Genomic DNA, 54,799 nt, shown 5'->3' with positions numbered 1-54,799 from the left:
AAGCGGGCCAGGAGGTGGGCGCAGGTCGACTTGCCGGAGCCCGAGGCACCGACCAGGGCGAGCGTCTGCCCCGCGCGGACGGTCAGCTCGACGCCGTCCAGGACGGGCCCGCCGCCGTAGTCGAACGTCACCCCGTGCAGCCGGACGCCCAGCGGGCCGGGCGGGAGGGCGCGGGGCGCGGCGGGCGGCGGAGCGAGCGCGGGGGCGTTGAGGGCCGCGCCGACGCGGGAGGCGGCGGCGCGCAGGGACACGGCCCGGCTCAGGGACCGGGCCGACTCCGCGACGGGACCGAGGACGGCCAGGGAGAGCGCCACGGCCGCCGGTGCCCACGCACCGTGCAGCCGCCCCGAGGCCGCGGACTGCGCCGCCGCGGCCACCACCCCGAGGACCGCCGTCACGACGAGGAGATCGCGGACCGCGGCGACACCGGCCTCCCACGCGGCCTCGGCGCGCTGGGCGTCGCCCACCCGCCGCCCGCGCTCCGCCAGCCGGCGGCGCCGCCCGGCGAGGGCGCCGAAGGCGAGCAGCTCGCGCAGTCCGTCCACGGTCTCCACCGTGTCGGCCGACAGCTCGGCGACGGCCGCCCGGGTGCGGGCGCCGCGCACCGCGCGCCCGCGCGCCTCGGCGAAGGGGGCCACGGCGAGCAGCGCCGCGATCGGCAGCACGGCGGCCAGGAGCCACGGTTCCGCCGCGGCGAGGACCGTCGCGCCGCCGGTGAGGACCGTCGCCGCCGCCAGGAGCTGGGCGGTGGTGTGGGCGTAGAAGAACTCCAGTGCCTCCACGTCCGCCATGGCGGTGGCCGCGAGGTCGCCGCTGCGGCGGCCGGCGACGCGGGCGGGCGCGCTGCGGGCGAGCCCGTCGAAGACGCGTACGCGCAGGGCGGCCAGGACCCGGTAGGCCAGGTCGTGCGAGAGGTCCATCTCGCGCCAGGTCGCCAGGGCCCTCAGGAGGACCAGGGCGACCAGTGCGGCGACGGTGCCGGACGACGGGGCCTCCGCCTCGATGACCGCCGTTCCCACGGTGTGTGCCGCGAGCGTCACGAGGGCGACGAGGGAGCCCTGTTCGAGCAGGGCGGCGGCGCAGGTGCGGGCCGTCGTGGCGCGGTGCCCGGCGAGGGCGGGGAGGAGGGCGCGCAGGGAGCCCGGTTCGGGCGCGCCCGCCCCGGCGGCGGGGGCCCCGGCGGCGGGGGCCCCGGCGGTGGTGACGGTTCCGGTGGCGCTGCTCATGCGGCGAGTTCTCCTCGGTGGTCGTGGCCGGCTTCGACGAGCCGCGTGTAGACGCCGCCGGCCTCGACCAGGCCGGTGTGGTCGCCGACGGCGTCCACCCGCCCCGCGTCGAGGACGACGATGCGGTCGGCGTGGCGGACGGCGGCGAGCCGGTGGGCGATGACCAGGACGGTGCGGTCGCCGGCGGCGTCGAGGAGTTCGCGGACGATGCCGGCCTCCCGGCGTTCGTCGACCGAGCTGGTCGCCTCGTCGAGGACGAGGACCGGGGCGTCGGCGAGCAGGGCGCGGGCGAGCGCGAGCCGTTGCCGCTGTCCGCCGGAGAGGGTGGCGCCGCGTTCCCCGAGGACGGTGGCGAAACCGTCGGGGAGGGCGGCGATCTCGTCGTGGACGCCGGCGGTGCGCGCCGCCGCCGCCAGGTCGTCGTCCGTGGCGCCGGGACGGGCCGCGCGCAGGTTGTCGGCGATGGTGGCGTGGAAGAGGTACGTCTCCTGCGACACCACGGCGATGCCCCGCCGGAGCGCGTCGAGGAGGTACTCGGTGGTGGGGCGCCCGTCGAGGAGGACGCGGCCCCCGTCCGGATCGTGATGGCGCAGGAGCACGGCGAGAAGGGTGGACTTGCCCGCGCCGGACGGGCCGACGATCGCGGTCGTGCGTCCCGCCGGCGCGGTGAAGGAGACCCCGCAGAGGGCGGGCGCCGTCGCGCCGTCGTAGGTGAACCGGACGTCCTCGAAACGGAGTTCCGGGGGCCCCGGCCAGTCAGCGGGCGCCGTCCCGGTGTCGTGGACGGCCGGTTCGGCGGTGCGCAGTGCCGCGATCCTGTCCGCGGCCGACACCCCCAGGTAGCCGGCGTGCCACTCGCGGGCCAGGTCACGGACCGGCCGGAAGCACTCGGAGGCGAGCAGCAGCACCAGATAGGTGCCGGTCGCCGTGGTGGATCCGCCGAGGACCGCGTGACAGGCGAGGAGCGCGGCGGCGGCGGTGCCGCCCTGGATCGCGAGGTCGGTGATGCCCGTGTCCGCCAGGGAGACGCGGAGTTTGGCGACGGTCGCCCGGTGCAGGGCCGCCGAGCGCTCCTCCAGACGTACGCGGGTGCGGCCGACCGCGCCGGCGGCGCGCAGGGCCGGCATGCCCTGCAGCGCTTCCAGGTAGTCGGCGCCCAGACCCTCGTACGTGTCCCAGTGCTCCTTGCCCCGGGCGGCCAGGAGCCGGTCCCAGGCGCGCGGGCCGCACAGGGCCAGCAGCAGGGCGGGGACCAGGCCGAGCAGCGCCACCGGTTCCACGAGGGCCAGGACGGCGAGCACCAGGGGCGGCACGGTCAGGGCGACCAGCAGCTGGGGCAGGTAGCGCGAGACGTAGGCGTCGACGCCCTCCACCCCGTCCACGAGGGTCGTGCGGACGGCTCCGGCACGCGCGGTGGTCGGATGGGCGGGCCCCAGGCGTCCCAGACGGGCAAGGAGTTCGTCCCGCAGCGCCACCCTGACCAGCGCTCCGGCGCGGGTGGCGGTGCGCCGCTGCCGTGTGCCGAGTCCGGCACGGGCGGCGACGGCGGCGAGCACCGCGGTCAGCAGCCACGGGAGCCGTTCGGTGCGGCCGCGGGCCACGTCGGCGAGGGCGAGGGCCAGCAGGGCCGCCTGGACGAGGTGGGTGAGGGCGACCGCGCCGTGCAGGAGGGTGGCGGCGAGCAGGGGGCGGCGTGCGCACCGGGCGGCGCGGCGCAGTTCGGGGTGGACGATCACGGGGTCTTCTCCTCGTCGGCGTGGCGGGTGCCGAGGGCCAGTGCGTGGACGATCCAGTCCCGGCCGGGGGCGGCGCCGAGCGCGGCGCCGAGGTCCGCCCGCTGCCAGGAGCCCACGGGCCGGGCGGCCAGACCGTGCCGCCGGGCGGTCAGATGGGCGAGGTGGACGGCGAACCCGGCCCGCAGGTGGGTACGGCGGATGTGCTGCGCGTCGGCGTCCTCGGGGCAGCCGTGGGCGAGCAGGACGGCGCCCGCGTCCGCGATCCACGCCTGGCCCGCCGCCCAGGCCGCGAGCGTCGGGCGGGCATCGCCCGCGGCGCACCGGCGCGGTGCCCCGCCGTCGGGGGCCGGTTCCACGAGACCGGGGCCCGGGGGGCCCACGGCGGCGCACCACCGCAGGTCGCCGCCGCCGGAGGCGGTCGCGGTGGCGAGGACGGCCCGCAGCGCGTCCGGGGGAGGGGACCCCGTCGGCGACGGGGCGCTGCGTCGGGCCAGCAGCTCCTCGGGTACGGGCGACCGCGAGGGCGAGGCGCGGCCGGGACCGGGCGGGGCGACGCGTACGGCTGCCAGGGGGTGCTCGGAGGCTCCGTCCAGCACGGGTTCGGCCTCTCCCGCCCCCGACGCGCCGGCCGCGAGGAACAGCGCCCCGGCGGCGTGCCCGGTGTCGAGGAGCAGCAGCGGCAGGGCGCGGTGGCCGTAGTGGGAGACCGTGCGCCGTGCGGTGACGGAGAGTTCGACGACCACGCCCGGCGGTGTGCCGTCGGGCTGCCGGCCGAGCCGGTGGACGCGGTGGCGCAGCGGGTCGTAGCCGTAGCGGCCGGGCGGCAGCGAGCAGCCGGCGCCGACGACGAGCACGGCGTCGACCGGGTGCAGCGCGCCGGCGGAGGGAGTCGGACGCAGCCGCCCCGAGGCGTCCGAGGCCGCCAGGGAGAGGCGCAGCAGGGCACCCAGGTCGAGCTCCGCCGGTCCGGGACGCGGAATCGGACGCGACGGCCCCGGCCGGACCGGAACGCGCGTCCCGGCGGAGGTGTCGGGCCCGGGGACCCGGGAGGAACGGGCGAGAGCGAGCCGGACGCCGAGCCCCGCGGGGCGACCGGAGCCGGGGTGTTCGCCATCCGCCGGGCGGCCGGAGCAGAGGCGGTCCGCGCCGGGGTGTTCGCCGTCCGCCGGGCGGCCGGAGCAGAGGTGTTCCACGGTGTTCCTCACATGTGCGGCGGAGGGGCGAGGGTGAAGTCCTCGGGGGCCTCCGGCGCGGTCGTGCGCCAGCCCCGTCGGACCGCCTCCCCGGCGAGCCGCGGGCAGCCGAAGTAGCCGAAGGCGGCGGGGGCGTTGGGGAGGAGGCCGGAGACGAGGACCCGGGCCACCCGCAGCGACGTCTCGGCCACGTCCTCCGTGGTCAGGTCGAACGTCATGACGCGGTGGCCGCCCGCGCGCAGCGCCCCTTCCAGCCGCTCGCGGCTGCCGGGCTCGACGGCGTCGACGCCGACGGTCCCGAGGACGGGATCGGTGAACCGCCGCGCCTCGGCCGCCATCCGCTCGTCCAGCCACACCTGCACGTGCGCGCCCAGGTCCCGCACGTGCTCGAACCGTTCGCCGCACGCGTCGAGGTAGCGGCCGTCGGCGCGGTGCTCCAGGTAGAGCCCCCGGGCGAGCAGTCCGGCCTCGACGGCCTGGAAGACCCAGCCGTCGGGGCCGGTCAGGCCCTGGGTGAAGACCCAGGTGTGGACGGCTTCGAGGACCGCCTTGCGGGCGGCCTCGGCCGGGTCGTCCTTGCAGGCGAACCCGGCCGCGTACAGGCCGAGGCGCGGATCGTGGACGAGGGCGGCCACGCACGGGGCGAACTCCGAGGGCATCTCCACGAGGTGGACGTCGAGCGCGGAGCCGGCCAGGTCGTCCAGGAGGCCGGGCACGCTCGCCGGGTCGATGCCGCGGGCCGGTCCGTCGAGGTGCCACCACAGCTCCAGGGCGTCGCGTTCGACGATCTCCAGGAGGCCGCGTCCGACGGCGTCGTCGAGGCCCTGCCCGGTGGCGATGCCCGCGTAGTTGAGGTGGTGGGTGCGGGGCAGTTCGCGCAGGTCGCCCTGGCGCCAGTTGAGATGGGTGAGGGCGACGGGGGCCCAGACCTCCGTGGTGTCCCCGTCGGGCAGCAGCTCGGTGCCGCGCGTCCACAGGGACGGGGTGTCGGCGGTGAGGGGGCGGTACGGGAACTTCTCCCGGGCGTACTGCCAGGGGGCGTACGCGGGCAGGTCGCCGGGGCCGTAGAGCCGCAGGCCCTTCTCGGTCAGTTCGGCGGCGGTGGCGCGCAGCGGCGCCTCGGGGTGGCCGGGCGGCGGCACGCGATTGCCGCAGTACCGCTCCACGCCCTCGGCTATCGCGGCGATCCGGGCCTGTTCGGGGTCGCCGAAGGTGGTGCCGAGGGAGACCCGGTCGGCCGGCCACAGGCCGAGTCTGCGGGCGTCGGACACCTCGGCCGTGAGCGCGGTGTAGCGGGGCGGGGCGCCCGCGGGGTGTTCGACGGGCTTGACCTTGCGGACGATGCCGCAGAGGGGGTCGACGAGTGCTTCCGGCGGCAGCGCCGTCATCGCAGGATCTCCTTGGCTGGATCGGTGGAGGTGGGGCGGGAGGCGAGGACGTGCAGGGTCAGCGTCACGCTCCCGGGGGCGACTTCCCGTCCGGAGGGGAGCAGACGGGCGGCCGTGACGGGGTCGTCGCCGGTGTGGGGGTTGCGGGCGTGCGCGGGGAAGTGGTGTCCGGCGATCTCCAGGCGGAGCCGCACACCGGCCCGCAGCCGACGCGCGATCCGGCCGAGGTGGACGGTGAACTCCCCGGCCCGGCCCACCGGCCGCTCGCGACGCAGGACGCCGACGGCGAGTCGTTCGGCGGTCCCTTCCGGGGTGAGGGCGACGAGCCGGGCGATCCAGTCGGCGGACGGGGTGTCGGCGGCGGCCCGCAGCCGTACCCGTACGGGCCCGACGGCGTCCAGCGGGCGCGGCAGCGGCGGGGTGGTCAGCAGGCAGCGGTCGGGGAGCCCGCGGGTGGGCACCGCGAGGTCGTCGGAGCGGACGGGGCGGCCGGGGTCGGCGGTGAAGACGGAGCCGTGCAGCGGCCGCAGCCCGTACGCGCGAGGTTCGCCCGCCGTGTCCGCGGGCAGCCAGAGGTCGCCGCCGCCCAGCGCCAGCGCGCCGTGACGGCCGGGGGCGAGTCCACCGCTCAGGGCGCGGCGGGCCCAGCACGCGTACAGCTCGCCGAGGTCCACCCGGTGGGCGGGCCCGGCGCCGGGTCCGGGCGCGGAGACCAGGCCGTGTCCCCAGGGGCCGAGGAGCAGGCGGGCCGAGGACCCTCCCCAGGCGCGCCACAGGTCGAAGGTGTCCTCGGTGAAGTGGTCGTGGTGTCCGCCGACCGCGAGCAGGGGCACGCCGGCGTGTGCGGCCCGCGCCGTGGGGCGGCCGCGCGCGTGGTGCCGCCACAGTCCCGCCCAGGAGGGCAGGCTCCGGCCCAGCCGGTCGGGCAGACCGGTGACCGGCAGGTGGGCGAGCAGTCCGGGATCGGCCGCCAGGGCCCTGTCCAGCGCGCTCTCGTCGGAGTCGCGCCGGTCGCCGTGGGCGGCCCACCATCCGGCGCGGGACAGCAGCCTCTCCACCCCCGAGGGTTCGCGTGCCGTCTCGGCGGCGCCGAGCGCGGGTACGGCGGCGACGACGGCGTCCGGGCGCGCCTCCCGGTCCGCTTCGAGGGCGAGCACGAGGGCGCAGTGGGCGCCGTAGGAGCCGCCGGCGGCGACGTACCGTCCGTCGCTCCACGGCTGTCGCCGGATCCACCGCGCCGTCGCCGCCCCGTCGGCGGTCTCGTTCTCGTACGGCCGCCACTCCCCGGCCGAGGCGAACCGGCCCCGCACGTCCTGGACGACGGCGGCGAAGCCCCGGCGGGCCCAGCCGTGCGCCTCGGCCCGGTGCCGGGTGCGGTCGTAGGGGGTGCGGAGGAGGACGGCGGGGAAGGGGCCGGGGCCGTCGGGGAGCCGTACGTCCGTGGCGAGGCCGTCGACGGCCGTGGGCGAGGACGTCATCCGTCCCTCTCCGGCATGGGGGCGACGGCGGGCACCGGGAGGACGGGACGGTCGGTGACGGTCAGCGCGCGCAGGTCCACGTGCCGGAGCCGGCGCCGCGCCGGGACGCCCGGTGCGTCCGGGGCTCCGGTGGCCCACCGGGCGAGGTCGTCGGCGAGCAGGGCCGCGAGCAGCGCGGCGGCGGGGACGGTGAGGCGGACCGGCTCGCCGGACGTGCGGGGTCCGCTCCAGTAGGCGGCCAGCTCGCGGTGGGCGGGGGTGGCGGCCAGCCGGCGGGCCCGGACGTGCGCGGCCGTGACGTCCCCGGGGGCGGTGGCGAGGGGTTCGACGTACGCCTGCCAGCCCTCGCGGTGGCAGCGGAGCCAGGCGACCCCGTGCTCGGGCAGCCGGTCGGCGGCGTCCCACAGTCCGTCGGGCACGGGACCGTCGAGGCACCACACGACGGCGGCGGGGTCCCCGTCGAGCAGGTCCTCCGTCTCCGGCGGCGACGCGGCGGGCGTCGTGCGGGGGGCGGCGCCCAGGGCGGTCAGGTGGGCGGCCAGCGGTCCGGTCAGCGCCGGGTCGCCGAGGAGCCGGACGTCGCGCCGGGCGGCGGGCCACCGCGGGCGCCGCGCCGCGTCGGCCAGGTAGCCGGCCTCCTCGAAGCCCCGGGCCACACGGCGCAGTTCTTCGTCGGCGGAGGCCGCGTGGTCGCCCGAGAGCAGGGAGAGCAGGGCGTTCTCGTCCGCGTGTCCTGTCCTGACGCCGAGGAACCCTCCCTCGGCGGTGCGGACGGCGAGACCCCGTCCGGGCACGGCGACGACTTCGACACCGGGTACGAGCCGGTTGGGTGGCACGACGTTCCTCCTGGTCGCGGGGCTTGGCGCGGGCGTGGGCCCGCCCGGAAGGCAGCGGGCGGGCCCACGGTCGAGGGCGGTGGGCCCCCGCTTACTCCTCGGTGTCCTCGAAGGGGTTCTCGACGAGGGCGTTGGAGTGGGAGGCCGAGTCGTGGGCCAGCTGACCCGGGTCGGCGATCGGGGCGAAGATCTGCTCGTTGTCCATGAACTCTCCTTGTGTGTAAGGGAGATGCGGCGTTCGGTCGAGCGCCGTGGACGACACTAATAGAATTGATTTTCATTTTCTATAGTGGGCAGGGGGTGATCTGGGTAACACACCGGCCAGCCCCCCTCGGGGTCCCTGCCGACGCGGCCGGCCACCTTCAGCACGTCCGCGAGCAGCCCCGGCGTGACGACCTCCTCCGGCGTCCCGTCGGCCACGACGAGGCCTTCGCGCAGGGCGACGACGCGCTCGGCGAACCGGGCGGCGTGGGCCAGGTCGTGCAGCACCATCACCACGGTGAGCCCCCGTTCCCCGCGCAGCCGGACCACCGTCCGCAGCACGTCGAGCTGGTGGTGCAGGTCCAGATAGGTGGTGGGTTCGTCGAGCAGCAGGACACGGGTGTCCTGGGCGAGCGCCATCGCGAGCCGCACCCGCTGCCGCTCGCCCCCGGACAGCGCGTCGACGTCGCGGTCGGCCCACCGCTCCACGCCGACGTCGCGCAGCGCCCGGAGCACGACCGGATCGTCGCCCTCCCGCAGCATGCCCAGCGGGCCCCGGGCCGCGTACCGCCCCTGACGCACCAGGTGGCGGACCGTCATCCCCGGCACGGCGGGCGCGGACTGGTGCAGCAGCGCCACCCTCGTCGCCGTGGCGCGCCGGGAGAGCCCGGCCAGGTCGTCCCCGCCGAGCAGCACGCGCCCCCGGTCCGGCCGGAGCAGCCCCGCGACCAGGCGCAGCAGGGTCGACTTGCCGCAGCCGTTGAGCCCGACGAGGGCGGTCAGTTCGCCCGGCCGTACGGTCAGGTCGACGCCCCGCAGCACGGGTCGTGCGGGGTAGCCGAAGTGGACCCCCTCGACGTGTATTCCCACGGGCTGGGTCAGGGTCATGCTCTGTCCTCCGTCGACTCTCAGAACGTACGGTCCGGCGCGCGGCGCACGACGGCCAGCAGCAGGGCGGCGCCGAGGCAGGCGGTGAGCGCTCCGACCGGCAGCGTGAGCCCGTCGGCCTCCAGGGTCCTGGCCAGCAGTCGCGAGGAGAGCTGTGCGACGGCGTCCGCCCCGCACACCACGACCGCGCCGGCCAGGGCTGTGCCGGGAAGGCTCCTGCGCAGGTCCGCGCCGAAGACGGCCACCGCCAGGTGCGGGACGAGCAGCCCCACGAAGCCCAGCGCCCCGACGGCGGCCACCGCGCCCGCCGTCAGCGCCACCGCGCACACCAGGGCGAGGGTGCGGGCCCGGTGGGCGGAGAGACCGGCGGCCAGGGCGATGTCGTCACCACAGCGCAGCAGGGTCAGGGGCCCGGCGAGCAGCCAGGCCGCGGTTCCCCAGGCCAGCGCCCAGGGCCACAGCAGGTGCCAGTGCTCCCACACACGGCCCTCCGTGGTGCCCACCAGCCACTGCACGACGCTGCCGAGTTCGCCCGGCTCCACGAGCAGCACCATGGCGGTGAGTCCGCCGAGCACCGCCGACACCAGTACTCCGTGCACGGCGGTCCGGGCCGGGTCGCCGCCCCCGCGGCCGGCGAGCAGCCAGAGCAGCAGCGCTCCGGCGCACCCGCCCGCGCAGGCCGCGAGCACCACGGCCAGGGGTGATTCCGATCCGGCGAGCCCCAGGGCCGTCGCGGTGACGGCCCCGAGGACCGCCCCCGGCGTCACGCCGGTCACCTCGGGCCCGGCGAGGGGGTTGCGCAGCGCGGACTGCAGGACGAGGCCGGCCACGGCGAGGCACGCGCCCGCGCCGAGGGCCACCAGCGTCCGGGGGAAGCGCAGTTGGAGGAGGATGTGGCGTTCCGTCGCGTCACCGCCGCCGCCCAGGACCTCCCAGACCGCGCCCGGGGACATGCCGCGCCCGGCCACCAGCTCCACGCCCGCGCACACGACGGCCAGTGCCGCGAGCGCCGTGAAACGCCGGGTCACCGCGTGTCCTCCGTTCCGTCCGTCCCGACGGGCCGGGCCGGGGCGCCGCCGGCACCGAGGGCCCCGGACCCGTACCGATGCGCCTGCTCCTCCGCCCCGGTGCGACGTGCTCCGTCGGCCGTGGTCCGCCGTTCGCGCGGCAGCGCCCGTACGGCGTCGGTCTCCACCGCCTCGCGTCCGGCCGTCCGGCCGCGCCGCCCCGACCGCATCAGGGCGACGCCCGCCGGCACCCCCAGCAGGGCCGTCCAGGCGCCGGCCGGTGTCTCCACGGGCGCGAGCGCCAGCCGGGCGGGGACGTCGGCGACCACCACGACGACGGCGCCCCACGCGGCGGACCAGGGCAGCAGGCGCACCGCGCCCCGGCCGGGGGCGAACCACCGGGCCAGGTGCGGGGCGAGGAAACCGACCCACGCGACGGGTCCGCACACGGCGGTGACGGGCGCGATCAGGACGACGGCGACGGCCAGCGCGGCCGGCCGGGCCCGCCGGGCGCGCACGCCCAGCGCCTCGGCGTCCTCGTCGCCCAGCCGCATCACCGAGAGCACCGGCGCGCACAGCACGAGAGCGGGGACCGTGACGACCGGCCACGGCCACAGACCCGCGATGTCGTCCCAGGTCCGCGCGGAGAGGGACCCCAGCAGATAGCGGTAGACGAGCTGGAGGTCGAGCTGGTCGGCCATGACCATCAGGACGAGCAGCGCGGCCTGCAGGGCCGCCGCGACCGCGGTCCCGGTCAGCAGTACCGCGGACGGACTGCGCCCGAGACCCGCGGCGAGCAGGGTGAGCCCGCCGCCGAGCGCCGCCCCGCAGAGGGCGAGCAGGGGCTCGACCGCGGCGGGCAGCGACAGGGCCAGGACCAGCGGCGCGGCCACTCCCAGGGCCGCGCCGGACGAGACGCCCAGCATCTCCGGCACCGCCAGGGGATTGCGGAGAGCCTCCTGGAGCACGAGTCCCGCCGCGCCCAGGCAGGCGCCGGCGATCAGCGCCAGCACCAGTCGCGGGACGCGGAGTTCGGTGACCACGACGCCGGCGAGCGAGGCGTCCCCGTCCAGCACCGCACCGGGCAGCCGGTGCGGCGGGACGTGGGGGGTGCCGAGGCAGAGGGCGCAGAGCGACGCCGCGGTCAGCAGTACGACCACCAGGAGCGGCTGCCACGCCCGGGCGCGCGGCGAGGAGCGCCGTTTCCCGCCGGCCGCGCGGTCCGCCGTGGTGGGCGCCGGGAAGGACGTCCTCACCGCAGCGCGGCCGTGGCCTCGTCGAGGACGATGCCCAGCGAACGCGTGCCGCGCCCCTTGGCCCACGCCTCCGGATCCACCTCGTGGACGTCGCCGCTCTCGACGGCCGGGATCTTGCTCCACAGGGGGTTCTTCGCCAGTTTCTCCGACAGCCTGCCGTCCGCGTCGCCGAAGCTCATCGTTTCGACGAACAGCACGTCGACGTCCTGGGCGAGGATCTCTTCGAGGCTGTGACTCCCCTCCACGCCGCGGGACTTCCACGGGTAGTGGGCGATCCTGGGGAACAGGCTGGCGGTCACGTCGCCCTCGGGGGTCGCGACGCCGAAGTTCTCGTCGTTGCCGTAGACGATGAGGGCGGTCTTGTCGCTGGGCGTCTTCTCGGCCGCGGCGAGCTTGGTCCGGAAGGTCTTCTCGGCCTTCTCCCCCCGGTCGGTGCGGCCGGTGAGGGCCGCGGTGTCGCGCAGGTAGCCGACGCTGTCCTCCCACGTCTCGGGCTGCATGGGCCAGAACGTGGTGGCGCCCTTCAGGGCGGGGGCGAGCTTGCCGTGGGTGTCCCCCAGGCCGATCACCAGGTCCGGCTTGTGGGAGAGAACCGCCTCCACCTCCGGCGCGATGAACCCGCCCGGGACGACGGGGACCTCCTTGGCCCTCTTCTCCCCGAGGAAGCCGGGGTGGGCGAGCAGGGAGCTGTTGGTGGCCGTCGGGACGATGCCGAGCTCGGTCAGGATGTCGTCGCAGAGCGCGAACAGGCAGACGATCCGCTCCGGCTTCTTCTCCAGGGCGATCCTGAAACCGTTCACGTCGGTCAACTCGGTCGCCGCCCCGATGGGTTCGACGGTGACGGCGACCGCGGCCCTCGCGCCGGGTCCGGCCTTCCCGTCCGCCGTCCCGCCGGACGGCGATCCACAGCCGGCCAGGACGGAGCCCACCACCGCCGCGGTGAGCCAGGTGCGGACGAATCTCGACGGTGCGCGCAGCATCGACGCCCTCTTTCCTTCTTCGGGGATCTGGAACGCACCGAACATACATGATAATCGTTTTCATAAAACAGGCCGTTGGAGGTCCCCATGCCCGCTTCCGTGCTCCTCGTCTCCGACCACGTGGACGGAGCCGTGTACGTGCTCGACGTGCCCTCCGGCACGGTCACGGGACGCCTCACGGGGCGCCACCTGTCCGAGCACGCGGGGTTCCTGGCCCTGCCCGGGGGGCGCGTGGCCTGTGTCGACGACCGTCGCGGGGAGCTTCTGGTGCTCGATCCCTTCGGCGGCGAACTCGTGGAGCTCGCCGTCCCGGTCGCGGTCCCGGCCGAACATCTCGCCTGCGACCCGTCCGGGCGCCGACTGGCCGTCACCACCGGTCTGGGCCGGAGCGCCGAGCCGTGGTCGGATCTCCTGACGGTCGTCGACCTGGCCACCGGAGGGGCCGCCCGGGTGCGCACCCGCGTCGGCGAACCGGGCGTGACGGTACTGGGCGACGGCGATCCGCTCGTCGTGCTGCGGCACCGGGAACCCGGCGCGCTGGCCGTCCACCGGTTCGCGGACCTCCTCGCGGCGCGTCCCGGCTGCCCGGTGGTCCAGCCCCACGCGGTGCTGCCCCTGCCGGACGACGGCCACGGCGACGCGCAGGACCCCGCCTCGGGGCGGGTGTTCGCGGCGACGGGCGCGGGGGTGCACGCGGCCCGGCGGAAGAGCGGCGGACTCGTGGCCGAGGCGGTGATCCCCTGGGAGTCACCGGCCCGGGGCTGGTACCTCCGTCTCGACACCCGCCGCCGGGCCCTCTGGAGCACGTTGCGCGGCGGCGCCCCGGACCCGCTGCGATGGCCGGACTGGACCAACCGGGCATGGCGCCACGACCTGGAGACGGGCCGTACGGTCCTCACCGACCTCGGCCCCGGCCTGGTCTTCCGGCTGGCCCTCGCCCGCGACCACACCGCCTTCACCCGCGTCCACCCGGACGGCGACGAGCTGGTCCTCCTGGGCTCCGACGACACCCTCCGCCGCGTCCCCCTCCCGGCCATGACCGGCGCGCCGAGACGCGGCGGCACCCCGTGGGAGGGCGTCCAGCGCCGCGCCGTGGCCGCCTCGCCGGGCGACCACCGGGTGGCCGTCACCCGCGGCGGCCACGGCGAAGTGCACCTCGTCGACGCGCGTACGGGCCACGAGACGGCCCGCGTACGGCTGGACACGCCGCTGCACCACGGCGGTCACGCGGTGCTGCTCGGCCGGAACGACGGCGCCGACGGCGATCCCCTGGGCCGCTGACGTCCCGGGCTCCTGGGCCGCTGACCTCCCGGGCCCCCGGGCCGCCGGCGCCCCGCACGACGGCCGCGTGCGCGGCCCGCCGGTTCGACCGAACACGACGGGCCGCGCGGCCGACCCCCGGCGGCGGAGTGCCGCTCCGGGGTCGGCGGGACCCGGTCACCAGGACGACTTGGTCACCCCGGGCAGGAAGCCGGCGTGCGCCTGCTGCCGGGTCCGTACGCGGGACAACCCGAACGTGCGCAGGTAGCCCCGGGGGCGTCCGTCGACGCTGTCGCGGTTGCGCACGCGGGTGGCGCCGGCGTCGCGCGGCTGCCGGCGCAGCTCGGCCCGCGCGGCCTCCCGCTCGGCCGGGGTCGAGGACGGGCGGCGAATGATCTCCTTGAGCTCGGCCCGCCGGGCGGCGTACCGCCCGACGACCTCCTTGCGGTGCTCGTTGCGCGCGATCTTGCTCTTCTTCGCCATCAGACCTTCCCTCCCCGCGCCCGGATCCGGGCCACGGCCGCCTCGACGCCGATCGCGTCCACCGTCTTGATCGCCCTGGCGCTCAGGGTCAGACGGACGTGGCGCCCCTCGCTGGGCAGCCGGTAGCGCTTGTGCTGGATGTTCGGGTCGAAGCGGCGCGAGGTGCGCCGGTGCGAGTGGGAGATCGTGTTGCCGAATCCCGGCTTGGCGCCGGTCAGTTGGCAGTGGGCGGACATGGGCGTGACCTGCCTCTCTCGGTGTCCACTACATATTGGTAATGGAAATCATGTCCATATACTAGCCGCACGGCACGCCACGGCCTCCACCCGGCCGTCGGACTCCGCGAAGAGCGCCGGCCTGTCACCCCGCCCCCTGAAAGGTCCCCGCCGTGAAGGCCGGCACCGCCTCCTCCGTCGGCCACGAGGAGACCGAAGTGGTCCCCGATGGCGTCCTGGAAGTGGACCTTCACCGGGGCCGCGCGGATTCCTAGCGTCGGAGCCATGAACGCGAACTCCCTGCGCGGGGTCCTGCTCGTGACCCTCGCCTACGCCCTCGTCGGCGCCTCCTTCACCGCGAACAGCCTGCTCGGCGCCTATCCGTACGCGGGCGGGCAGGCGCTCCGCTACGGGGCCGCCTGTCTGCTCCTGCTCCCGCTCCTCGGCCGTGGCGGACTCGCCCCGCTCCGGCTCCTGACCGCCCGCCACTGGCTGCGGCTCGCCGCCCTCGCGGCCGTCGGCATGGTCGGCTTCAACCTCGCCGTCCTGGCCGCCGAGCGGACCGCCGAACCGGCCGTCCCGGGCGTCCTGGTGGGCTGCGCGCCGGTCGTCGTCGCCGTCCTCGTCCCGCTGGCCGAGGGCCGCAGGCCGGCCCGCGCCGTGCTGTGCGGGGCGCTGCTCGTCGCCGCCGGCGCGTTCACCGTGCAGGGCTGGGGGCGTACGGACGCGGCCGGGATCGGCTGGTCGGTCGCGGCGCTCGCGGGCGAGGTGGGGTTCACGGTCCTCGCCGTCCCGGTGCTGCGGATCCTCGGCCCGAAGCTGCTCACGGCCGCCGTCTGCGGGGTCGGCGCGGCCGAGGCGGCGCTCCTCGGCCTGCTCGTGGACGGCACCGGTTTCGTACGGACGCCGACGGGCGTCGAGGCGGGGGCGCTCGCGTGGCAGGCGGCCCTGGCCACGGTCGTCGGCTTCGTCCTCTTCTACATGGGCGTCCAGCGGATCGGCATGGAGCGGGCCACCCTCTTCACCGGGGCGATCCCGGTCGCCGCCGCCCTGAGCGCCGTCCTGGTCGCGGGCGCCGCCTTCGGCCTCCCGCAGGCGGCCGGCAGCCTGCTCGTGGGGGCCGGCGCCGCCCTGGGCACCGGCCTGTTCACCCGTACGCGAACGGCCTCAGCGGCTGCCGTCCAGGATCACGCGCGCGACGAGGGCCGGATCGTCGTTCATGGGCACGTGGCCGCAGCCGGGCAGCCGGACGAGGCGCGCGCCGGGCAGCGCCCGCTTGGCGCGGACGCCCTGGCGGCGCAGCAGCAGCCGGTCGCGGGTGCCCCAGGCGACGGTGACGGGGACCCCGGGGAGGTCGTCGCGGAAGAGCACGGTCCGGCCGGCCGCCAGCGTCTGGTGGAAGCCGGTCGCGCCGCGCAGCGCGAGCGTCTCGGCGACGACCGCCTCGGGTGAGCGCCGTGCGGGCCGGGCATAGATGGTGCTGGTGAGGGCGGTGCGCCCGGCGGGCGTGCGGGAGAGCCGCTCGATCACCGGCACGGGCAGCGACAGGGCCGCGCCGCGCATGGCCCGCAGCGTCCCGAAGGCGTACCGCCGCTCGGCCTCCGTCCAGAAGCCGGCGGGGGAGAGGGCGGTGACCGAACGCACCAGCCCCTCCCGGCCGAGCTCCAGCGCGAGCAGCCCGCCGAGCGAGTTCCCCGCCACGTGCGGACGCTCGACGCCGAGGGCCCCGCAGAAGGCGCCGAGGACGGGGACGACGCCGGACAGGCCGTACGGAGCGCCCTCCGGCAGTCCGTCGGAGGCGCCGAAGCCGGGCAGGTCGACGGCGATCACTTCCCGCTCGGCGGCCAGCACGTCGAGGACGGGCTCCCAGGCCTGCCAGTGGTGCCCGATGCCGTGGAGGAGCAGCAGCGGCTCGCCCGAGCCCCTCCTCTCGTACGTCAGGGACGTCGTGCGGGGACCCGTGGGGGTCTCGATCGTGAACGTGCTCCGTGCGGGCATGCGGACTCCCTGTCGAGGCGCTTCTCGGACGTCCCGTCAGTAAGAATTACCGGTCGGTAGCCGGGAGTTCAAGAGCCCGCCCCGAACTGGACAGGCCGCGGGAGGTGGGCTGGGATGGACGGGTGCCCACCGACATCCCCACCGACACTCCGACCGGTACCGCCGACCGTGCCCCCGGCGGCGTCCCGGCCGACACCCCGACCGAACTCTTCGAGCGGCACCGCCCGATGCTCCTCGGCGTCGCCTACCGGATGCTCGGACGCGCCGCCGACGCCGAGGACGTCGTCCAGGAGGCCTGGCTGCGCTGGACCGCCGAGGACCGGACCGCCGTCCGCGAACCGCGCGCCTTCCTCGTGCGGATCACCACCCGCCTCGCCATCGACCGGCTCCGGCTCGCCCACACGCGCCGCGAGACCTACGTCGGCCCCTGGCTGCCCGAGCCCGTCGTCACCGACTTCGGCCCGGCCGCCCCCGACACCGCCGAGCGCGCCCTGCTCGCCGACTCCGTCTCGCTCGCCGTCCTCGTCGTCCTCGAATCCCTCTCGCCCCTGGAGCGGGCCGTCTTCGTCCTGCGCGAGGCCTTCGGCTTCCCGTACGGGGAGATCGCCACCGCCCTGGACCGCTCCGAGGCGGCCGTGCGCCAGCTCGCCGGACGCGCCCGGCGCCACGTCGACGAGGGCAGGCCGCGCTACGACGTCGACCCGGCCGAGCGCCGCGACCTCACCGAACGCTTCCTCGCGGCGGCCGCCGGCGGCGACCTCGGCGAACTCCTCGCCCTGCTCGCCCCGGACGTGCGCCTCGTCGGCGACAGCGGCGGCAAGTCCAAGGCGCCGCTGCGGGTCATTGAGACCGCGGCCAAGGTCGGCCGCTTCCTCAACGCCGTGGCCCGGGAGGCGGACTTCCTGTACGAGCACCGCCTCGTCGAGGTCAACGGCGCTCCGGCCCTGGTCTCGTTCGCCGACGGGCACGTCGACACGGTGATCCAGATCGAGGTCAGGGACGGGCACGTCCAGACCCTCCACATCATCCGGAACCCCGACAAGTTCCACGGTTTGAAGGGTATGTGACGCCCCGTCAGCACGAGAGCGGCGAAGGGCCTCCCGCCGCACCGCGGCAGGAGGCCCCTCGGCAGGGGGAGCGCGTCACACGCCCGCGATCGACTTGATCCAGGAGCGGTACGCCGTCACGTTGGTGTACGCCGTGGTGGTCTGGCGGTCGCTGGTGGAGGCGACGCCCACCTGGACCCCGGCGGCCATCATCGGGCCGCCGGAGTCGCCGCCGGCGGTGATGCCGTCGCCCCGGCGGGCGCAGATCGCGGAGCCGCCGTAGGCGTCGGTGCAGCCGCCGGTGACGGTGACGTTGGCGACCTTCAGGTAGCGGGACTGGCAGGTGGCCTCCGAGCCGCACTGGGAGGTGGCGCCCCAGCCGTACACCTGGACGTTCTGGCCGACGCGCACGGTGCCCGGCTGGCCGAGCGTCGCGTAGGTCGCCGACACGGAGCGGTCGAGGCGGACCAGGGCCAGGTCCGAGCTGTGCGTGTACGTCTGGACGCCGTTGGCCACGGTGCCGCCGCTGTACTGGTCGAGGCTGCCGATGCGGAACGACAGGCCGCCGCCGCTGACGCAGTGCTTGGCGGTGAGGATCCAGGTCGGGGCGATGATCGTGGCCGAACAGGTCTCCCGGCCGTTCGAGAGCAGCCGGGCCGCCCACGGGGCGTTGGAGGCGTAGCCGCCGCCGATGATCGGCTGCACGGCCTGGACGGCCGGGGACGCCGGCGCCGGCGCCGCGGAGGCGGCGGGGGAGAGGAGGGCGAGGACGGAGACCGCCGCGGCCGCGAGGGCGGGCACGAGCCGTGAGATGCGCAAGGTTCCTCGTTTCGGTGGGCGCGCCCGGGGCGCGCGTGTGGGGGGCGGGCGGCCCGGAGGAGGCCGCGCGCATGCCGGAGCACCGCCGGCGGGGCGGTGGTTCGACATGGACATGACCCATGATTCCGAAGAGGAGGGCGCACGGGGTAATAGCACTTGGCCATAACGCGGTGTTCTCCCCCGGGGGAGCGGACCCCGCGGCCGCCCGATGTCGCCGGCGCCGCACGAACCCCCGCCTCCACCGCCCCGGAGCGGGGGTTTTCCGCTACCGGAGCCTCACAGGGGTGCGAACGTCCTGTGAACGATCTAGGTCAGAGGGCCACATTCCGGGGTTTTCGACGGAGGATTGGTCTTGACCAAGGGGGTGGCTCGCCTTATGGTCGCAGAGTTAGTGCAGGAACCTTTAATAAACAAGGGCGCGGAAAAACGCCGCGGGACACGGCGAATTGCGGAGGATCAGGGTGGGGACCACGCAGCTGGCATCGGTACCGGAACCGAAGTACCAGCATCTCAAGACAGTGATCGGCGAAGCGCTCGACTCGGACTTCGCCGTCGGGGAGGTCCTCCCCAACGAGCGCGAGCTCGCCGCGCGCTTCGGCGTCGCCCGGGCCACGCTCCGGCAGGCCCTGGAGCAGCTGGAGCTGGAAGGACGCCTCCAGCGCCGCCGCGGCGTCGGCACCACGGTCGCCCCGCCGCGCGTCGGCGTGGACGTCTCCACCACCCAGCACGCCTGGCCGGGCGTCGGCGACGAGGCCTGGCAGTCCCTGGACTCCGCCTCCGACGTCCCCCCGGCCGCCGTCGCGCGCGTCCTGGAGACCGGCGCCGAGGACCGGGTGCACGTCGTCCGCCGCCTCCGGGTCAGCCAGGGCCAGCCGGTCGCCGCCGAGCTGCTCTACGTACCGGCCGACTCCGTCCCCGACCTCAGCGGCATCGACGTCCCCGCGGGCCCCGCCCGTGCCCGCGTCGTGCTCCGCGAGCTCCAGCACCTCGCCCTGGACGGCCAGGACCGCTCCGTCGAGCTCGGCTCCGCCCGCGCCGACGACGCCAAGGAGCTCGACCGGCTGCCGGGCGCGCCCGTCCTCGTCGTGACGACCCGCTACCTCTCCGGGGGCCGCACCGCCGCCGTCTCCGTCGCCACCTACCGCGCCGACACCTGCCGCCTCACCTTCGGCGACTCGGTCGACCTGGTCATGGCCTCGTAGCGCACGCTCCTCGACCGGCACCGGCCCGTCCCCGGACCGCCCCTCCGGCGGTTCAGCGGCGGGCCGTCACCGTTCCGTCGACCGCGAACAACTGCTCCTCGACGTGGTCGAGGGCGAGCCGCAGCGCCCCCGTGCCCACCGCCGCCTCGCCCAGCAGGGACAGCACCACCCGGGGCGGACGCAGGCAGAAGCGGGCCAGCTCCTCGCGGAGCGGCTGGAGCACCCCGTCGAGACCGGCCGCCCAGCCGCCCACCACGACCAGTTCCGGGTCGATGGCCAGGACGAGGGCCGCCACGTCGTGCACGAGCCGCTGGATGAACCGCTCCACCGCCGCCTCCGCCCGCGCGTCGCCCTTCCTGGCCAGCGCGAAGACCTCCGCGACCGCCTGCTCGTCCAGCGGGTGCAGCGGCTCGTCCGTCGTCGAGAGCAGGTGCTCGGGGGTGACGCCCTGGCCGAGCAGGTGCAGGGCGCCGATCTCCCCGGCCGCCCCGCCGAAACCGCGGTGCAGCCGGCCACCGATCAGCGAACCGGCCCCCGGGCTCAGCCCGGCCAGGACGAACACGATGTCGTCGGAGTCGGTCGCGGCGCCCTTCCAGTGCTCGGCGACGGCCGCCGCGTTGGCGTCGTTCTCCACGATCACCGGGCAGCGGAAGGAGCGGCGCAGCCGCTCGCCGAGCGCGAGACCCGTCCAGCCGGGCAGCGCCGTCCCGAGCCGCACGGTCCCGTCGGCCTCCACGATGCCTGGCGTGCCCACGCCCACGGCCCGCAGGTTGGACCGGGCGACCCCGGCCCTGCGCAGCACGTCCGCGACGACCGTGCGCACCCGGTCGAGCCGCTCGTCCTCGGGCGCCGTCTCCGACACCTCGCGGGACCCCGCGCCGATGATCCGTCCGTCCAGGCCGGAGAGCAGGGCGGCCACCCGGTGCGGGCCGATCTCGATGCCGAGCAGATGACCGGCCTCCGCACGGAAGCGGAACCTCCGCGCCGGACGCCCCTGCCGCCGGGCCTCGCCCTCCTCGGGCGCCGACTCGACGACGAGCCCGCCCTCCATGAGGCCTTCGACGACGCCTTCGACCGTGGGCCGCGACAGACCCGTGATCCGGGTCAGATCGGTGAGCGTGGGCGCGTCGGCGCCCCGCAGCGCATGGAGTACCACCGCGGAGTTGATCCGCCGCAGCAGAGACGGATCCCCGCCGGTCAGCCGCCCCACCGTGTGTCCTCCCAGCTCGTGGCCATTCAGCCGGATGGTACTCAATGGGCCCCGATGCGGCGAGTGCCGCCCCTGTCACGCTTGGGTGACGACCCGCCCCCGGGGCCCCGACGGCGCTCCGTGCCTCCGGCCGGCGCGACCGGCGACGGACGGGCGCTCCCGGGGCGGACGGCGCCCCGCGCCGCGAGGAGGGGCGGGGAAGCGGAACGGCCCCCGCCGAGCGGGCCCTACGCCCCCGCCTCCGGGAGCCCCGCCGCCTCGCGGAGCCGCGCGAACTCCTCGGCCATCGCCGCCGTCGACCAGTGGGCGTTGAGGCCGCTCGGGCTGGGCAGGGCCCAGATCCGGGTGGCGCCGATCGTCCGCTCCTGCGGACCGATCACGGCCTTCGGCTCGTCGAAGGCCGCGCGGTACGCCGTGACGCCGGCGATCGCGAGCCAGCGCGGCGCGAGGCGCTCCACCCGCCCGGAGAGCAGCCGTCCGCCCTCCAGGTACTCCTCGCGGGTCAGCTCGTCGGCCCGCGCGGACGGCCGCGCCACCACGTTGGTGATCCCGAGTCCGTACGTCAGGAGCTCCTCCTGCTCCTCCGGCCGGAGCTGCCTCGGGGTGAACCCCGACAGGTGCAGCACCGGCCAGAACCGGTTGCCGGGCCGGGCGAAGTGGTGGCCGGACGCCGCCGTCATCAGACCCGGGTTGATCCCGCAGAAGAGCACCGAGAGGCCGCTCGCGACCACGTCCGGAACGACGCGGTCGCGAGCGGCCTCCAGCTCCTGCCGGGTGTACCGGGGGGAGGGGGTCAGAGGATCGCCCCGGGGGTGTAGCCGGCGGCCTCCGGGTGCTGCTTCAGGATCTCGTCGACGCGCGCGACCACGGCGGCGACCTGGTCGGCGGCGGCACCCGTGAAGGACAGCTTGTCCGCCATCAGTTCGTCGAGCTGCGCCCGGTCCAGCGGGATGCGCTCGTCGGCGGCCAGCTTGTCGAGGAGCTCGTTGCGCTCGGCGCCCTGCTCGCGCATGGCGAGGGCGGAGGCCACGGCGTTCTCCTTGATGGCCTCGTGGGCGACCTCGCGGCCGACCCCGGCGCGCACCGCGCCCATGAGGACCTTGGTGGTCGCCAGGAAGGGCAGGTAGCGGTCGAGTTCGCGGGCGACGACGGCCGGGAAGGCGCCGAACTCGTCGAGCACGGTGAGGAAGGTCTCCAGGAGGCCGTCCAGGGCGAAGAAGGCGTCCGGCAGCGCGACGCGGCGGACCACGGAGCAGGACACGTCGCCCTCGTTCCACTGGTCGCCGGCCAGCTCGCCGGTCATCGAGGCGTAGCCGCGCAGGATGACCATGAGGCCGTTGACGCGCTCGCAGGAGCGGGTGTTCATCTTGTGCGGCATCGCCGAGGAGCCGACCTGGCCGGGCTTGAAGCCCTCGGTGACCAGCTCGTGGCCGGCCATCAGACGGATCGTCTTGGCGGTCGAGGACGGCGCGGCGGCCAGCTGGACGAGGGTGGTGACCACGTCGTAGTCGAGCGAGCGAGGGTAGACCTGGCCGACCGAGGTGAAGGCGTGCGCGAAGCCGAGGTGGCCGGCGATCCGCTGCTCGAGCTCGGCCAGCTTGCCGGCGTCGCCGCCGAGCAGGTCCAGCATGTCCTGCGCGGTGCCGACCGGGCCCTTGATGCCGCGCAGCGGGTAGCGGCCGAGCAGCTCCTCCAGGCGCGCGTACGCCACGAGCAGCTCGTCCGTCGCCGTCGCGAACCGCTTGCCGAGGGTGGTCGCCTGCGCGGCGACGTTGTGCGAGCGGCCGGCCACGACCAGCTCGGCGTACTCGGCGGAGAGCCTGCCCAGCCGGGCGAGGACGGCGACCGTGCGGTCCCGCATCAGCTCCAGGGAGAGGCGGATCTGGAGCTGCTCGACGTTCTCGGTGAGGTCGCGCGAGGTCATGCCCTTGTGGACGTGCTCGTGGCCGGCGAGGGCGTTGAACTCCTCGATGCGGGCCTTCACGTCGTGCCGGGTGACCTTCTCGCGCTCGGCGATGGAGCCGAGGTCGACCCGGTCGAGGACGCGCTCGTAGTCGGCGAGCGCCTCCTCCGGAACCTCGATCCCGAGGTCCTTCTGCGCACGCAGCACGGCGAGCCACAGTCGGCGCTCCAGCTTCACCTTCTGCTCGGGGGACCAGAGGACGGCGAGCTCCGCGGAGGCGTAGCGGCCGGCCAGAACGTTGGGGATGCGGGGCTTCGCAGTCACAGCAGTCACGTGGGCAGAGTTTACCTGGCGGTTTCTGCAGGTCGGCGCCGCCGTCCGATGTGGAGTTTGCTACGAGACGCGGGTCACGGGCGCTCGGACCGGACGCTCACCGAGGGCGCGTACGGAAGCAGCTCCGGGCGCTTGGGCGCGCGGCCGTCGCCGGAGGAGCGGCCGGTCAGGCGCCGCCCGATCCAGGGGCCCAGGTGCTCCCTGGCGAAGCGGGCGTCCGCGAGCCGCCGGCTCGCCCAGCGGGGGCGCGCGGTCGGCGCCATCGGGGTGCGCCAGTCCTCCTCGGGCTCCAGGCCGAGGGCCTGCCACACGGCCTCGGCGACCCGCCGGTGCCCCTCGGCCGTCAGGTGGAGCCGGTCCACGTCCCAGAGGCGGGGGTCGCCGAGCGACGGCGCCCCGTACAGGTCGACGACCAGGGCGCCGTGCCGGGCGGCGAGCGCGTCGATGTGGGCGAAGAGCTCCTCCATCCGGGGCCGGAAGCGCTCCATGACGGGTCCGTTCCGGCCGGGGCTGCGCATCAGGACCAGCTGCCCGCAGGCGGGTGTGAGGCGTTCCACTGCCTCGGTGAGGAGGTCCCTCACCCGGACCATGTCGACCTTGGGGCGGAGGGTGTCGTTGAGGCCGCCGACGAGGGTGACCACATCGGCCTCCATCGTTGCGGCCGGGCCGACTTGCTCCTCGACGATCTGTCCGATGAGCTTCCCGCGCACGGCGAGGTTCGCGTAGCGGAAGCCGGGGGAGCGGGCGGCGAGGCGGCCCGCGAGGGCGTCGGCCCAGCCGCCGTAGGAGCCGTCGGGCCTCAGGTCCGACATACCCTCGGTGAAGCTGTCGCCGAGGGCGACGAAACTGTTGTACGTGGCATTGATCTCCATGGCGGAGCGATCATACCGCGCGGTATGCGAGGCGTGCCGTGGAGAACCCGGGAGGGGAAATCCGATGAGCGAAGCGCTCCTGAGCGCTCTGGCCGAGGCACTGGCCGGACTGGTGACGGCGGTCGAGACCTCCGACGAGGACGTCCTCGACCCCGACACGGCGGTGAAGTGGCTGGAGACCACCGGCCACACCCTCGCCGGCCTCACCGAGGACGACCGGCGGACCCTCGACGGGCTGTTCCGCGCGGCCGCCCTGCGCGAACCCGAGGGCCCCCGGCGCGACGAGCTGCTCAGGGTCTCCGAGGGATTCGGACTCACCTTCGGACTCACCGAGGGCTTCGGGCTCACCGAGGACCCCCACGCCGCCGCCTGCGACGCCGTCCTGGACCACACCCGGCGCCTCGCCGCCGTCGTCCGCGACGCCGACCCCGCCACCCCCGTCCCCGGCTGCCCCGACTGGACCCTCGCGGACCTCGCCCGGCACGTCGGCACGGTCCACCGCTGGGCCGAGCACCTCGTACGGACCCGTGCCGCCACCCGCGTCCTCGCGGAGGACGTCCCCCTCGACCCGCCGGCCGGCCCCGCCGCGTACGCCGACTGGCTCGTCGCCGGTGCCGAGCGGTTCGCCGCCACCGCCCGCGGCGCCGACCCGGACGCCCCCGTCTGGTCCCCGGGCGCCGACCCGCACGTCCGCCACTACCCCCGCCACGTGCTCTTCGAGACCCTCGTCCACCTCGCCGACGCCGAACTCGCCGTCGACGGGAAGACCGGCCCCCTCGACCCGGCCACGGCCACGGCCGCCGTCGACCACTTCCTGACCGACGCCCCGTACATCGCCCGGATCGCGGAACCGGTCTCCCGGCTCGGCCGGGACGGAACGGTCCTGCGCCTCGTCGCCCGCGACACCGGCGCCGTCCGGACCCTCGTCCTCGGCGGGGGCGGCTTCACCTGGACCCGCGACACCGGCGCCGAGCCGACCGCCGTCGTCGAGGCGGACGCCGGGGAACTGCTGCTCCTGCTGCACCGCCGGTACGGCGCCGACGACCCGTGCTTCACGCACACCGGCGACCGGAGCCTCCTGGACGACTGGCTGGCCGCCACCGCGCTCTGAGCGAAGAAGCGAAGAACGGGCGACGAAGCCCGAAGGGCCCCGGGACGGATCCCGGGGCCCTTCGGTTCACGCGGACCGGTTACGACGCCGCGGGGCGCCCCACCAGCTCGCGCAGCACGTCCTCCATCGCCACGAGCCCGGCCTGCCGGTCGTCCTCGTCCAGCACCGCCGCCAGGTGCGTCCGGCTGCGGCGCATCGCGGTCAGGACGTCGTCCAGCGGCGTCTCCGCCCGCACCCGGGCGATCGGCCGCAGCGACGACACCGGGAACGGCAGGTCGCGCGGGACGATGTCCAGGGCGTCCTTGACGTGCAGATAGCCCACGATGCGGCGCTCCGCGTCGACCACGGGGAAGCGGGAGAACCCGGTCCGCGCCGACAGCGCCTCCAGCTCCTCGGGCGTGGTGCCGACCGGGGTGGACACCACCTTGTCCGCCACCATCACCACGTCCCGCACGGGACGGCGGCCCAGCTCCAGGGCGTCGTGCAGCCGCTCGGCGGCCCGGTCGTCCAGGAGTCCGGCGTCACCGGCGTCGGTGACCATGCGGGCCAGCTCGTCGTCCGAGAAGGTCGCGGAGACCTCGTCCTTGACCTCCACCCGCAACAGCTTGAGCAGGGTGTTCGCGAAGGCGTTGATCGCGAAGATCACCGGCCGCAGCGTCCGCGCGAGCGCCACCAGGGGCGGCCCGAGCAGCAGCGCCGAGCGCGTCGGCTCGGCGAGCGCGATGTTCTTCGGCACCATCTCGCCGAGCAGCATGTGCAGGTACGTCGCGAGCGACAGGGCGATCACGAACGAGATCGGGTGCACCAGGCCGTGCGGGACGCCGACCGCGTCGAAGACCGGTTCGAGCAGGTGCGCGATGGCGGGCTCGGCGACGATGCCGAGGACCAGGGTGCAGAGCGTGATGCCGAGCTGGGCCGCCGCGAGCATCGCCGAGACGTGCTCCAGCCCCCAGACGACACTGCGCGCCCGCTTGTCCCCGGCCTCGGCCAGCGGCTCGATCTGGCTGCGGCGGACCGAGATCAGGGCGAACTCGGCGCCGACGAAGAAGGCGTTGACGACCAGGGTGAGCAGGCCGATCAGCAACTGGATCACGATCATCGGCCGGCCTCCCCGGTCTCGTCACCGGTCTCGGTGTCGTGCGCGGGCGCGTGCAGCAGCACGCGGGCCGCGCGCCGGCCGGAGGCGTCCACGACGTCGAGCCGCCAGCCGGCGAGCTCCACGCCGTCGCCGACGGCCGGGATGCGGCCCAGCTCGTGGGCGACGACGCCCGCGAGCGTCTCGTACGGGCCGTCCGGCACCCGCAGGCCGATCGTGCCGAGCTGGTCGGTGCGGACCGCGCCGTCGGCGGACCACAGCGCCCGCCCCTCCGCGTCCTCGCCGGCCCGTGCCAGGTCCGGCGTCTCGTGCGGGTCGTGCTCGTCGCGCACCTCGCCGACGACCTCCTCGACGATGTCCTCCAGGGTGACGACCCCGGCGGTACCGCCGTACTCGTCGATGACGACCGCCATCGTCTGCTTCCCGGACAGCCGGTCGAGCAGCCTGTCCACGGTCAGCGTCTCGGGGACGAGCAGCGGCTCGCGCAGCATCTCCCCGATCGGGCGGCGGGGCCGCTCGGCGGCCGGTATGACGAGGACGTCCTTGATGTGGGCGATGCCGACGACCGCGTCCAGGCTGTTCCGGTAGACGGGGAAGCGGGACAGGCCGGTCGCACGGGTCGCGTTCGCCACGTCCTCGGCGGTGGCCTGCACCTCCAGGGCGGTGACCTGCACGCGGGGCGTCATCACGTTCTCGGCGGTCAGCTCCGCCAGGTTGAGGGTGCGGACGAACAGCTCGGCCGTGTCCGCCTCCAGGGCCCCCTCCTTCGCGGAGTGCCGGGCGAGCGCCACCAGCTCCTGCGGGGAGCGCGCGGAGGCCAGCTCCTCGGTCGGCTCCATGCCGAGCCGGCGCAGGATCCGGTTCGCGGTGTTGTTGAGATGGCTGATCAGCGGCTTGAAGGCGGCCGTGAACACGCGCTGCGGGGTGGCCACCACCTTCGCCACGGCGAGCGGCGAGGAGATGGCCCAGTTCTTGGGGACCAGCTCGCCGACCACCATCAGGACCACGGTCGACAGGGCGGTGCCCAGGACCAGGGCCACCGAGGAGGCCACCGACGGGGAGAGGCCGAGGGCCTCGACCGGGCCCTTGATCAGCGCGGCGACCGAGGGCTCGGCCAGCATGCCGACCACCAGGTTGGTGACGGTGATGCCGAGCTGGGCGCCGGAGAGCTGGAACGTCAGCGACCTCACGGCCTTGAGCGCGCCCGCCGCGCCGCGCTCGCCGCGCTTCACGGCGGCTTCGAGTTCGCCGCGCTCGACCGTGGTCAGCGAGAACTCGGCCGCGACGAAGGCGCCGCACGCGAGGGAGAGCAGGAGCGCGAGAAGGAGCAGAAGCACTTCGGTCATCGGTTCACCTCCGTCCCATGATCACGCGACGGGAGGAGGACCGCTCGGCGTCGGCGGCCGGAGCCGGAACTTCCGGGTCCTTCGGGTCTTTCGGAACCAGTGCTACTGGGAGGCTCGCCCATGGGCGGACGCTCACACCTTTCGGTCGTGGGGATGGGAAACCATGGTAAAGGACAGGCAAAGTGATGTGCCGTTCACCCCCCGTGCTCTTCGTTACGCCAGTGGCTTCACCCAGCGGCGCCAGTGGTCCTCGCGCTGGTACCCGGCGGCGGCCCAGAGCATCCGCCCCGTTCCGTTCGCCTCCAGGACCATGGCGTCCGCGCGCCGCCCGCCGAGCGCGGCGAACCGCTCCTCGGCCGCCCGCAGGAGCGCGGTGGAGATCCCCCTGCGCCGGTACGAGGGAAGGACGGCGAGCCGGTAGAGGGAGGCGCGCCAGCCGTCCCAGCCGGCGATCACGGACCCCACGATCCGTCCGTCGGCCACCGCGAGGAGCAGGGCCTCAGGGTCCCGCTCGACGAGCCGGGTGACCCCCGGCACGTCGTCCGAGACGGACGTCCCCTCGGCGGACTCCCGCCAGAAGGCCAGGACTGCCCCGGCCTCGTCGACAGTGGCGGTACGTATCTGCAGCTCGATCATGGCCGGATCCCATCACGGGGGCCTCCGGCCGTGCCAGGGGGTTCCGGGGAGCGGGACGGCGGCGCCTCACCGCCTCGCCGTGCCCAGGACGCAGGGGGAGGACGGCAGCCGCGGCCCGCCCTCCGGGACGTCGAAGGAGCGGTACGGGCCGAGGACGAACCCGGCCTCCTCGATCTCCGCCAACGGGGTGCGGGAGGTGTGGCAGCCGCCGAAGAGCAGCGGCCACACCGTGCGGTCGAGGCCCCGCTGCACCCGCGCGAGCCCCGGCGTGTCCGCCGCCCCGTGCTCGAAGAAGCGCAGCTCGCCGCCGGGACGCAGGACCCGGCGCAGCTCCACGAGGGCCGCCGGCACGTCCCGCACCGTGCACAGGACCAGGGAGACCACCGCCGCGTCGAAGGCGCCGTCCCGCGCGGGCAGCGCCTCGGCCGTCCCCGGCACCACGGTCACCGGAACGGCCGCCCGCCGCGCGGCCCGCTCGGCCAGCCTCCGCAGCCGGTCCTCCGGCTCGACGGCCACGACCTCCGTGACGCCCACCGGGTAGTGCGCGAAGTTCAGCCCGTTCCCGGCCCCGACCTCGACGACCCGGCCGGTGAGACCGGCGAGCAGCTCGGCCCGGAGCGGCCCGATCCCGCCCCGCGTCTCGGCGGAGACGCTGAACCGGGCGTAGAAGCGGGCGAAGAGGGGGTGGCGCACCCGGGGCGGACTCCCGGGCGCCGGCCGCGAAGACGTCATCGGAGGCTCCTTGCACAGGCGCGCGTACCTCCAGCCTACGGAGCCGCCCCACCCGAAGCGGCCCGACGGGCCGCCCCCCGACCGCACGGATCCCCGCGCCCGGCCCGTACGGCAGGAGCGCGTCCGGCCCGTGACGTCCCGGGCGCGCGGGACCCGGACCCCGGGGCGTACGGGGAATCCGGCACCGAGGGCGCAACCGGTGGGCGGTCAGCGCCCGTACGGCTCCGCGTGCGTCTTCGTGAACGCGTCCGCGTCCCACGTGCCGCCCAGGGCCGGGGCCAGCCAGCTTTCCGCCGCCGCGCGGAAGGCCGCCGGGGGCAGGGCGCCCGAGCCCTCCGGTACGGCTCCGAGCAGCGGCGCGCCCGCCGCCTCCGGCAGGTCGGCCAGGTTGCAGCGGGCCGCCAGGTCCGGCGCGGCCGGCCAGCTGCCGACCACCACGCCCAGCTGCTCGATGCCGCGCGCCCGCAGCGCCTCGCCCGTCAGCGTCGCCGAGTTGAGCGTCCCGAGCCCGGCCGGGGCCACCACCAGGACCGGCGCGCCGAGCAGTGCCGCCGCGTCCGCCAGCGTGCCGCCCTCTTCGTCGAAGCGGACGAGCAGTCCGCCCGCCCCCTCCACGAGGACCAGGTCGTGCCCGGCGGCCAGCTTCCGGGCGGCCTCGGCGACCTCCCGGGGCCCGACCGGCGCGAGCCCGGCCCGCCGGGCGGCCGTACCGGGGGCCAGCGGCTCCGGGAAGCGGCCCAGTTCGGCCGAGGCGACGGCGCCCGAGAGCCGTACGACCTCGTCCGCGTCACCCCGCTCGTCCGGCCCGACGCCCGTCTGGGCGGGCTTGAGCACGGCGACCGAACGCCCGGCGGAGGTCGCCACGGCGGCCACCGCCGCGGTCACGACCGTCTTGCCGATCTCGGTCCCGGTGCCGCTGACGACGACGATTCCCACAGTCCGCTCCGATCCTTCTTCTCAGCCCGCCGCCGCGGCGGCCCGTACCGCCGCGCAGATCCGGGCCACGTCCTCGTCGCCGGTCACGTACGGCGGCATCGTGTAGATCAGGTCCCGGAACGGGCGCAGCCACACGCCCTCCCGGACCGCCGCGCGCGTCGCCGCCGCCATGTCGACCTCGTGGTCGAGCTGGACGACCCCGATCGCGCCGAGCACCCGCACGTCCCGCACCCCCGGCAGGGCGGCGGCCGGGGCGAGCCCGTCGCGCAGCCCGGCCTCGATCCGCTCGACCTCGACCCGCCAGTCCTGCGAGAGCAGCAGGTCGATCGAGGCCAGGGCCACCGCCGAGGCCAGCGGGTTGCCCATGAACGTCGGCCCGTGCGCCAGGACCGGCACCTCGCCCCGCGAGATCCCGTCGGCCACCCGGCCCGTGCAGAGCGTCGCGGCCATCGACAGGTAACCGCCCGTCAGCGCCTTGCCCACGCACATCACGTCGGGGGAGACCCCGGCCGCGTCGGCCGCGAACAGCGTGCCCGTGCGCCCGAACCCGGTCGCGATCTCGTCGAACACCAGCAGTACGCCGTGCTCGTCGCAGGCCTCCCGCAGCACCCGCAGATAGCCCGGGTCGTGGAAGCGCATCCCGCCCGCGCCCTGCACCACCGGCTCCACGACCACCGCGGCCAGCTCGTGCGCGTGCCGCCCGATCGCGGTCCGCAGCAGCTCGGCGTACGACTCCTCGTACGCGGCCGGCGGGGCGTCCGTGAAGACCTGCGGCTGGAGGACCCCGGCCCACAGCTCGTGCATCCCGCCCTCGGGGTCGCACACCGACATCGGCTGCCAGGTGTCCCCGTGGTAGCCGCCGCGCCAGGTGAAGAGCCGTCGCTTCTCGGGACGGCCGAGCGAACGCCAGTACTGCAGGCACATCTTGACCGCCACCTCGACGGAGACCGAGCCCGAGTCGCTGAGGAAGACGTGCCGCAACGGTTCGGGGGTGATCTCCACGAGCCGGCTCGCGAGGCGGACGGCCGGCTCGTGGGTGAGCCCGCCGAACATGACGTGGCTCATCCGGTCGAGCTGACCGCGCGCCGCCTCGTTGAGGACGGGGTGGTTGTAGCCGTGGACCGCCGACCACCACGAGGACATGCCGTCGATCAACTCGGCCCGGCCCTCGGCGGGTTCGGCGAGCCGGAGGCGCACCCCGGACGCGGACGCGACGACCAGCGGCTCCGTACGGCCCGGCATGGGGCCGTACGGGTGCCAGACGTGCGCCCGGTCCAGGGCGAGGAGCTCGTCGTTACGCATTCGGCGCGAGGTCCGTCCCGGCTCCCCGGCGGCGCACCGCCACCAGATCGGTCCGGGCGCCGCCCGGCGCGGTCTCGGCGGCCGGAGCCTCGGCGGACTCCCGGTCCGGGACGTGCCCGCCGCAGGGGCCGCAGCCGCCACCGGAGTGCGAGCCGCAGCCCGTACCGCCCTCAGCCGCGCCGCCCTCCGCCGGGGCGTGCGAGCCGCACCCGCCGCCGGCCTCCGCGCCGCCGCCCGAACCGCAGCCGCCGCCGGCCGCCGCGAGCGCGTCCGCGCGGTGCGCGGGCAGCGTGGGCGTGCCCGCGCCCTCCACCTCGAAGCCCGCGTCCGCGATCATGTCCAGGTCGGCCCGGCCGGCCTGGCCCTCACTGGTCAGGTAGTCGCCCAGGAAGATCGAGTTCGCGATGTGCAGCGCGAGCGGCTGCATCGAGCGCAGGTGCACCTCGCGGCCGCCGGCGATCCGCACCTCGACGTCGGGGCAGACGAAGCGGACCATCGCCAGGATCCGCAGGCAGCGCTGCGGGGTCAGGTTCCACTCCTTGGCGAGCGGGGTGCCCTCGAACGGGATGAGGAAGTTGACCGGCACCGAGTCCGAGCCCAGCTCCCGCAGCGCGTACACGACGTCGACCAGGTCCTCGTCGGCCTCGCCCATGCCCGCGATCAGGCCCGAACAGGCCGACAGGCCCGCGGAGTGCGCCTTCCGCACGGTGTCCACCCGGTCGGCGTACGTGTGGGTCTTGGTGATCCCGCCGTACGTCGCCTCGGACGTGTTCAGATTGTGGTTGTACGCGTCGGCGCCGGCCTCCCGCAGCCGCTCCGCCTGGCCGTCCGAGAGCAGGCCGAGGCAGGCGCACACCTCGACGCCCTCGTTCTGCTCCTTGATGGCCTCGATGGTCCTGCCGACCCGCTCGACGTCCCGGTCCGTCGGACCGCGTCCGCTCGCCACCAGGCACACCCGCTTGGCGCCGCCCGCGACGCCCGCCGCGGCGGCCCGGGAGGCCTCGTCCGGCTTCAGCCAAGTGTACTTGAGGATCTCCGCCTTGGAGCCGAGCCGCTGCGAACAGTACGAGCAGTCCTCGGGGCACAGGCCGGACTTGAGGTTGACCAGGTAGTTGAGCTTCACCCGCCGTCCGAACCACCGGCGGCGCACCTTGCCGGCCGCGGCCACCACATCGAGCAGTTCGTCGTCGGAGGTCGCCAGGACGGCGAGCGCTTCTTCACGGGTCGGCGGCTCGCGCCGCAGCCCCTTCTCCACCAGCGTGTTCAGCAGGTCCATAACCGCTGATCCTGGCCTACCGCCCGCCCCCGGGCCAAGGAGGATCCGAACAAACGGCCCCGAACGAGGTGTGTGGATGACCACACCACGATCCCGGTCCCCTGCGGCTAGGGTCTGTGCGCTGCCTACAAAAGCCGCCGACCGGCCGACCCGCCGGCGAGGACGCCGACGGAGGATCCCGCATGCCACAGGCCGACGACGCACGGGCGGACGACGCACGGGCCGCCGGGGCCGCGCCGGACGACGCACGGACCGCCGGTCCGCGCCGCACCGCCTTCGACTGGACCGACGCCGAGGCGCGCCGCCGGGCCGACGCCGGTCTCGTCCGCACGCTGCGGCCCCGGGCGGCCGAGTCGGACCTCCTCGACCTGGCGGGCAACGACTACCTGGGCCTCACCCGCAGGCCCGAGGTCACCGGAGCGGCGGCCGGGGCGGCCCGGCGCTGGGGCGCCGGCTCCACCGGCTCCCGGCTCGTCACCGGCACCACCCTGCTCCACACCGACCTGGAGCGCGAACTCGCCGCCTTCTGCGGCTTCGAGGCGGCCCTCGTCTTCTCCTCCGGCTACACCGCCAACCTCGCCGTGCTCACGGCGCTCGGCGGCCGGGACTCCCTGATCGTCTCGGACGCGGCCAACCACGCCTCCCTGGTGGACGGCTGCCGCCTGGCGCGCGCCGAGACCGCAGTCGTCCCGCACGCCGACCCCGAGGCCGTACGGAAGACCCTGGAGGCGCATCCCGGGCGCCGGGCCCTCGTCGTCAGCGACTCCGTCTTCTCCGTCGACGGCGACCGGGCCCCGCTCGCGGAGCTCGCCGCCGCCTGCCGCGCGCACGGCGCCGGGCTCGTCGTGGACGACGCCCACGGCTTCGGCGTCCTCGGCGACGGCGGCCGGGGCGCGGCGCACGGCGCCGGGCTCGCGGGCGACGCGGACGTGGTCGCCACCCTGACCCTGTCCAAGTCCCTGGGCAGCCAGGGCGGCGCGGTCCTCGGCCCGGCCCGGGTGATCGAGCACCTGGTGAACGCCGCCCGCACCTTCATCTTCGACACCGGCCTCGCCCCGGCCGCCGTCGGCGGCGCCCTCGCGAGCCTGCGCCTGATCGAGGCCGAACCGGGACTCGCCGGACGGGTCCGCACCGTCGCCACCGGCCTGTACGAGCGGCTGACCGCGGCCGGTCTGACGGCGGCCCGGCCCGACGCGGCCGTGGTCTCGGTCCGCGCCCCCTCGCCGGAGGCGGCGCTGCGCTGGGCGGCGGACTGCCGGGAACAGGGGCTGGCGGTCGGCTGCTTCCGGCCCCCGTCCGTCCCCGACGGCGTCTCGCGCCTGCGCCTCACGGCACGCGCCGACCTGACGGACGCGCAGGTCGACCGCGCGGTGGAGACGGTCCTGCGGACCGCGCCCGCCCGCTGAGGGCCGGGCCGGAGGCGTTCACGCGTCGTACGGTTCACCGCTTCGGGCGACAGATGGGCCCCGGCCCGGTGGAACCCCGTACGGCGCGGCGCCATCGGTGGGACTCTGACGCGCAGTGGATCCGGGGCAGCGGCCCCGGGCGGGAAAGGGACAGAGTCGCCATGGCAGACCATCAGGAAGCATCCGTCACCCTGCCGAGCGAGCCCGCCTCGGTCCCCGCCGCCCGGCGGTACGTCGCGGAGGTCCTCACCGACTGGGGCCTCGACGAGTCCTCCGACCAGGCGGACGCGGTCCGGCTGATCGTCTCGGAACTGGCCACCAACGCCGTCCTGCACACCTTCGGCCAGTCGCCCACCTTCACGGTCGGCGTCCGCCTGGAGCGCGGCGAGCAGCTCCACGTCGGCGTCACGGACAGCCACCCGCGCCACCCCCGCCGCCTTCCGGCGGCGGTCCAGCAGGACAACGGGCGCGGCATGGTGATCATCCGCTCCCTGGCGGCGGAGTCCGGCGGCCGCCTCTCGGTGACCCCGACCGCGGAGGGCGGCAAGACGGTCGGCATCGTCCTGCCGTGGAAGGCGGCCGCGCCGGTGGGCTGTTAGCGCTCCTCCGGCGGCCGGGGCCTCCCCGGCGACGGTTCGGGTGCGGCGGCGCCACCGCACCCCCCCCGGCGTCCTTCACGGCGCCCGGTCAGCGCCCGGGCGGGGTCACCGGACGCGTCCGTAGTAGACCTTCGACGACCAGATCTTGTCGAGCTTCACCCAGGAGCCCGTCTTGGGCGAGTGCCAGATCTTGCCGCTCCCGGCGTAGATGCCCACGTGGTAGACCCTTCCGCCGGAGTGGAAGAAGACCAGGTCCCCCTTCTGCCTGCTGCCGGCGGAGACGTGCCGGGTCTTGTTGTACTGCTGCTGCGCGGTGCGGGGCAGCGACTTGCCCGCCTTCTTGTACGCGTAGAGCGTCAGGCCCGAGCAGTCGAACCGGGAGGGCCCCGCGGCCCCGTAGCGGTACGGCGCGCCCTTCTTGGAGGCGGCGATGCTCAGCGCCTTGTTCGCGTGTGCGGTGGTCGCCGCTTGGGCCTCCGGTGCCGCGCCCGGCGCGAGCAGCGTGCCGCCGACGGCGGCGAGGGTGAGAGCCGAGACGGCTCCGGCCCGGGACAGCAGGGACGGGACGTGCATCTGCGCAGTCATGCGCAACCCTTCGTCAGCCGCCTGTGAAGGATGACCTGTCGGGTTCGGGCAGGCGAAGATGCCCGGCCGCGGTTGCGGCTTCACCCCAAGGGCCCATCCCGCTGCGGAAACAGCGCGTACGGCCCGTACTGCTCGGGTCCTCCACTCCTGCCGATCCAATCCTGTCGACCAGACGTCCGGGACAGCGGCAGGACTCGGCGTCCGCCCGGACCGCCCCGCCTCGGATGGCGGGGGCTTGTCGTCGGCAGGGATCTTGCCCCACAACTTGGTCGAAATCCGAGTGGAAACAGCGATATGTGAGAGTCCTCACGACTGATCCATTCGAGTGGACAGGATGCTTTCGTGATCGTCGGAGGTTTGGCCAAAGGGCCCCGTACCAGCAAAGGAACGCCTGATTCGGCCAGATGTGTACACTCGCCGCGCAACTCGCCGGAGCCATATGTCGACTCATCGACTCAACCGAACGGACGAGCGCTTCCGGCGCGGATGTCGGCCGTCCGGCCCTCGACACGACATGCCGGAATGTCAACTCCGTCGCGCCCGGGGGAGCGTGACCCGCCCGGCCCGCCGCTCCCCGTCCAGCACCCGCAGGGAGCGCGCCGGGGTCTCCGCGTGGACCTCGCTCTCGCCCCGCGCGTGCATGAGGGCCAAGGAACGTCGCGCAGCTCCTCCGCGCGTCCCGCGAGGGCCTGAGCCGCCCTCAGGGCCCCATGGGCATGCGCGGTTCCGGATGGGTTGATCCTCCCCACGAGGTCGACGACCGCGAGGTGTGCGTCGACGAACTCGCCCTCGGCCCGGGTCGGGGCGGGCAGCGGCGGCGGCTCGGGAACCACGGCCCGCTCACCCGACCGCGTCGCGCCGGCTCGGGACCACGTGGTCCACGAGCCCGTACTCGACGGCGGCCGGGGCGTCCAGGACCGTGGGGCGGTCGAGGTCGGCCCCGACCCGCTCGCTGCTCCGTCCGGCGTGTTCGGCGAGCAGCCCGGCCGTCGGGGCGCGCTGACGGAGCCGCCGGGGGAGTTGATGTGGAGCGCGATGTCCCGGTCCGGCGCCGCGTACTCCAGCTCCGGGTTCCACTCCCTCGACTCCGTTCCCGGCGAACAGGGCACTTCGGGCTCGCGGCCCGCCACCACGAGCCCGGCGCTCCCCGGTGGTCGCCACCGGTCGGATGATCATGGGAACGCAAAGCCGGAGTTAACGAGCCGGAAAAACTTCCGCCCTAACGTGCAATGTCTCGCCGCGGACCGCATCCGAGCAGTTCAACAGAGTGTTGACGCTCGGTAGGGTCCGCAGCTGTCCGGGTGCCGTCCCGGTCGACGACTGTGAGGTGGAAGAGTGCAACTGAGCCCGCACGAGCAGGAACGCCTGCTCATCCATGTGGCGGCGGACGTGGCCGAGAAGCGCAGGGCCCGGGGCGTACGGCTCAACCACCCCGAGGCCGTCGCCCTCCTGACCTCCCACATCCTGGAGGGCGCCCGCGACGGCCGGACCGTCGCCGAGCTGATGGCCTCCGGCCGCAAGGTGCTCACCCGCGACGACGTCATGGAGGGCATCCCCGAGATGATCCACGACGTCCAGGTCGAGGCCACCTTCCCGGACGGCACCAAGCTCGTCACCGTCCACGACCCCATCGTCTGAACGGGCGCCGCCGAATGATCCCCGGAGAGATCCTCCACGCGGACGGCCCCGTCGCCCTCAACGAGGGACGCCCCGTCACCCGCCTCACCGTGCTCAACGCCGCCGACCGGCCCGTCCAGGTCGGCTCCCACTACCACTTCGCCGAGGTCAACCCCGGCCTGGAGTTCGACCGCGCCGCCGCGCACGGACGACGGCTGCACATCGCCGCCGGAACCGCCGTCCGCTTCGAGCCCGGCATCCCGGTCGAGGTCGAACTCGTCCCGATCGCCGGCCGCCGCGTCGTGCCCGGACTGCGCGGCGAGACCGCCGGCCCGCTCGACGCGGAGACCGCCCCGAGCACCGACGAGACCCCCGCCGGGGCGAACGGAGACCTCCGTGCCTGAGCTGCACCGCGCCGTCTACGCCGACCTGTTCGGCCCCACCACCGGCGACCGCATCCGCCTCGCCGACACCGACCTCCTCGTGGAGATCGAGGAGGACCGCTCCGGCGGCCCCGGCCGCGCCGGTGAGGAGGCCGTCTTCGGCGGCGGCAAGGTCGTCCGCGAGTCCATGGGCCAGGCCCGCACCACCCGCGCCGAGGGCGCCCCCGACACCGTGATCACCGGCGCCGTGGTCATCGACCACTGGGGGATCGTCAAGGCCGACATCGGCATCCGCGACGGACGGATCACCGCCCTCGGCAAGGCCGGCAACCCCGACACCATGGACGGCGTCCACCCCGACCTCGTGATCGGCCCCGAGACCGAGATCGTCGTCGGCAACGGGCGGATCGTCACCGCCGGAGCCGTCGACGCCCACGTCCACTTCATCTCGCCGACCGTCGTCGAACAGGCCCTCGCCACCGGCGTCACCACCCTCGTCGGCGGCGGCACCGGACCGGCCGAGGGCACCAAGGCGACCACCATCACCCCCGGCCCCTGGCACCTGGCCCGGATGTTCGAGGCGCTCGACACCTTCCCGGTCAACATCGGCCTCCTCGGCAAGGGCAACACCATGTCCCGCGAGGCCATGCACTCCCAACTGCGCGGCGGAGCCCTCGGGTTCAAGATCCACGAGGACTGGGGCGCCACCCCGGCCGTCATCGACACCTGCCTGGACGTGTGCGAGGAGACGGGCGCCCAGCTCGCCATCCACACCGACACCCTCAACGAGGCCGGCTTCGTCGGCGACACCCTCGCCGCCATCGCCGGCCGCACCGTCCACGCGTACCACACCGAGGGCGCGGGCGGCGGGCACGCACCCGACATCATCACGGTCGTCTCCGAGCCGTACGTCCTGCCCAGCTCCACCAACCCGACCCGGCCGCACACCGTCAACACCATCGAGGAACACCTCGACATGCTGATGGTCTGCCACCACCTCAACCCGGCCGTCCCCGAGGACCTCGCCTTCGCGGAGTCCCGCATCCGGCCCTCCACCATCGCCGCCGAGGACGTCCTGCACGACCTCGGCGCCATCTCGATCATCTCCTCCGACTCCCAGGCCATGGGCCGGATCGGCGAGGTGGTCATGCGGACCTGGCAGACCGCCCACGTCATGAAGAAGCGGCGCGGCGCCCTGCCCGGCGACGGCCGCGCCGACAACCACCGGGCGCGCCGCTACGTCGCCAAGTACACGATCAACCCGGCCGCCGCCCAGGGCATGGACCACCTCATCGGCTCCGTCGAACCCGGGAAGCTCGCGGACCTGGTGCTCTGGGAGCCCGCCTTCTTCGGCGTGAAACCGCTCGTCGTCATGAAGGGCGGCCAGATCGCGTACGCGCAGATGGGCGACGCCAACGCCTCCATCCCCACGCCCCAGCCGATCCTGCCCCGCCCGATGTTCGGCGCGCTCGGCAAGGCCGCGGCGGCCGGTTCGCTCAACTTCGTCGCGCGGGCGGCGATCGAGGACGACCTGCCGCAACGCCTGCGCCTGAACAAGGAGTTCACCGCCATCGGGAACACCCGGCGGGTCACCAAGGCCGACATGCGCGAGAACGACGCGCTGCCCCGGGTCGAGGTCGACGCGGACACCTTCACGGTGACCATCGACGGCGAGGCGGTCGAACCCGCCCCCGCCGCCGAACTGCCCATGGCCCAGCGCTACTTCCTCTTCTGATGACGGCGCGAACGGATACGCGGACGGATACGCGTGCGCATACGCGGACGGGGACGCGCTCGGCTCTGCTCGTGCTCGCCGACGGGCGGTTCCCCGCCGGCGGGCACGCCCACTCCGGAGGCGCCGAGGCCGCCGTCCGGGCCGGCCGGATCAAGGACGCCGACGACCTGGAGGCCTTCTGCCGGGGACGCCTGCACACCACGGGCCTCACCTCCGCCGGACTCGCCGCCGGGGCCGCGCACGGACTCGACCCGTACGCGCTCGACGCGGCGGCCGACGCCCGCACCCCCTCGCCCGCCCTGCGCGCCGCCGCCCGCAGACTCGGCCGCCAGATGATGCGGGCCGCCCGCGCCACCTGGCCGGACCCCGGGCTCGACGCGCTCGCGGCCGCCTTCCCGCGCGGCGCCCACCAGCCCGTCGTCCTCGGCGCCGCCGCCCGGGCCGCCGGACTCGGCCCCGAGGACGCGGCGCACTGCGTGGCGTACGAGACGGTCGGCGGTCCCGCGACCGCGGTGGTGCGCCTCCTCGGCCTCGACCCCTACCGGGCCACCGCCGTCCTCGCCCGCCTCGCCCCGGACATGGACCGGGTGGCCGAGCGGGCGGCGGCGGCCGCCCGGGAAGGGGTGGACGCACTCCCGGCCGCCTCCGCACCCCTGCTCGACCTCACCGCCGAACAGCACGCGGCCTGGCCGGTCCGCCTCTTCGCGTCCTGACGCCCCGGCGTCCCCGGTACCCCGGCACCCCGCCCCCTTCCCCCGACACGACCACCCCGGAGCCGCCCCATGCACCTCGACCACGCCCCCACCCACCACGGCGCCGTCTCCGCCGACGCCCACCGTCCCGACGGCACCCGCCGCGCCCTGCGCGTCGGACTCGGCGGACCGGTCGGCTCCGGCAAGACCGCCACCGTCGCCGCCCTCTGCCGCGCCCTGCGCGACACCCTCTCCCTCGCCGTCGTCACCAACGACATCTACACCCGCGAGGACGCCGAGTTCCTGCTCCGCGAGGCCGTCCTGCCGCCCGAGCGCATCCGGGCCGTGGAGACCGGCGCCTGCCCGCACACCGCCATCCGCGACGACATCTCCGCCAACCTCGAAGCCGTCGAGGAGCTGGAGGACGCCGTCGGGCCGCTCGACCTGATCCTCGTCGAGTCCGGCGGCGACAACCTCACCGCCACCTTCTCCAAGGGGCTCGTCGACGCCCAGATCTTCGTCATCGACGTCGCCGGCGGCGACGACATCCCCCGCAAGGGCGGCCCCGGCGTCACCACCGCCGACCTCCTCGTCGTCAACAAGACCGACCTCGCCCCGTACGTCGGCTCCGACCTGGAGCGGATGGCCCGCGACGCCGAGGAGCAGCGCGGCGAACTGCCCGTCCTCCTCACCTCCCTCCGCTCGGCGGAGGGCGTCGGCCCCGTCGCCGACTGGGTCCGGGCGCGGCTCGCGGCGTGGACCGCGTGAGCCTGCGCGCCACCGCCCGGATCGCCGCCGACGCCGACGGAGGGCTGCCGCTCCTGGTGAGCGACGGCCCGCTCGCCCTGCGCCGCACCCGGGCGGCGGAGCCGTACACCCGGGTCACCGTCGTCGGGGCGATGAGCGCCCCGCTCGGCGGCGACCGGCTCGCGATCGAGACGGCGGTACGGGCCGGGGCCCGGCTCCTGGTCGACTCGGCCGCCGCCACCCTCGCCCTGCCGGGCCGGAGCGCCGAGCCCGCCGCGTACGACGTCCGGATCGACGTCGCCGACGACGGCGTGCTCCGCTGGCTGCCCGAGCAGGTGGTCTCCGTCGAGGGCTCGCGCCTGCGGATGCGCACCACCGTCGAACTCGCCCCCACCGCACGGCTCGTCCTGCGCGAGGAGCAGGTCCTCGGGCGGCACGGCGAACCGCCCGGCACCCTCACCACCCGTCTCACCGTCCGCCGTGCCGGGCGCCCCCTGCTCGACCAGGAGCTGTCCTTCGGCCCCGGCGCCCCCGGCGGCTGGGACGGCGGCGCGGTCCTCGGCGGCCACCGGGCCACCGGGCAACTCCTCGTCGTCGACCCGGCGTTCGCGGAGAAACCGGTGGAGACCCGGTTGCTCGGGGAGCACGCGGTGATCGCCCCGCTCGCCGGCCCCGCCGCCCTCGTCACCGCCGTGGCCCCGGACGCCCTGGCCCTGCGCCGCCTCCTCGACACCGCCCTGGACGTCCTCGCCCCGTTCTGAACCCCGCCCGCCCGCGCCGGGCGGATCACCGCTCAGCGGTACACCGCTCTCCGGTTATTGGTTCGGCAAAGAAACACGCGTTCGCCCTTTCCTCCCGGGTACCCCGGGCGAAAGGATCCCCTGGACCACCAACACCCGGCGCCACCACGGGAAACGGCGCCCCCACCGGGGGAGGACACGTGAGACGTACGACAGTGCTCGGCTCGGCCGGCACGCTGATAGCGGGCGCGCTCGTCGCGGGCGCGCTCGCGGCTCCGGCCGCGAACGCCGCGAACGCCGCGAGCGACCGGCACCACAGGGACGCCGAGTCGGTCGGCGTCGCCGTCGCCGCGGCCCGGGCCGCGGCCACGGGCGTCGATTGGCAGGACTGTCCGGCCGGCTGGGGCCTGGAGAAGCCGATCCAGTGCGGCTGGGTCACCGTCCCCGTCGACTACGCCAGGCCGAACGGCAAGAAGATCAAGCTCGCCGTGGACCGGATCGACTCCACCGGCACCCCCGCCGAGCGCCAGGGCGCCCTGCTCTACAACCCCGGCGGCCCCGGCGCCTCCGGCCTGCGCTTCCCCCGCCGCGTCACCACCAAGAACGCCGTCTGGGCGGGCGCCGCCAAGGCCTACGACTTCGTCGGCTTCGACCCGCGCGGCGTCGGCCGCTCCGCCCCCGTCTCCTGTGTCGACCCGACCGAGTTCGTCAAGGGCCCCAAGGCCGACCCGGTCCCCGACAGCGAGGCCGACAAGCGCGCCCAGCGCAAGCTCGCCGCCGAGTACGCCGACGGCTGCGCCGAGAAGAGCGGCGACATGCTGCCCTTCATGACCACGCCCAACAGCGCCCGCGACCTCGACGTCATCCGCGCCGCCCTCGGCGAGAAGAAGCTCAACTTCGTCGGCGTCTCCTACGGCACCTACCTCGGCGCGGTCTACGGGACCCTCTTCCCGGCCCACGTCCGCCGCATGGTCCTCGACAGCGTCGTCAACCCCTCCCGGGACAAGATCTGGTACGAGGCCAACCTCGACCAGGACATCGCCTTCGAGGGCCGCCTGAAGGACTGGATGACCTGGGTCGCCCGGAACGACGCCGCCTACCACCTCGGCGACAGCTACACCGAGGTCCGCGAGCAGTGGGACGTCCTGCGCGCCGCCGCCGAGAAGAACCCCCTAGGCGGCAAGGTCGGACCGGCCGAACTCATCGGCTTCTTCCAGAACGCGCCCTACTACGACTCCATGTGGGCCCCCGTCGCGAAGGCCTGGAGCGCCTACGCCGCCGGTGACCCGCAGCCGCTGATCGACGCGGCCGCCGCCGACCCCACCGACACGGCCGGCAACGCCGCCGCGGAGAACGGCAACGCCGTCTACACCGCCGTCGAGTGCGCCGACGCCCCCTGGCCGACCAGCTGGAAGAAGTGGGACCGGGACAACACCCGCCTCCACCGGAAGTACCCGTTCATGACCTGGTCCAACGCCTGGCTGAACCTGCCCTGCGCCACCTGGTCCGCCCCGCGGCAGCGGCCGGTCGAGGTGAAGACCCGCCCGGGCCTGCCGCCGGTGCTCATCGCCCAGTCCGAGCGCGACGCCGCCACCCCGTACGAGGGCGCCGTCGAACTGCACAAGCGCTTCAAGGGCTCGCGCCTGATCACGGAGCGGGACGCCGGCTCGCACGGCATCACCGGCCTGGTCAATCCGTGCCTCAACACCAAGGTCGAGGCCTACCTGCTGAGCGGCAGGCTGGACGCCGGGGACCAGACCTGCGCCCCGCACGCCACCCCGCAGCCGTAACGGCACGGGCACACCGGTGAGAGGGGGCGGACCGCCGGTGGTCCGCCCCCTCTCACCCGGTCGTCATCCGCGCGCCGCGAGCCACGCGTCCTCCGCCGCGTAGTCGAACCAGTCCACCCCGTACTTCGCGAGGTTCGGGAACGCCTCCCGCCACTCCCGCCCCCGCACCCGTCCGGCCAGCCACTCCACCGTCTCCGGCAGCGAGTCGGCGTACGACACCACCGGCCGGTAGCCCAGTTCCCGCTCCGCCGCCGTCATGTCGTAGACGATCGGGTGCTCCGAGGTCCACGGCGTGAGCCCCACCAGGCCCCCGGGGCCCTCCGGCGCCCCCTCGATCAGCACGTGCTCGCTCTCCACCCCCAGGACCGCGTCGACCGCGGCCCCGATCTCCGCCACCGTCGGCGCCTGCGGATCGGCGCCGTTGAGCACCCGGCTCCCCGGCCTCGCCGCCGCCAGCCGGATCAGTTCCGCGAGGTTGTCCACGTGCGCCGGGTGGAACCGCGACCTCCCGCCGTACGCGAGGACGCGCACCGGCCGCCCGTCGAGCGCCCGCTTCACGAACCACAGCTCGCGCGGCCCCGGGCAGTACGGCCCGTGGATCGCGCCCGCCCGCAGCAGCGTCGTCGGCAGCGCCCCGCCGGCCGCGAGCAACTCCCGCTCCAGGGCGATCTTCCGCGTCCCGTACGTGGTGTCGCCCGGCGCGACCGTCGGCCACTCCTCCGGGATCGGCACCGGATAGGCGGGGAAGCCGTCCGGCTCGTCCTGGGTGTCGAAGCTGCGCCCCCGGTCGTCCTCGTAGACGGCGCCGCTCGACACCACCACCGCCGAACCGATCCGGTCGGCGAGCCCCGTCGCCTGCCGGGCGTGGTCCCGGTCGTACGCGACGATGTCCACGAGCACGTCGCAGCCGTCGCCGATCCCCGCCGCGAGCGCCCCCTCCTCGTTCCGGTCGAGCCGCACCGACCGGACCTCCTCCGGCCACCCGTCGTCCCTCCCGCCGCCCCGCGAGGCGGCCGTCACCTCCCAGCCGTCCGCGGCGAGGGCCCGCACGGCCGCCCGCCCCACCTGTCCCGACGCTCCCAGCACGAACGCGTGTCCCTTGGTCATGCACCGGACGCTACGGCCGTCCGGTGCGCGGGCCCAGGGGATTGCGCCGTGCGCGGATCCGCCCTCAGCGTTCTCCGCCGGGGAACTTCCGCGGCTCCCCCTCCGAAGGGCCCCCGGCCTCCGCGGCCTTCACCACCGCCGCGTACTCGTCCACGTACTCCTGTCCCGACAGGCGCAGGATCTCGTACATGATCTCGTCCGTGACCGCGCGGACCACCGCCTTCTCGCCCTCCTGCCCGGCGAACCGGGAGAAGTCCAGCGGCTCCCCGAACCGGATGGTGACCCGGCGGATCCGCGGCACGACCCGTCCCGGCGGCTGGATCTCGAAGGTCCCCACCATCGCGCAGGGCACCACCGGCACCCCGGCCCGCAGCGCCATCACCGCCACGCCCACCTTGCCCTTGTAGAGCCGCCCGTCGTGCGAACGGGTCCCCTCGGGATAGATGCCGAGCAGCTCGTCCCGGTCGAGCACGCACAGGCCCTCGCGGATCGCCGCCTGCCCGGCCTCCTTGCCCGAGCGGTCCACCGGGATCTGCCCGGCGGCCCGGAAGAAGGCGGCCGTGAGGCGTCCCTTGAGGCCCGGCCCCGTGAAGTACTCCTGCTTCGCCAGGAAGGTGATCCGCCGGTCCAGGACGGCCGGCATCAGGAAGTGGTCGGAGAAGGAGAGGTGGTTGCCCGCCACGATCGCGGCCCCCTCCGCCGGGACGTGCTCGAGCCCCTCGATCCGCGGCCGGAACAGCAGCTTGAGCAGCGGCCCGAGGAACACGTACTTCATCAGTTGGTAGAACACTCGCGACCCCGTTCGCCCGTCCGACGGACCGTCCGTCATCCGTTCGTCTTCCCGCCACGCCCGTTGTATCCGCGCTCGGGCCCGTGGTCCACTGGTGGGGGAGCGTCACCATGACGAACGCGCACGGAACGAACGGAACGAGACGCCCCGGCCGGATCCTCACCGCGCTCCTCTGCGCGCTGACGGCGGCCGGTCTCCACGGCTGCTCCGGCACGGCCGGGTCCGACCCGCCCCCCGGCACCACGGCGCCCGCCGGCCGCTCGCCCCTCACGGGACTCCCCGCCGAACCCGCCCCCGTCCTCGCCGTCAAGATCGACAACGTGGCGGCGGCCCGCCCCCACACCGGGCTCGGCGCGGCCGACCTCGTCTACGTCGAACAGGTCGAGGGCGGCGCCACCCGGCTCCTGGCCGTCTACTCCTCCCGCCTCCCCGAGCGCGCCGGACCCGTCCGCAGCGCCCGCGAGTCCGACATCGCCCTGCTCGCCGCCCTCGGCCGGCCCGCCCTCGCCTACTCCGGGGCGCAGTCCGCCCTGAACCCGCTGCTCCGGGCCGCGCCCCTGTACCCCGTCACCGAGAGCACCACGCCCGCCGCCTTCCTGCGCTCCCCGGACCGGGCCGCCCCGCACAACCTCTACCTGCGCCCCGCCCGAGCCCTCGCCGCCGCCCCGGACGCCACGGACGCCCGGGACATCGGCTTCCGCTTCGGCGCCGCCCCGCCGGACGGCACCCCGGCCACCACCTCGACCGTCCGCTACCCGGCGGCCCGCTACACCTTCACCTGGTCCGCCGCCGACCGCGCCTGGCGGGTCGCCATGGACGGCCGCGAGGCCCGCGCCACCGACACCGGGCCGCTCACCCCGGAGACGGTCGTCGTCCAGCGCGTCACCGTCCGCCCCTCCGACTTCCACGACCGGTCCGGCGCGGTCTCCCCGTACACCGAGACCGTCGGCGAGGGCACCGCGCTCGTCCTGCGCGACGGGCGCGCCCACGAGGCCCGCTGGTCCCGGCCCTCCACCGCGTCCGGCACGTCCTTCACCACGCCGGACGGCGCGCCCCTGGCCTTCGCCCCGGGGCAGGTCTGGATCGTCCTCGCGCCGCGCTGAGGGGCGTACGGAAGGGGTCAGAGACCCGTGGGGCCCGTCGGGCCCATGGGGCCGGGGCGCTCCGGCGGGCGCCGGCGCGGACCGGCGGGGGCCGTCCCGTTCTCCGCGGCGGCGACCCCGATCGTCACCACGACCAGCACCATCAGACCGAACCAGAGCCAGCCGCTGCTGCCGAGCGCCACCGTGTACGCCGTCGTGAGCACCAGCGCGGCGCAGGTGAGCACCGCCATCGTCTTCGTGGGACCGGACATCGTCCGTCCTCCTCCCGACCGGGGCCGCGGAAGCCGTCCCGACCATCGTGACCCGCCGGAGGGGGCACGCGCTACTCCCCGGACGCTCCGGCGCGCGCCGGAAAACGCCTTCCGCACGCAGAACGGGCCCGGCGCCGCACCGGCACCGGACCCGTCCACGACCTCCCGGAGGTCAGCGCCCCCGCGCCTGGAGCGAGGTCAGATAGGCGTTGTACGCCTCCAGCTCCTTGTCCCCGTCCCGGTCGGCGGCCCGGTCCTTGCGGACCGCCTGCCGCTGCTCGGAGTGGTACCACTGGTAGACGAGCGCGATGAGGACGAGCACGGACGGGATCTCGCTGAACGCCCAGGCGATGCCGCCCGCCGCGTTCTGGTCGGCGAGCGCGTCGATCCCCAGCGAGGCCGGCGGGTTCTCGTACGCCCCGACCATCGGCTCCGAGGCCATCATCAGCGCGATGCCGAAGAAGGCGTGGAACGGCATGCCCGCGAACAGCTCCAGCATCCGCATCACGTACCCCGGCCGGTGCGGGCCCGGGTCCACGCCCATGATCGGCCAGAAGAAGACGAGGCCGACCATCAGGAAGTGGACCATCATCCCGATGTGACCGGGCTTCGACCCCATCAGGAAGTCGAAGAGGGGCGTGAAGTACAGCGCGTAGAGGCTCGCGATGAACATCGGGATCGTGAAGCCGGGGTGCGTGATCACCTTCATGTACCGGCTGTGCAGCAGCTTCAGGAGCAGCTCGCGCGGCCCGGTCGAGCCCCGGCCCGCCACCGGCAGCGCCCGCAGCGCGAGCGTCACCGGCGCGCCGAGCAGCAGCAGGATCGGCGACAGCATGGAGATCACCATGTGCTGCACCATGTGCACGCTGAACATGACCATGCCGTAGTCGTTCAGCTTGGTGCACATCACCAGGGCGACCGTGAGGACGCCGACCGCGAAGAACACCGTCCGGCTCACCGGCCACGCGTCCCCGCGCCGCCGCAGCCGCGCCACGCCCCACCCGTACAGGCCGAGCGCAGCGAGGCAGCCGATCAGGAAGAAGAGGTCGGGAGAGAACTCCAGGCCCCGCCCCAGCGTGAACGGCGGCAGGTCCGTGGTCATGCCGTGCCCGCTGTGATCCATCCGTACACTCCCGGAGCCCGATTCGCACTTGTTGTCCGCACCAGACTAGAACCGCCCCCGGCCGCGATCGCGACCGGGGGCGGGTGTCACGCACGGCAGCCGTCAGAGCACGCACTCCGCCTCGGCGTAGCGGTCGGCCGGGACCGTCTTGAGGGTCTCCACGGCCCGCGCCAGCGGGACCGTCGTGACGTCCGTGCCGCGCAGCGCGGTCAGCATGCCGAACTCGCCGCGGTGCGCCGCCTCCACCGCGTGCCAGCCGAAGCGGGTCGCCAGGACGCGGTCGTACGCGGTCGGGGTGCCGCCGCGCTGGACGTGGCCGAGGATGACCGGCCGGGCCTCCTTGCCGAGCCGCCGCTCCAGCTCCACGGAGAGCTGGTTGGCGACGCCGGTGAAGCGCTCGTGGCCGTAGATGTCGGTGCCGGCGGTCTTGAACTCCATCGAGCCCTCGCGCGGCTTCGCGCCCTCCGCGACCACCACGATCGCGAAGCGCTTGCCGTCCTCGAAGCGGGCGCCGACCCGGGCGGTCAGCTCGTCCATGTCGAAGGGGCGCTCGGGGACGACGACCGCGTGCGCGCCGGCCGCCATGCCGGAGTGCAGCGCTATCCAGCCGGTGTGGCGGCCCATGACCTCGACGACCAGGACCCGCTGGTGGGACTCGGCGGTGGTCTTCAGCCGGTCGAGGGCCTCGGTCGCCACGGTGACGGCCGTGTCGAAGCCGAAGGTGACGTCGGTGGAGGCGATGTCGTTGTCGATGGTCTTCGGCACGCCGACGATCGGGAGGCCCGCCTCGGAGAGCAGGTTCGCCGCCTTCAGGGTGCCCTCGCCGCCGATCGGGATGATCGCGTCGAGGCCGAGGTCCGCGACGTGGCCCCGGGCGCGCTCCACGCCGTCGACCAGATGGGCGGGCTGGACCCGGGAGGAGCCGAGGATGGTGCCGCCGCGGGCGAGGATGCCGCCCACCGCGTCGAGGTCCAGCTTGCGGTAGTCGCACTCCAGGAGGCCCTTCCACCCGTCGTGGAAGCCGATGACCTCGTCGCCGTGGTCCACCACGGCGCGGTGGACGACGGACCGGATGACAGCGTTCAGACCGGGGCAGTCTCCGCCGGAGGTGAGCACGCCAATGCGCATAGCCCGAAAACCTTTGCAACGTGGGCCGACTCCCGGACCACGTCGTCCGGCTGGATCCCCGCCACCCTATCGTCGCGGGGTGGCGGGGCCGAACCGGATGTCCGCACAGTGGACAACGTACGTTCGTACGAGAGGCGCGGACGGACCGTGCGGGACGGTCAGGCGGGCTGGGTGGCCGTCGCGATGCGCTCGGCGCGCAGCGCCTCGTACCAGCGGTCGTCCGTCGGCGGCAGCGCGTTCACGTCGAGGGCCAGCTTCAGGAGCAGGTCCGCGATCTGCGGGTTGCGGGCCATGACGGGGCCGTGCATGTACGTGCCGAAGACGGTGTCGTTGTACGCGCCCTCGGTGCCGTCGCCGGTGCCGTTGCCCTTGCCGAGGACGGTCCGGGCGAACGGCCGGGCCGTCGGGCCGAGGTGGGTGATGCCCTGGTGGTTCTCGAACCCGGTCAGCTGGGGCAGGCCCAGGCGCGGGTCGATGTCCGCGAGGACGTCGCCGACGCACCGCTCGCCCTCGCCGCGGGTCGAGATCACGTCGATGAGCCCGAGGCCGGCCTCGCGCTCGCCGAGGTCGTTGATGAACTCGTGGCCCAGGATCTGGTAGCCGGCGCAGACCGAGAAGATGATCGCGCCGTTGGAGGCGGCCCGGCTCAGGCCGCCGTCCCGCCGCAGCCGCTCGGCCGCGAGCCGCTGCGGGCGGTCCTCGCCGCCGCCGATCAGGTAGATGTCGCCCGAGGTCGGCACCGGCTGGTCGCTGCGGACGTCGACGCGCTCGACGCTGAGACCGCGCTGCAGGGCGCGGCGCTCGACGACGAGGACGTTGCCCTGGTCGCCGTAGGTGCTGAGCAGGTCCGGGTAGACCCAGACCAGGCGCAGGCTGCTGTCACTCATGCTGCATGTCCTCTACGGGTCAGTTGCCGACGCGGCGGCGGACGTCCTGGAAGGCGGTGTAGTTGGCGATCAGCTCGATCTGTCCGGGCGGGGCCATCGTGACGGCCTCGTCGAGGGTCTCGCAGACGCGGAAGTCCACGCCCGCGACCTCCAGGCGGACCGCCAGGTCGAGCCGGCGGTCGCCGATCACCATGATCGGGTGGCCGGCGAGCCGACCGTAGTCGACGTCCCACAGCCAGGAGGTGTCCGTGCCGTCGGCGCCGCGCGCGTTGACGGAGAGGATCACCGGGGCGGGCGGGCCGTCGATGAGGGAGAAGGTCTCCAGCCAGCCGGCCGGGTTCTTCGCGAGGAGCAGACGCAGGTCGCGGTTCTGGAAGGAGACCACGTCGTAGCGGCCGGCGACGGCCTGCACCTGGTACATGCGCTCCAGGGCCACCTGCGGCGGCACCCCGAAGACGGCGGCGACGGCGGCCGAGGTGGTGGCGTTCGCCTTGTTGGCGCGGCCGGGGAGCTGGAGCCGGATCGGCCAGGCCGAGCCGTGCGGGTCGAGCACGTGGTCGCCGCTGAGCGCCCAGCTCGGCGCGGGGCGCCGGAAGCCGCACTCGCCGCAGAACCAGTCGTCGCCGGGGCGCTGCATGACGCCGCCGCAGGCGGGGCACGACCAGGCGTCGTCCTTCCACTCCTGGCCGGCGGCGACCCACACCACGTTGGGGGAGGAGGAGGCGGCCCACACGATCAGCGGGTCGTCGGCGTTGGCGATGACCACGGCCTTGGTGCCGTTGAGGCCCTCGCGCCACTTCTCGGCGAGCATCCGGGTCTCGGCGGCGCGGTCGAGCTGGTCGCGGGAGAGGTTGAGCAGCGCGATCGCCTTGGGCGTGGTGTCCCGGGCGACGCCCGCGAGGTACTTCTCGTCGACCTCGATCACGCCGTACCTGGACTCCGAGCCGCCGGCGAGCGCCGAGGTGATGCCCGCGGGCATGTTGGCGCCCAGGGCGTTCGAGACGACGGGTCCGGCGGCGCGCAGGGCCTCCGCGATCAGCCGGGTCGTGGTCGTCTTGCCGTTGGTCGCCGACACCAGGACGACGTCCAGGTGCTGGGCGAGGCGGCCGAGGAGGTCGGGGTCGAGCTTCAGCGCCACCCGGCCTCCGATCACCGATCCGCTGCCGCGCCCCGCCGCCCGCGACACCGCGGCCGCGGCCCTGCCCGCCGTCACGGCCAGCTTGGCGCGCGGCGACAGCGGCTCTGGATTACCGGGGTGTCCTGACATCGTTCCTGTTCCTCCTCGCGTCGGTCCGGGCTCAGCCTATCGAGATCCGGCCAGGAGCCCGAACAGCGGCACCGCCGAGCGTCGTGGGAAACGGGCAGGTCACGGCGGACCGTACCCTTACCGGCATGCGAAACCGTCCCATCCCCGGCAGTTCCGGCCTGGTCCGAGCGATGACCCTGCTCGGCGACCCCGTGCTGCACGCGCCCTGCGCGCCCGTCACCGACTTCGGGCCCGAACTGGCCCGGCTCGTCGAGGACATGTTCGCCACGATGTACGCGGCGAACGGGGTGGGTCTGGCGGCTAACCAGGTGGGCGTGGGTCTGCGGGTCTTCGTGTACGACTGCCCCGACGACGAGGAGGTCCGCCATCTGGGGCACGTGGTGAACCCGCGCGTGGTGGAGGCGGACGGAGACGTGGTCGGGGGGCCGGAAGGGTGTCTCTCCCTGCCGGGCCTGGAGGCCCCGACGCCCCGGTTCGACCGCGCGGTGGTGGAGGGCGTGGACCTGACCGGGGCCCCGGTGCGGATCGAGGGCACGGGGTTCTTCGCCCGCTGCCTCCAGCACGAGGCCGACCACCTGGCGGGCGGGGTCTACGCGGACCACGTCACGGGGTGGCGGAGATCACGTCTGCTGCGAGCGATCCGCAAGCAGCCGTGGGGCGGCGGCGTCTCGGCCCTGGAGGGCTGAGACACCGCCGGCGGGTCTCAGAAGCCCGGCCCGTCCGCGCGGTCGTCGGCCTCGGCCAGGCGGCCCCAGAGGAGGTCCGCCAGGCTGCGGACGAGCTCGGCGCGGGAGCAGGGGCGCTCGCCGAGCCACCAGTCGCCGGCCGCGTGCATCATGCCGACGATGCCGTGGCCCCAGATCCGGGCCTGGGCCTCGGCGGCGGGGCCCAGGTCGACGCGTTCGGCGATGACCCGGCCGAGCTCCTCGCCCATGCGGCGAAGCAGCGGGGCCGAGTGGCGGCCGACGTCGAAGCCCTGCTCGTTCTGGTGGGGTTCCTCGGCGGGATGCATGAGGAAGCGGTAGACCTGGGGCATCGCCTCGATCGAGGCGAGGTAGGTGTCGAGGGTGGCCTCGACCCGGCGGCGCCGGTCGGAGGGGGCGTCGAGCGCGGCCCGCAGGGCGTCGAGGAGCGCGTCGGTGTGCCGGGTGGCGAGGGCGCGGTAGAGACCGCCCTTGTCGCCGAAGTGGCGGTAGAGGATCGGCTTGGTGATGCCGGCCTCGGCCGCGATCGCGTTCATGGACGCCTTGGGGCCGTCCCGGAGCACCACCCGGTCCGCCGCCTCCAGCAGCTCGCGCCGCCGCTGCTCGGCGGGCGTCTGCTGGTCGGTGGTCCGGTGCGCGATGTCCATGTGCCTGTCTCCCCGGCCGTACGGTCTCGATCCCGCCGTCCCGCGCCCGGCGGTCCGGCGGTGCTGTGTGCTGTGTGTGTCGGGCCGTCGCAACGTAACACCCGGTCCGGTCCCGGTGCCGGTCGGGCCGGACCGCCTCCGCGCAGGTTGACAGCCCCTACCAGGCGGTAACAGACTGCTGTTACCGCAAGTAACATACTGCTGGGAGGGAAAATGGGCGAGTTCACGTTCGAACTCAACGAGGACCAGAAGCAGGTGCGCGACTGGCTCCACGGCTTCGCGGCCGACGTCATGCGTCCCGCGGCCGCCGAGTGGGACGAGCGTGAGGAGACCCCCTGGCCGATCATCCAGGAGGCGGCCAAGCTCGGAATCTACTCCCTCGACTTCTACGCCCAGCAGTTCTTCGACCCGACCGGCCTCGGCATCCCCATGACGATGGAGGAGCTCTTCTGGGGCGACGCGGGCATCGCCCTCTCCATCGTCGGCACCGGCCTCGCCGCCGTCGGCGTCCTCGCCAACGGCACCGAGGAGCAGATCGGCACCTGGGTCCCGCAGATGTACGGCGACGCGAACGACGTCAAGGTCGCCGCCTTCTGCTCCTCCGAGCCCGACGCCGGCTCGGACGTCGCCTCCATGCGCACCCGGGCCGTGTACGACGGGGCCAAGGACGAGTGGGTCCTCAACGGCACCAAGACCTGGGCGACCAACGGCGGCATCGCCAACGTCCACGTCGTCGTCGCCGTCGTCGACCCGGAGCTCGGCTCCAAGGGGCACGCCTCCTTCATCGTGCCGCCGGACACCCCCGGCCTCTCCCAGGGCCAGAAGTTCCAGAAGCACGGCATCCGCGCCTCCCACACCGCCGAGGTCGTCCTGGAGGACGTCCGGATCCCCGGCCACTGCCTCCTCGGCGGCAAGGACAAGCTCGACGAGCGCCTCGCCCGCGCCCGGGAGAAGGCGAAGGCCGGGGGCGAGCGCGTGAAGAACGCCGCCATGGCCACCTTCGAGGCCTCCCGCCCCGCCGTCGGCGCCATGGCCGTCGGCACGGCCCGCGCCGCGTACGAGGTGGCCCTCGACTACGCGAAGACCCGCGTCCAGTTCGGCCGCCCGATCATCGAGAACCAGGGCGTCGCCTTCCAGCTCGCCGACATGGCCACCCGGATCGACGCGGCCCGCCTCCTGGTCTGGCGCGCCTCCTGGATGGCGACGGCCGGCAAGCCCTTCACCTCGGCCGAGGGCTCCATGTCCAAGCTGTACGCCAGCGAGGTCGCCAAGGAGGTCACCGGCCAGGCGATCCAGATCCTCGGCGGCAACGGCTACACCCGCGAGTACCCGGTGGAGCGCATGCACAGGGATGCCGCCATCTACACCATCTTCGAGGGCACCAGCGAGATCCAGCGCCTGGTCATCAGCCGGACGATCGCCAAGTAAGTCAGGTCGCCTCGGCGCGCGTTCGCCCCGCACCCCTCCCGGGGTGCGGGGCGGACGCGTCAGAACGGCCGGAGCACGTCCGCGACCGCGTCGAGCGCGGTCCGCCACGGGTAGGAGGCGGGGTCCTCCAGGTCCGGCGCGTGCGGCACGAACCCGCCCTCGCCGTACAGGACCCGCACCCCGGCGCCGCGCAGGATGTCCAGGGACAGGTCGAACCGGGGGTGCGCGGCGTACGCGGAGTTCACGCACGGCATCACCGCCGTCGGGATCCGCTTCCCGATGCCCTCGGCCACCACCCCGACGAGCCACGTGTCCGTGAGCCCGAGCGCCCACCGGTTGACCGTGTTGAAGGTGGCCGGCGCCACCACGATCGCGTCCGGCTCCGGCCACGCGTCCGGCTGCCCGGGGAGCAGGTGGTCCCAGCGCACGGGGTGGCCGGTGAGCGCGGCGAGGCCGTCGAGGGAGCCGGCGAGCCAGCGGGCGGCCGTCGGCGTGAGGCCGAGGCACACGTCCCAGCCGTCGGCCTGCGCCTCCTCGACGACCCGGGCGACGTCGAAGACGGGTGAGGCGGCACTGCTGAACAGGTACAGGGTCCGAACGTTCATGACCTCCATCCGATCACACGGAGGTCGTACGGGAACGCTCTCGGTCCGGACTCAGCCCTTCCGCTTGCCGTCGCGGAGGTGCAGCGAACGCAGGACCGCTTCGAGCGCGAAGCGGCGGTCGGGGTCGAGGAGCCGGTCGCCGAAGTGGCTGTCCAGGTTCCGCAGCCGGTAGCGGACCGTCTGGGCGTGCACGCCCAGCATCTCGCCGACCTGCTCGGCCGGCGCCCGGGTGGAGACGTGGACGCGCAGGGTCTCGATCAGCCGGTCCCGCCGGCTGCCGGACAGGCCGTCGAGCGGGGCCAGTTCGCGCGCGGCGAGGTGGTGCGTGAGCGCCGGGTCGGAGAGCAGCCACAACGTTGTCAGGTGCTCCTCGCAGCGCACGAGGGGCGCGTCCGGCACGACGCCGTCGTCGATCAGCTGGAGGACGCGCCGCGCCCAGCGGATGGAGTGGGCGGCCTGCGCGGGCGGCACGGTCAGGCCGACGACGGCGGGGGTGCCGGCCAGGGCGGCCTCGAGCATCGTGAGGCGCTCGGCGGTGAGCGGGCCGGGGATGAGCAGGTGCGGCTGGGGGAGGCTGAGGTCGGAGAGGACGTCCCGGTCGAGGCCCGCCTGGACGAGTTCGGCGACCGGGGCCCGTAACGCGACCATGGTGCACTCGGCGGGCAGTTCCCAGGAGGACTCCCGGCACAGCTCGGCGATGGTCGTCCGGGGCAGCGGCGGACCGGCGAGGACGAGGTGGAGGAGCTGCCTGCGCAGCGCCGCCGTGTCCGACATCGCGCGGCCCTGGACCATGCCGTACCCCTCGCGGGAGAGCGCCTCCAGCTCCTCGACGTAGGCGAAGAGGGCGTCCGCGAAGGCCAGGATGAGGGTGGGGGAGAGGTTGTACGTGCGCCCGATGCTCTTGGCCCGGCGCAGCGCGATGCGGGCGCCGAGGCGGTAGGCGCCCTGCAGGGTGTCCAGGTCGCGGCCCTCGTAGGCCTCCACCCGGCCGAACTTGCGCAGCAGTTCGTCGCGGAGGGCCGAGTTCGTCCCGGGGTCGGCGACCCGGTCCACGAAGGCGGCCAGGGCCTGCTCCACGCCCTGGCGGATCGCGTCCGAGTGGGGCCCGTTGAAGAGGTGGGCGTACACGGGGTAGGTCCGCTGGACCTCCACCCCGATCTCCTTGATCAGGCCGGGGATCTCCGGCCTCATCAGATCGGCGAACTCCCGGGGGAGGGGGTCGATGGGCTCGCCGACGCTCGGCGGCTGTGCGATAGCGGGCATGGACCGATCCCTTGCTCTTCTGCGCGACCGGTGGGGGAACGGCGGTGGGGGGGGGGGGGGGGGGGGGGGGGGGGGGGGCGCCCCCCCCCCCGGGGGGGGGGGGGGGGGGGGGGGGGGGGGGGCGGGGGGGGGGGCCGGGGGGGGGGGCCGGTCAGCATGACGGGCATGGAGCACGTGGTCAGATCATCGGACTATTCCTGCCGTCGGGTGATCGGCGGGTTGCTCGTGGTGGTCCTG

The 54,799-nt window shown here is 74.8% G+C and carries 54 protein-coding genes, 2 pseudogenes and 1 riboswitch (1 of these 57 cut by a window edge); of the genes and pseudogenes, 17 read left to right on the top strand and 39 right to left on the bottom strand.

The window, feature by feature from the left end:
• The 11 genes from ACFY7E_RS23280 to ACFY7E_RS23230 form a co-directional block, all read right to left on the bottom strand.
• Positions 1-1,226, bottom strand: the 5' portion of a protein-coding gene (locus ACFY7E_RS23280; RefSeq protein ID WP_389487733.1) for an ABC transporter ATP-binding protein. 565 nt of this gene lie to the left of the window's left edge; the window shows 1,226 of its 1,791 coding nt (coding positions 1-1,226); its start codon is at positions 1,224-1,226; the stop codon falls past the left edge of the window.
• Positions 1,223-2,962, bottom strand: coding sequence for an ABC transporter ATP-binding protein/permease (locus tag ACFY7E_RS23275; RefSeq protein WP_389487731.1), 1,740 nt, complete (start codon positions 2,960-2,962; stop codon positions 1,223-1,225). The genes ACFY7E_RS23280 and ACFY7E_RS23275 overlap by 4 nt, the downstream gene beginning before the upstream one ends.
• Positions 2,959-4,155, bottom strand: coding sequence for a SagB/ThcOx family dehydrogenase (locus tag ACFY7E_RS23270; protein ID WP_389487729.1), 1,197 nt, complete (start codon positions 4,153-4,155; stop codon positions 2,959-2,961). The genes ACFY7E_RS23275 and ACFY7E_RS23270 overlap by 4 nt, the downstream gene beginning before the upstream one ends.
• An 8-nt stretch (positions 4,156-4,163) precedes the next feature.
• Positions 4,164-5,543 carry a YcaO-like family protein gene (locus tag ACFY7E_RS23265; protein WP_389487727.1) on the bottom strand — a complete coding sequence of 460 codons (1,380 nt, stop codon included), beginning with the start codon at positions 5,541-5,543 and terminating at the stop codon, positions 4,164-4,166.
• Positions 5,540-7,021: a CocE/NonD family hydrolase gene (locus tag ACFY7E_RS23260; protein WP_389487725.1), complete on the bottom strand. Its 1,482-nt coding sequence runs from the start codon at positions 7,019-7,021 to the stop codon at positions 5,540-5,542. Before ACFY7E_RS23260 ends, ACFY7E_RS23265 begins: the two co-directional genes overlap by 4 nt.
• Positions 7,018-7,857 carry a hypothetical protein gene (locus ACFY7E_RS23255; protein WP_389487723.1) on the bottom strand — a complete coding sequence of 280 codons (840 nt, stop codon included), beginning with the start codon at positions 7,855-7,857 and terminating at the stop codon, positions 7,018-7,020. Before ACFY7E_RS23255 ends, ACFY7E_RS23260 begins: the two co-directional genes overlap by 4 nt.
• A 91-nt stretch (positions 7,858-7,948) precedes the next feature.
• Complete coding sequence (gene amiA, locus ACFY7E_RS23250) at positions 7,949-8,062, bottom strand: streptamidine family RiPP (RefSeq protein ID WP_243900507.1); 114 nt, start codon at positions 8,060-8,062, stop codon at positions 7,949-7,951.
• A gap of 56 nt (positions 8,063-8,118) precedes the next feature.
• Positions 8,119-8,946: an ABC transporter ATP-binding protein gene (locus tag ACFY7E_RS23245; RefSeq protein WP_389487721.1), complete on the bottom strand. Its 828-nt coding sequence runs from the start codon at positions 8,944-8,946 to the stop codon at positions 8,119-8,121.
• Positions 8,947-8,966: 20 nt separating this feature from the next.
• A complete protein-coding gene (locus ACFY7E_RS23240; RefSeq protein ID WP_389487719.1) occupies positions 8,967-9,974 on the bottom strand; it encodes a FecCD family ABC transporter permease in 1,008 nt (335 codons plus the stop codon).
• Complete coding sequence (locus ACFY7E_RS23235) at positions 9,971-11,101, bottom strand: FecCD family ABC transporter permease (RefSeq protein ID WP_389487907.1); 1,131 nt, start codon at positions 11,099-11,101, stop codon at positions 9,971-9,973. Before ACFY7E_RS23235 ends, ACFY7E_RS23240 begins: the two co-directional genes overlap by 4 nt.
• Before the next feature lie 104 nt (positions 11,102-11,205).
• Entirely contained in the window at positions 11,206-12,189 is a 984-nt protein-coding gene (locus ACFY7E_RS23230) for an ABC transporter substrate-binding protein (RefSeq protein WP_389487717.1), read from the bottom strand.
• Positions 12,190-12,276: 87 nt separating this feature from the next.
• On the opposite strand from ACFY7E_RS23230, the gene ACFY7E_RS23225 reads away from it, so the two are divergent.
• The gene (locus tag ACFY7E_RS23225) at positions 12,277-13,470 is read left to right on the top strand and encodes a YncE family protein (protein WP_389487715.1); all 1,194 of its coding nucleotides are present in this window, start codon (positions 12,277-12,279) and stop codon (positions 13,468-13,470) included.
• A gap of 156 nt (positions 13,471-13,626) precedes the next feature.
• On the opposite strand, the gene rpsN is transcribed toward ACFY7E_RS23225, so the two are convergent.
• Positions 13,627-13,932, bottom strand: a complete 306-nt coding sequence (gene rpsN / locus ACFY7E_RS23220; protein ID WP_389487713.1) for a 30S ribosomal protein S14 — start codon at positions 13,930-13,932, stop codon at positions 13,627-13,629.
• Entirely contained in the window at positions 13,932-14,168 is a 237-nt protein-coding gene (gene rpmB, locus ACFY7E_RS23215; protein WP_389487711.1) for a 50S ribosomal protein L28, read from the bottom strand. The genes rpsN and rpmB overlap by 1 nt, the downstream gene beginning before the upstream one ends.
• Before the next feature lie 207 nt (positions 14,169-14,375).
• On the opposite strand from rpmB, the pseudogene ACFY7E_RS23210 reads away from it, so the two are divergent.
• Positions 14,376-15,269: pseudogene (locus ACFY7E_RS23210) on the top strand (EamA family transporter); the annotation flags it as partial.
• 45 nt (positions 15,270-15,314) lie between these two features.
• Here ACFY7E_RS23210 and ACFY7E_RS23205 read toward each other — a convergent pair.
• On the bottom strand, positions 15,315-16,145 hold the full coding sequence (locus ACFY7E_RS23205; protein ID WP_389487709.1) for an alpha/beta fold hydrolase: 831 nt from the start codon (positions 16,143-16,145) through the stop codon (positions 15,315-15,317).
• Positions 16,146-16,279: 134 nt separating this feature from the next.
• On the opposite strand from ACFY7E_RS23205, the gene sigJ reads away from it, so the two are divergent.
• Positions 16,280-17,212 carry an RNA polymerase sigma factor SigJ gene (gene sigJ / locus ACFY7E_RS23200; RefSeq protein WP_389487905.1) on the top strand — a complete coding sequence of 311 codons (933 nt, stop codon included), beginning with the start codon at positions 16,280-16,282 and terminating at the stop codon, positions 17,210-17,212.
• Between the two features lie 75 nt (positions 17,213-17,287).
• On the opposite strand, the gene ACFY7E_RS23195 is transcribed toward sigJ, so the two are convergent.
• On the bottom strand, positions 17,288-18,010 hold the full coding sequence (locus ACFY7E_RS23195) for a S1 family peptidase (protein WP_389487707.1): 723 nt from the start codon (positions 18,008-18,010) through the stop codon (positions 17,288-17,290).
• 461 nt (positions 18,011-18,471) lie between these two features.
• On the opposite strand from ACFY7E_RS23195, the gene ACFY7E_RS23190 reads away from it, so the two are divergent.
• Positions 18,472-19,212, top strand: coding sequence for a GntR family transcriptional regulator (locus tag ACFY7E_RS23190; RefSeq protein WP_389487705.1), 741 nt, complete (start codon positions 18,472-18,474; stop codon positions 19,210-19,212).
• Between the two features lie 52 nt (positions 19,213-19,264).
• Here the strand turns inward: ACFY7E_RS23190 and ACFY7E_RS23185 are convergent, their stop codons facing one another.
• The 4 genes from ACFY7E_RS23185 to ACFY7E_RS23170 form a co-directional block, all read right to left on the bottom strand.
• Positions 19,265-20,422 carry an ROK family transcriptional regulator gene (locus ACFY7E_RS23185; protein ID WP_389487703.1) on the bottom strand — a complete coding sequence of 386 codons (1,158 nt, stop codon included), beginning with the start codon at positions 20,420-20,422 and terminating at the stop codon, positions 19,265-19,267.
• A gap of 227 nt (positions 20,423-20,649) precedes the next feature.
• Entirely contained in the window at positions 20,650-21,153 is a 504-nt protein-coding gene (mug, locus tag ACFY7E_RS23180; protein ID WP_389487701.1) for a G/U mismatch-specific DNA glycosylase, read from the bottom strand.
• 62 nt (positions 21,154-21,215) lie between these two features.
• Positions 21,216-22,658, bottom strand: a complete 1,443-nt coding sequence (gene purB, locus ACFY7E_RS23175) for an adenylosuccinate lyase (RefSeq protein ID WP_389487699.1) — start codon at positions 22,656-22,658, stop codon at positions 21,216-21,218.
• Positions 22,659-22,732: 74 nt separating this feature from the next.
• The gene (locus tag ACFY7E_RS23170; protein ID WP_389487697.1) at positions 22,733-23,530 is read right to left on the bottom strand and encodes an SGNH/GDSL hydrolase family protein; all 798 of its coding nucleotides are present in this window, start codon (positions 23,528-23,530) and stop codon (positions 22,733-22,735) included.
• Between the two features lie 64 nt (positions 23,531-23,594).
• Between ACFY7E_RS23170 and ACFY7E_RS23165 the strand changes: the two genes are divergently transcribed.
• Positions 23,595-24,641 (top strand): maleylpyruvate isomerase N-terminal domain-containing protein, encoded by a 1,047-nt coding sequence (locus tag ACFY7E_RS23165; protein ID WP_389487695.1) that lies wholly within the window; start codon positions 23,595-23,597, stop codon positions 24,639-24,641.
• 79 nt (positions 24,642-24,720) lie between these two features.
• Here ACFY7E_RS23165 and ACFY7E_RS23160 read toward each other — a convergent pair whose 3' ends face one another.
• The 7 genes from ACFY7E_RS23160 to bioB form a co-directional block, all read right to left on the bottom strand.
• Positions 24,721-25,740 (bottom strand): hemolysin family protein, encoded by a 1,020-nt coding sequence (locus tag ACFY7E_RS23160; RefSeq protein WP_389487693.1) that lies wholly within the window; start codon positions 25,738-25,740, stop codon positions 24,721-24,723.
• Positions 25,737-27,083: a hemolysin family protein gene (locus ACFY7E_RS23155; protein ID WP_389487691.1), complete on the bottom strand. Its 1,347-nt coding sequence runs from the start codon at positions 27,081-27,083 to the stop codon at positions 25,737-25,739. Before ACFY7E_RS23155 ends, ACFY7E_RS23160 begins: the two co-directional genes overlap by 4 nt.
• Before the next feature lie 213 nt (positions 27,084-27,296).
• Entirely contained in the window at positions 27,297-27,719 is a 423-nt protein-coding gene (locus ACFY7E_RS23150; protein ID WP_389487689.1) for a GNAT family N-acetyltransferase, read from the bottom strand.
• Between the two features lie 66 nt (positions 27,720-27,785).
• Positions 27,786-28,451, bottom strand: a complete 666-nt coding sequence (locus tag ACFY7E_RS23145; protein WP_389487687.1) for a class I SAM-dependent methyltransferase — start codon at positions 28,449-28,451, stop codon at positions 27,786-27,788.
• Positions 28,452-28,658: 207 nt separating this feature from the next.
• Positions 28,659-29,387, bottom strand: coding sequence for a dethiobiotin synthase (bioD, locus tag ACFY7E_RS23140; protein WP_389487685.1), 729 nt, complete (start codon positions 29,385-29,387; stop codon positions 28,659-28,661).
• Between the two features lie 21 nt (positions 29,388-29,408).
• Positions 29,409-30,689, bottom strand: coding sequence for an adenosylmethionine--8-amino-7-oxononanoate transaminase (locus ACFY7E_RS23135; RefSeq protein WP_389487683.1), 1,281 nt, complete (start codon positions 30,687-30,689; stop codon positions 29,409-29,411).
• On the bottom strand, positions 30,682-31,965 hold the full coding sequence (bioB, locus tag ACFY7E_RS23130; RefSeq protein ID WP_389487681.1) for a biotin synthase BioB: 1,284 nt from the start codon (positions 31,963-31,965) through the stop codon (positions 30,682-30,684). Before bioB ends, ACFY7E_RS23135 begins: the two co-directional genes overlap by 8 nt.
• 182 nt (positions 31,966-32,147) lie before the next feature.
• Between bioB and ACFY7E_RS23125 the strand changes: the two genes are divergently transcribed.
• On the top strand, positions 32,148-33,371 hold the full coding sequence (locus ACFY7E_RS23125) for an 8-amino-7-oxononanoate synthase (protein WP_389487679.1): 1,224 nt from the start codon (positions 32,148-32,150) through the stop codon (positions 33,369-33,371).
• 161 nt (positions 33,372-33,532) lie between these two features.
• The gene (locus ACFY7E_RS23120; RefSeq protein WP_383439199.1) at positions 33,533-33,970 is read left to right on the top strand and encodes an ATP-binding protein; all 438 of its coding nucleotides are present in this window, start codon (positions 33,533-33,535) and stop codon (positions 33,968-33,970) included.
• Positions 33,971-34,075: 105 nt separating this feature from the next.
• Here ACFY7E_RS23120 and ACFY7E_RS23115 read toward each other — a convergent pair whose 3' ends face one another.
• The 3 genes and pseudogenes from ACFY7E_RS23115 to ACFY7E_RS23105 form a co-directional block, all read right to left on the bottom strand.
• Positions 34,076-34,555 (bottom strand): C40 family peptidase, encoded by a 480-nt coding sequence (locus ACFY7E_RS23115; RefSeq protein WP_389487677.1) that lies wholly within the window; start codon positions 34,553-34,555, stop codon positions 34,076-34,078.
• Positions 34,556-34,558: 3 nt separating this feature from the next.
• A riboswitch (cyclic di-AMP (ydaO/yuaA leader) is annotated at positions 34,559-34,765 on the bottom strand.
• Between the two features lie 315 nt (positions 34,766-35,080).
• Positions 35,081-35,388 (bottom strand): annotated as a pseudogene (locus tag ACFY7E_RS23110) (hypothetical protein).
• 7 nt (positions 35,389-35,395) lie between these two features.
• On the bottom strand, positions 35,396-35,632 hold the full coding sequence (locus ACFY7E_RS23105) for an ATP-dependent Clp protease proteolytic subunit (RefSeq protein ID WP_389487675.1): 237 nt from the start codon (positions 35,630-35,632) through the stop codon (positions 35,396-35,398).
• Positions 35,633-35,890: 258 nt separating this feature from the next.
• Between ACFY7E_RS23105 and ACFY7E_RS23100 the strand changes: the two genes are divergently transcribed.
• The 7 genes from ACFY7E_RS23100 to ACFY7E_RS23070 all read left to right on the top strand — a co-directional run bounded on the left by ACFY7E_RS23100 (position 35,891) and on the right by ACFY7E_RS23070 (position 42,259).
• The gene (locus tag ACFY7E_RS23100; RefSeq protein ID WP_030214289.1) at positions 35,891-36,193 is read left to right on the top strand and encodes an urease subunit gamma; all 303 of its coding nucleotides are present in this window, start codon (positions 35,891-35,893) and stop codon (positions 36,191-36,193) included.
• Positions 36,194-36,207: 14 nt separating this feature from the next.
• Positions 36,208-36,576: an urease subunit beta gene (locus tag ACFY7E_RS23095; protein WP_383439192.1), complete on the top strand. Its 369-nt coding sequence runs from the start codon at positions 36,208-36,210 to the stop codon at positions 36,574-36,576.
• On the top strand, positions 36,569-38,290 hold the full coding sequence (locus ACFY7E_RS23090; protein WP_389487672.1) for an urease subunit alpha: 1,722 nt from the start codon (positions 36,569-36,571) through the stop codon (positions 38,288-38,290). The genes ACFY7E_RS23095 and ACFY7E_RS23090 overlap by 8 nt, the downstream gene beginning before the upstream one ends.
• Complete coding sequence (locus ACFY7E_RS23085; protein WP_389487670.1) at positions 38,290-39,003, top strand: urease accessory protein UreF; 714 nt, start codon at positions 38,290-38,292, stop codon at positions 39,001-39,003. Before ACFY7E_RS23090 ends, ACFY7E_RS23085 begins: the two co-directional genes overlap by 1 nt.
• Positions 39,004-39,072: 69 nt before the next feature.
• Entirely contained in the window at positions 39,073-39,750 is a 678-nt protein-coding gene (gene ureG / locus ACFY7E_RS23080) for an urease accessory protein UreG (RefSeq protein ID WP_389487668.1), read from the top strand.
• A complete protein-coding gene (locus ACFY7E_RS23075) occupies positions 39,747-40,490 on the top strand; it encodes an urease accessory protein UreD (RefSeq protein WP_389487903.1) in 744 nt (247 codons plus the stop codon). Before ureG ends, ACFY7E_RS23075 begins: the two co-directional genes overlap by 4 nt.
• Positions 40,491-40,669: 179 nt before the next feature.
• Positions 40,670-42,259, top strand: coding sequence for an alpha/beta hydrolase (locus ACFY7E_RS23070; protein WP_389487666.1), 1,590 nt, complete (start codon positions 40,670-40,672; stop codon positions 42,257-42,259).
• Between the two features lie 63 nt (positions 42,260-42,322).
• Here the strand turns inward: ACFY7E_RS23070 and ACFY7E_RS23065 are convergent, their stop codons facing one another.
• Both ACFY7E_RS23065 and ACFY7E_RS23060 read right to left on the bottom strand, forming a co-directional pair.
• Positions 42,323-43,366 (bottom strand): NAD-dependent epimerase/dehydratase family protein, encoded by a 1,044-nt coding sequence (locus tag ACFY7E_RS23065; RefSeq protein ID WP_389487664.1) that lies wholly within the window; start codon positions 43,364-43,366, stop codon positions 42,323-42,325.
• A 64-nt stretch (positions 43,367-43,430) separates the two neighbouring features.
• Positions 43,431-44,156: a lysophospholipid acyltransferase family protein gene (locus tag ACFY7E_RS23060; RefSeq protein ID WP_389487662.1), complete on the bottom strand. Its 726-nt coding sequence runs from the start codon at positions 44,154-44,156 to the stop codon at positions 43,431-43,433.
• 110 nt (positions 44,157-44,266) lie between these two features.
• Between ACFY7E_RS23060 and ACFY7E_RS23055 the strand changes: the two genes are divergently transcribed.
• Positions 44,267-45,259 carry a DUF3048 domain-containing protein gene (locus ACFY7E_RS23055; RefSeq protein ID WP_389487660.1) on the top strand — a complete coding sequence of 331 codons (993 nt, stop codon included), beginning with the start codon at positions 44,267-44,269 and terminating at the stop codon, positions 45,257-45,259.
• A gap of 17 nt (positions 45,260-45,276) precedes the next feature.
• Here the strand turns inward: ACFY7E_RS23055 and ACFY7E_RS23050 are convergent, their stop codons facing one another.
• From ACFY7E_RS23050 to ACFY7E_RS23030, 5 genes are all read right to left on the bottom strand, one after another.
• Complete coding sequence (locus ACFY7E_RS23050; RefSeq protein ID WP_389487658.1) at positions 45,277-45,510, bottom strand: hypothetical protein; 234 nt, start codon at positions 45,508-45,510, stop codon at positions 45,277-45,279.
• Positions 45,511-45,682: 172 nt separating this feature from the next.
• Positions 45,683-46,633: a cytochrome c oxidase assembly protein gene (locus ACFY7E_RS23045; protein WP_383439174.1), complete on the bottom strand. Its 951-nt coding sequence runs from the start codon at positions 46,631-46,633 to the stop codon at positions 45,683-45,685.
• 102 nt (positions 46,634-46,735) lie between these two features.
• Positions 46,736-47,761, bottom strand: coding sequence for a 6-phosphofructokinase (locus ACFY7E_RS23040; protein WP_389487656.1), 1,026 nt, complete (start codon positions 47,759-47,761; stop codon positions 46,736-46,738).
• A gap of 158 nt (positions 47,762-47,919) precedes the next feature.
• Positions 47,920-48,648 carry a type 1 glutamine amidotransferase gene (locus ACFY7E_RS23035; protein WP_383439170.1) on the bottom strand — a complete coding sequence of 243 codons (729 nt, stop codon included), beginning with the start codon at positions 48,646-48,648 and terminating at the stop codon, positions 47,920-47,922.
• 19 nt (positions 48,649-48,667) lie between these two features.
• Positions 48,668-49,915, bottom strand: a complete 1,248-nt coding sequence (locus tag ACFY7E_RS23030) for a MurT ligase domain-containing protein (RefSeq protein WP_383439168.1) — start codon at positions 49,913-49,915, stop codon at positions 48,668-48,670.
• Positions 49,916-50,040: 125 nt separating this feature from the next.
• Here ACFY7E_RS23030 and def point away from each other — a divergent pair, with 125 nt between their 5' ends.
• Positions 50,041-50,601, top strand: coding sequence for a peptide deformylase (def, locus tag ACFY7E_RS23025; protein ID WP_389487653.1), 561 nt, complete (start codon positions 50,041-50,043; stop codon positions 50,599-50,601).
• Positions 50,602-50,618: 17 nt separating this feature from the next.
• Here def and ACFY7E_RS23020 read toward each other — a convergent pair whose 3' ends face one another.
• Positions 50,619-51,266: a TetR family transcriptional regulator gene (locus ACFY7E_RS23020; RefSeq protein ID WP_389487651.1), complete on the bottom strand. Its 648-nt coding sequence runs from the start codon at positions 51,264-51,266 to the stop codon at positions 50,619-50,621.
• A gap of 213 nt (positions 51,267-51,479) precedes the next feature.
• Between ACFY7E_RS23020 and ACFY7E_RS23015 the strand changes: the two genes are divergently transcribed.
• Positions 51,480-52,694, top strand: coding sequence for an acyl-CoA dehydrogenase family protein (locus tag ACFY7E_RS23015; protein WP_389487649.1), 1,215 nt, complete (start codon positions 51,480-51,482; stop codon positions 52,692-52,694).
• Between the two features lie 59 nt (positions 52,695-52,753).
• On the opposite strand, the gene ACFY7E_RS23010 is transcribed toward ACFY7E_RS23015, so the two are convergent.
• Both ACFY7E_RS23010 and ACFY7E_RS23005 read right to left on the bottom strand, forming a co-directional pair.
• Positions 52,754-53,299 carry a flavoprotein gene (locus ACFY7E_RS23010; RefSeq protein ID WP_389487647.1) on the bottom strand — a complete coding sequence of 182 codons (546 nt, stop codon included), beginning with the start codon at positions 53,297-53,299 and terminating at the stop codon, positions 52,754-52,756.
• Positions 53,300-53,350: 51 nt separating this feature from the next.
• Positions 53,351-54,562, bottom strand: coding sequence for a helix-turn-helix domain-containing protein (locus ACFY7E_RS23005; RefSeq protein ID WP_389487645.1), 1,212 nt, complete (start codon positions 54,560-54,562; stop codon positions 53,351-53,353).
• Positions 54,563-54,799: the final 237 nt, after the last annotated feature.

The sequence above is a fragment of the Streptomyces sp. NPDC012825 genome, from assembly GCF_042900925.1.
In the GTDB taxonomy this organism is placed as follows: Bacteria; Actinomycetota; Actinomycetes; order Streptomycetales; family Streptomycetaceae; genus Streptomyces.
This window is presented reverse-complemented; position numbering and strand designations above follow the sequence as displayed.

Bases quoted from the DNA above. Each gene is read 5' to 3' on its own strand.
- ACFY7E_RS23035 (WP_383439170.1), bottom strand. From the start codon at position 48,648: ATGAGTGACAGCAGCCTGCGCCTGGTCTGGGTCTACCCGGACCTGCTC.
- ACFY7E_RS23260 (WP_389487725.1), bottom strand. From the start codon at position 7,021: ATGACGTCCTCGCCCACGGCCGTCGACGGCCTCGCCACGGACGTACGG.
- ACFY7E_RS23155 (WP_389487691.1), bottom strand. From the start codon at position 27,083: ATGACCGAAGTGCTTCTGCTCCTTCTCGCGCTCCTGCTCTCCCTCGCG.
- def (WP_389487653.1), top strand. From the start codon at position 50,041: ATGCGAAACCGTCCCATCCCCGGCAGTTCCGGCCTGGTCCGAGCGATG.
- ACFY7E_RS23010 (WP_389487647.1), bottom strand. From the start codon at position 53,299: ATGAACGTTCGGACCCTGTACCTGTTCAGCAGTGCCGCCTCACCCGTC.
- ACFY7E_RS23245 (WP_389487721.1), bottom strand. From the start codon at position 8,946: ATGACCCTGACCCAGCCCGTGGGAATACACGTCGAGGGGGTCCACTTC.
- ACFY7E_RS23265 (WP_389487727.1), bottom strand. From the start codon at position 5,543: ATGACGGCGCTGCCGCCGGAAGCACTCGTCGACCCCCTCTGCGGCATC.
- ACFY7E_RS23150 (WP_389487689.1), bottom strand. From the start codon at position 27,719: ATGATCGAGCTGCAGATACGTACCGCCACTGTCGACGAGGCCGGGGCA.
- ACFY7E_RS23085 (WP_389487670.1), top strand. From the start codon at position 38,290: ATGACGGCGCGAACGGATACGCGGACGGATACGCGTGCGCATACGCGG.
- rpmB (WP_389487711.1), bottom strand. From the start codon at position 14,168: ATGTCCGCCCACTGCCAACTGACCGGCGCCAAGCCGGGATTCGGCAAC.
- ACFY7E_RS23170 (WP_389487697.1), bottom strand. From the start codon at position 23,530: ATGGAGATCAATGCCACGTACAACAGTTTCGTCGCCCTCGGCGACAGC.
- ACFY7E_RS23005 (WP_389487645.1), bottom strand. From the start codon at position 54,562: ATGCCCGCTATCGCACAGCCGCCGAGCGTCGGCGAGCCCATCGACCCC.
- ACFY7E_RS23040 (WP_389487656.1), bottom strand. From the start codon at position 47,761: ATGCGCATTGGCGTGCTCACCTCCGGCGGAGACTGCCCCGGTCTGAAC.
- ACFY7E_RS23135 (WP_389487683.1), bottom strand. From the start codon at position 30,689: ATGCGTAACGACGAGCTCCTCGCCCTGGACCGGGCGCACGTCTGGCAC.
- ACFY7E_RS23120 (WP_383439199.1), top strand. From the start codon at position 33,533: ATGGCAGACCATCAGGAAGCATCCGTCACCCTGCCGAGCGAGCCCGCC.
- ACFY7E_RS23055 (WP_389487660.1), top strand. From the start codon at position 44,267: ATGACGAACGCGCACGGAACGAACGGAACGAGACGCCCCGGCCGGATC.
- ACFY7E_RS23225 (WP_389487715.1), top strand. From the start codon at position 12,277: ATGCCCGCTTCCGTGCTCCTCGTCTCCGACCACGTGGACGGAGCCGTG.
- ACFY7E_RS23125 (WP_389487679.1), top strand. From the start codon at position 32,148: ATGCCACAGGCCGACGACGCACGGGCGGACGACGCACGGGCCGCCGGG.
- ACFY7E_RS23020 (WP_389487651.1), bottom strand. From the start codon at position 51,266: ATGGACATCGCGCACCGGACCACCGACCAGCAGACGCCCGCCGAGCAG.
- ureG (WP_389487668.1), top strand. From the start codon at position 39,073: ATGCACCTCGACCACGCCCCCACCCACCACGGCGCCGTCTCCGCCGAC.
- ACFY7E_RS23230 (WP_389487717.1), bottom strand. From the start codon at position 12,189: ATGCTGCGCGCACCGTCGAGATTCGTCCGCACCTGGCTCACCGCGGCG.
- ACFY7E_RS23065 (WP_389487664.1), bottom strand. From the start codon at position 43,366: ATGACCAAGGGACACGCGTTCGTGCTGGGAGCGTCGGGACAGGTGGGG.
- ACFY7E_RS23030 (WP_383439168.1), bottom strand. From the start codon at position 49,915: ATGTCAGGACACCCCGGTAATCCAGAGCCGCTGTCGCCGCGCGCCAAG.
- bioB (WP_389487681.1), bottom strand. From the start codon at position 31,965: ATGGACCTGCTGAACACGCTGGTGGAGAAGGGGCTGCGGCGCGAGCCG.
- ACFY7E_RS23115 (WP_389487677.1), bottom strand. From the start codon at position 34,555: ATGACTGCGCAGATGCACGTCCCGTCCCTGCTGTCCCGGGCCGGAGCC.
- ACFY7E_RS23015 (WP_389487649.1), top strand. From the start codon at position 51,480: ATGGGCGAGTTCACGTTCGAACTCAACGAGGACCAGAAGCAGGTGCGC.
- amiA (WP_243900507.1), bottom strand. From the start codon at position 8,062: ATGGACAACGAGCAGATCTTCGCCCCGATCGCCGACCCGGGTCAGCTG.
- ACFY7E_RS23205 (WP_389487709.1), bottom strand. From the start codon at position 16,145: ATGCCCGCACGGAGCACGTTCACGATCGAGACCCCCACGGGTCCCCGC.
- ACFY7E_RS23145 (WP_389487687.1), bottom strand. From the start codon at position 28,451: ATGACGTCTTCGCGGCCGGCGCCCGGGAGTCCGCCCCGGGTGCGCCAC.
- ACFY7E_RS23160 (WP_389487693.1), bottom strand. From the start codon at position 25,740: ATGATCGTGATCCAGTTGCTGATCGGCCTGCTCACCCTGGTCGTCAAC.
- rpsN (WP_389487713.1), bottom strand. From the start codon at position 13,932: ATGGCGAAGAAGAGCAAGATCGCGCGCAACGAGCACCGCAAGGAGGTC.
- ACFY7E_RS23050 (WP_389487658.1), bottom strand. From the start codon at position 45,510: ATGTCCGGTCCCACGAAGACGATGGCGGTGCTCACCTGCGCCGCGCTG.
- ACFY7E_RS23095 (WP_383439192.1), top strand. From the start codon at position 36,208: ATGATCCCCGGAGAGATCCTCCACGCGGACGGCCCCGTCGCCCTCAAC.
- ACFY7E_RS23045 (WP_383439174.1), bottom strand. From the start codon at position 46,633: ATGGATCACAGCGGGCACGGCATGACCACGGACCTGCCGCCGTTCACG.
- ACFY7E_RS23165 (WP_389487695.1), top strand. From the start codon at position 23,595: ATGAGCGAAGCGCTCCTGAGCGCTCTGGCCGAGGCACTGGCCGGACTG.